The sequence below is a fragment of the Sinomonas sp. RB5 genome (assembly GCF_054063535.1).
In genome coordinates this window covers 1-55,533 of record NZ_JBSSGJ010000003.1, presented here as the reverse complement: position 1 = coordinate 55,533, position 55,533 = coordinate 1, and the positions used below count along the sequence as shown (strand labels likewise).

Sequence of the window (55,533 nt, the reverse complement as noted above, 5' to 3'; positions counted from 1 at the left end):
CGGAGCGGGCCTGTTCGTCGAGGGCGGCGCGGACGAGCTTGTAGATCATGACCGAGGTCGAGTCCGCGACGACCGTCTGCCCGGGTCCGGCGCCCAGGACGACCTCGGCGAGGCGGTCGCCGAGCCGGACCGGCTCGTCCATCCACCGCTCGTCCCAGGCCCGGATGAGCCGGTTGCCCCACGGGCCGGCCGTGAACTCTGCCAGCCGCTCCCCGAGGTCGGCGAGCGGGCGGCCGAGCGAGTTGCCGTCGAGGTAGGCGACGACGCCGTCCCCGTCCGGGCCGCCGGCCCCGAGGAAGCGGTCGCGGAAGCGCGCGAGCGGATCGGCGGCGTCGAGCGCGGCCGCGTCGAGGCTGGGGAGCGCGGGAGGGAGGCCGACGGCGGCGGGCGAGGCGGCGGCGTCGTGCGCGCGGGGGGCGGAGGTGCTTGCGGAGGTCACGGCTCAGGCTCCGATCTCGGTGCGGACGGCGTACAGCTCGGGGAAGAAGGTCAGATCGAGGGCGCGCTTGAGGAAGTCGACGCCCGAGGACCCGCCCGTGCCGCGCTTGAAGCCGATGGTGCGCTGGACGGTGCGCAGGTGGCGGAAGCGCCAGGACTGGAAGTTGTCCTCGAGGTCCACGAGGCTCTCGCACGCCTCGTAGAGGCCCCACGGGGTGGAGTCCTCCTCGTAGATGCGCTGGAAGACGGGCACGAGGTCCTCGTGCAGGGTCCAGGGCTCGCTGACATCGCGGTCCAGCACGGCTTCGGGGATGTCGTAGCCGCTGCGGGCGATCAGCCGCAGGAAGGCGTCGTACACCGTGGGCTCCTCGAGGATCCGGGAGAGCAGGGCGTGCGCCTCGGGCTCGCTCGTGAACACCTTGAGCATGCCGCGGTGCTTGTTGCCGAGTACGAACTCGATGGCCCGGTACTGGTAGGACTGGAAGCCCGAGGAGTTGCCGAGCCAGCCCCGGAACTGCGCGTACTCGCGGGGCGTGAGGGTCCCGAGGACGCTCCACTGCTCGGTGAGGGTGCGCTGGATGGCCTTGACGCGGGCCAGGCACTTGAGCGCCTTGCCGAGGTCGTCGGCGTCCATGAGCCGGCGGGCCTCGAGGAGCTCGTGGAGCACGAGCTTGAGCCAGAGTTCACTGGTCTGGTGCTGGACGATGAACAGCAGCTCGTCGTGGTGCTCCGGCTGGCTCTGCGGGTGCTGGGCGTGCAGGAGCTGGTCGAGGGCGAGGTAGCGCCCGTACGTCATGGCGCCGTGGAAGTCGGTGCGGACGGAGTCCTCGATCTTCCTCACGCCCTCGGCCTCGGCCGGTGTGGTGGGGGACATGCTTCGACGATATCAGGATCATGACGATCGTCAAGAGTGTGAAATCGTGCCAAGCGCCCGACCGCCGGGGCGGGCCGCCTGCCTGGGCGAACCGTCTGAGCCCTCGCCGCGAGGCGGCCGTCACGCCCCGCGCAGCCGGTCCACGACGGCGAGCAGCCCTTCGAGGCTCGTCCCGAACGCGGCCTCCGGCCAACCGCCGGCGAGCGTGGAGTAGTGGTACAGCCCCTCCCCCACGAGCATGATCGCAGCGGAGGCGTCAGGGTCCGGGACTTCGCGCCGGATGATCTCGAGCCAGGCGGCGTCGAGCTCCTCGAGCGCGGCGAGAGCCCCCGCGTGCCCGGCCTGCGCGAGCCGCACGGTGGCGACGAACAGGAGGTCCAGGTCGGACCCCGTGCTCACCGACGTCCGCACGAAGTACCGCGACGGCCCCTCGGCGGCGGACGCCATGCGCTCCCGGTCCTCGGCGGCGGCCTCGGCCAGCCGCCCGAGCAGCCCCTCGGCCAGGGCGTCCTTGCTCCTGAAGTGGTACAGCAGGCCGCCCTTGGAGACGCCGGCCGCCGCGGCGACGGCGTCCATGGTCGCCGCCCGCTCGCCATCGGAGACGAGGAGGTCGCGGTAGGCGTCGAGGATCGCCGCGCGGGCCTTGGGGGGTCTGGGCATAGGGACACTGTACGCGGCGTTGTCACAATACCGTCCAGACGGTATAGTTACAGCTACCCCCACCCCAGGAGCCCCCGATGAACCAGGCCACCGCCCAGGCATCACCCCGCCTCGTCGCCCCCCAGACCGCCGCGCGCCGCTGGCTCGCCCTCGCCGCGCTCATGTTCCCGGTGCTGCTCACCGCCGTCGACAACACGGTGCTGAGCTTCGCGGTCCCCGCGATCTCACTCGCGCTCGCGCCCACCGGGACCGAGATGCTGTGGATCGTGGACGTCTACTCCCTCGTCCTCGCGGGACTGCTCGTGCCCATGGGGTCGGTCGGCGATCGCATCGGCAGGCGCCGCATCCTCCTCATCGGCGCCACGGGCTTCGCCGGTGTCTCCGCTGCCGCGGCGTTCGCCGCCACCCCGGCCCAGCTCATCGCGGCGCGGGCGCTCATCGGCGTGTTCGGCTCGATGATCATGCCGGCCACCCTGTCCCTGATCCGGAACATCTTCGCCGACGACCGTGAGCGCCGCCTGGCCGTCGCCATCTGGGCCTCGGTCTTCTCCGGCGGCGCCGCGCTCGGTCCCCTCGTGGGCGGGGCGCTCCTCGAGCACTTCGCCTGGGGCTCCGTCTTCCTCCTGGCCGTGCCCCTCCTCGTCCCGGCCCTGGCCCTCGCCCCGGTCCTCGTGCCCGAATCCCGCGACCCCGCGCCGTCGCCCGTCGACCCGGTGGGGATCGCGCTCGTGGTGTGCGCCGCCGTCGCCCTCGTGGGAGGCATCAAAGCGCTCGCGCACGACGCCGGCCCCGCCCCCGCCGCCGCGATCCTCCTCGGGCTCGGGCTGGGTGCAGCCTTCGTGCGCCGCCAGCTCGGCCGTGCCGCGGGCGGCCGTGGCCCCATGCTCGATGTCCGCCTCTTCGCCCGTCCGGCGTTCAGCGCGGGGCTCGCGGCCAACCTGCTGAGCATCTTCTCGCTCGTCGGGTTCATGTTCTTCCTCTCCCAGCACCTCCAGCTCGTGGCCGGGAAGGAGCCGTTCGAGGCCGGGCTGCTCATGCTGCCGGGCATGGTCCTCTCCGTGGTGGCCGGCCTCGCGGCGGTGCGGCTCGCGGCCCGGTTCTCGGTCAGGTCGGTCATGGTGGCCGGGCTGCTGATGAACGGCCTCGGGTACGCGGTGGTGCTCGGGGCCGGGCGGGACGGCTCGCTCGCGGGGCTCCTGGCGGGCTTCGCGGTGACCGGCGCGGGCGTGGGCCTGGCGGAGACGCTCTCCAATGACCTCATCCTGGCCTCCGTGCCGCCCGCCAAGGCCGGGGCGGCGTCGGCCATCTCCGAGACGGCCTACGAGCTCGGGGCGGTCCTCGGCACGGCGGTGCTCGGGAGCATCCTGGGCGCGGCGTACCGGGCCAGGGTGCAGGTGCCGGCCGGGCTCCCTGCCGAGGCCGCGGCCAGGGCGCGCGAGACGCTCGGGGGCGCCGTCGAGGCCGCCGGGCTCCTGCCCGCCGATGCCGCCGGGGCCCTCCTGGACTCGGCCCACCGGGCCTTCGACTCCGGCGTCGCGTACACGGCCGCCCTCGGCGCGGCGCTCATGGTGGGGGCCGCCGTCGTCGTCCTGCGGGTCCTGCGGGCGCCCCGAGGCGGGCGGAAATGCTGAGTTGGGCACAGTCCGGACGCCGCGCACCCTGCTCAACCCAACATTTGGCACCCTAGGATCGGAAGCGCGTGGGCGCAACGCCCCGCTCCCCGCGAGAGAGGAGCTGCACATGAGCGGCAACGATCCCTTTGACCGCATCCCGGAGGCGGCGAGCTTCACCGTCACGAGCACCACCGTCGCCGACGGCCAGCCCTGGCCGGCGGCGCAGTACTCCGGCGCGTTCGGCGTCCCGGGCGGCGAGGACGTCTCGCCCCAGCTGTCCTGGTCCGGCGCGCCCGAGGGCACCAAGAGCTACGCGGTCACGGTCTACGACCCGGACGCGCCGACCCAGTCGGGCTTCTGGCACTGGGCCGTGGCGAACATCCCCGCGTCGGTGACCGAGCTGGCCGAGGGCGCGGGGACCGCCACCGGCGAGGACATGCCGGACGGCGCCATCCAGCTGAAGAACGACGGCGGCACGGCCCAGTTCGTCGGCGCCGCCCCGCCCTCGGGACACGGGACCCACCGGTACTTCATCACCGTGCACGCGCTCGACGTCGAGGACATCGGCGTCAATGCCGACTCGTCCCCGGCGTTCCTGGGCTTCAACATCTTCTTCCACACCCTCGGCCGCGCCGGCCTGGTGGTGACCGGCAAGATCGACTAGCTCGCGCTTGGAGGGCCGCGTCCGCCGGGGAGACCCGGCGGACGCGGCCCCCTCTGTCCTCACGGCCGGCCGCCCTCAGGCCTGCCCTGCCGGCTTCAGCCGGCGAGCGCGGCGGCCATCGCCAGCCCGCCCAGCGCCGCGGCCACGCACAGCGCCATGGTGCCCGCCCCGTTGACGACGGCGGTCGCCCACCGGCCGCTGAGGGCGAGGCTGACGCTCTGGTAGCTCGCCGTGGAGAAGGTGGTGTAGCCGCCGAGGAATCCGGTGCCGAGGACCGCCTGCACGGCGGGGTCGGCACCGGCGAGCACGGCGCCCGTGACCAGGCCGAGCGCCAGGGACCCCGTGACGTTGATGCCGATGGTCGCGAACGGCAGCGCACCCCTGACGCGGCGGCTCACGGCGGTGTCGAGCACGTAGCGGGCCACTGCCCCCAGGCCGCCCGCCACCCCGAGCAGCAGGGCCTCGAGCGGGCTCATCGGGGCTCCTCCGGGATGTCCTGAGCGCCCGCGCCGCCGCTGCCGGTTTCGCCCCCGGTTTCGGTCTTTGCCCCCCGCTGGAGGCGGTGGTCCTGACCGGAAGGAGGGGCGGATTCACGGTCGGGGTGCGGGCGCCCGCCATGGGGATGCGCCGCGACGTGCGCCTCGGCGGCCAGACCGCGCCGGTCCTCGCGGTGGAGCCACGCCGCCCCGGCGACCCCGAGCAGGGTGGCCGCGGCGCCGCCGAGCAGGCTCAGCGCGAGGTACCACGCGCCGTCGTACGCGCGGCCGGCCACGACGAGGCGCGAGGCGTCCACGGCGAGGGTCGAATAGGTGGTGAACGCCCCGATGAAGCCCGTGCCCGCGGTCAGGCGGACGAGGCGCCGGGCGCCCACGTCCGGGCCGCGCCGCGCGAGCGACTCGAGCAGCGCCCCGAGGGCCAGCGCCCCGACGAGGTTGATGGCGAGCGTCCCGAGCGGCCAGCCGCCCGGTGCGGGGATCGCCGCGCCGAGGGCCCACCGGGACAGGGCGCCGAGCAGGCCGCCGCCGAACACGAGGGCGAGCACCCCCGGGGAGAACGGGTGGGCGAGCCGCGCGGGCGCGGGCAGGCGCGACGGCGCGTGCCCGGCGTGCGGCGCGGGCGCGCCGTCGTGCGCGGGGCCCGGAACGGGGAGGCGAGGGTCGGAAGTCACGGCGGGTAGAGCCTACCGCCCCTCCCTGTGCGCGGCGGGGCGGGCGTAGCGTGGAGGCGTGGACGCGGCATCCGGGTTCATGGCGTGGTTCGCGGCCACCGATGCGGAGGTGGCCCGCTGGGTGCTGCAGCGCGGCGTCGCGGCCCTGTTCTTCGTCGCGTTCCTCTCGAGCCTTAACCAGTTCCCCGCCCTCGTGGGCGAGCGGGGCCTTGCGCCGGTCCCCCGGTACCTCGAGGGCTTCCACCGGGTGCGCCGCCCGAGCCTGTTCCGGTACCGCTACTCGGACCGGCTGTTCCGCTGGGCGGCGGCCGTGGGGCTCGCGGTCTCGGGGCTGCTCGTGCTGGGCGTGCCGCAGGCCGGCCCGTGGTGGGCGCCCCTCGCGGCGTTCCTGGTGCTGTGGGGGCTGTACATGTCGATCGTGAACGTCGGGCAGACGTTCTACGCGTTCGGCTGGGAGATGCTCCTGCTCGAGGCGGGCTTCACGGTCGCGTTCCTCGGCTCGGACCAGGTCCCGCCCCCACGCCCCATCCTCATCCTGGTGGTCTGGCTGGTGTTCCGGCTGGAGTTCGGGGCGGGCATGATCAAGATCCGCGGGGGCGCCGAGTGGCGGGACCTCACGGCGCTGTACTACCACCACGAGACCCAGCCGATGCCCGGGCCGCTGAGCCGCCAGTTCCACCTCCTGCCCAAGTGGATGCACCGCTCCGAGGTGGTGGGGAACCATGTTGCGCAGCTCGTGGTGCCGTTCCTCCTGTTCTTCCCGCAGCCGGTCGGGTCGGCCGCCGCGGCAGTGGTGGTCGTGACGCAGCTGTGGCTCGTGCTCTCGGGCAACTTCGCGTGGCTCAACTGGTCCGCGATCGTCCTCGCGTTCGCCGCCGTGGGCGACGCGGCGGTCCACTGGCTGCTCCCATTCGTCCCCGAGCGGCTCTCCTCCGCCGCGTGGAACGCCGCCCCCCCGGGCGCCGGGCGCACGACGGCGTGGCCCGCCCCGGGCGACTGGGTCACCTGGGTGTGGGTCGGCGTCGTCCTCGCGGCCTCGCTGCTGCTGCTCGTGCTCTCGTGGTGGCCCGCGAAGAACCTCGTCTCGAGCCGGCAGCTCATGAACGCCGCCTTCAACCGGTGGCAGCTCGTGAACACGTACGGCGCGTTCGGGTCCGTGACGAAGAACCGGGTGGAGATCGTGGTGGAGGGCACGCTGGACACCGTGCCGGCCGAGGACGCCGACTGGCGCGAGTACAGGTTCCGCGGGAAGCCCGGCGAGCCGGAGCGCATCCCGCGGCAGTGGGCGCCCTACCACCTGCGGCTCGACTGGCTCATGTGGTTCCTGCCGCTGCGCACCGTGCACGAGGACTGGTTCTATGCGTTCCTCGTCAAGCTCCTGGCAGCGGACCCGGCCACGCTCAGGCTCCTGCGCGAGGACCCGTTCCACGGCGAGCGGCCGCGCTGGGTGCGGGCGCGGTCCGCGCTGTATGAGTTCTCGACCCACGCCGAGTTCCGGCAGACCCACCAGCGCTGGGTCATCACGCCGCTGCGGGTGCTCATCCGGCCGCTCACCCTGCGCGAGAACGAGGAGGCCGGGGGCTGATCCGGCACCGAAAGGGCCCCGGTCATTGACCGGGGCCCTTCCTGCGGTGCGCGAGGCGGGATTTGAACCCGCACGCCCTTTCGGACACTGGCACCTGAAGCCAGCGCGTCTGCCGTTCCGCCACTCGCGCGCAGCACTCCCGCAGTCCGGCAGATGCCCGGCCCTGCGAAAGCAGCGAGGTCCAGCATAGCCGAGCGGTCCGCGGATTGCGAAATTGCCCGCGGCGGCTGCAGGCATGGGCGAGGATAAGGGACGGCGCGCCGGGGAACGGTCGTTACGCGGTCGGTACACCCCGGTTCAGACGGCACCCAGAGGCGCCCAGTAGTATCGGGTGAGGACTGTGCACGCAGCGTGCGCGGCTCCGTCAAGCTGTGGCACTGTGCCCGCACCCGCGGGCCCTGGACCTGGAAGGAGGGGCCATGGGACTGCTCGACAGGCTCGAGCGCGGCATCGAGAAGGCCGTCCACGGCGTCTTCTCGACGGGCTCGAAGGGCCAGGTGCAGCCCGTGGAGATCGCCAGCAGGCTGCGCCGCGAGATGGACCGCCAGGCATTCTCGATCGACCAGGGCCGCACGCTCGCGCCCAACGTCTTCGAGGCGCACCTCTCGGACGATGACTTCGAGCGCGCCCGCGGCTGGGGCCAGCCCCTGGCGGAGGAGCTGTGCGACGTGGCCGTGAAGCACGCCCGCTCGCAGGGCTACACCCTGCAGGGCCCGGTCCGCTTCACGTTCCGGCACGACGCCGCGCTCAAGCCCGGCCAGTTCGAGGTCGACTCGCGCACGGAGCGCAACGAGTCGCGCCCGAACCTCCCGGCCGCCCCGACCCGCCAGCCCGTGCGGCTCTCGCCCGTGCTGGAGATCGACGGGCAGCGGTACTCGGTCAACGCGGACTCCGTGGTGCTGGGGCGCTCGAACGAGGCGGACATCGTGGTCGACGACACGGGCGTGTCCCGCCGGCACCTCGAGATCCGCACCGACGGGAGCACGACCTACGCGGTGGACCTCGGCTCGACCAACGGCAGCTACATCAACGGCCACCGCATCGAGGGCAGCGCCGTTCTCCACGACGGGACCACCATCACCATGGGACGCACCAAGATCGTCTTCCGCATGCTTCCGGCACCCCGGGGAGGGAACGCGTGAACGAGCTGACGCTCACCGCCCTGCGGCTGGGGTTCCTCCTGCTCCTGTGGCTGCTCGTCTTCAGCGTCGTGGGCGCGATGCGCCGGGACCTCGCCGTCGGGCGGCGGAACAAGACCGGCGCCCCCACCGCCCGCCAGGTGCGGCGCAACCCCGAGCTCGCCGAGCCGCCCGTGCGCCAGCAGGCGCACCGCCTCGTCGTCGTCGAGGGGCCCCTTGCCGGGACCAGCCTGCCGCTCGAGGGCAGCCCCGTGCTGCTCGGGCGGGCCCAGGAGGCCACGCTCGTGCTCGAGGACGACTACGCCTCCGGCCGCCACGCCCGCCTGTTCCCGCAGGGCAGCCGCTGGTTCATCGAGGACCTCGGCTCCACGAACGGCACCTACCTCGCGGACCAGCAGCTCACCCGCGCCCAGCCCGTGGAGCTGAACGTGCCGATCCGGATCGGCAAGACTGTGATCGAGCTGAGGCCCTGACCTTGGCAGAGGCCCCGCTGATCCTGCGCTACGCGGCCCGCTCCGACGTGGGCCGGCTCCGCTCGAAGAATGACGACTCCGCCTACGCGGGCCGTCATCTCATGGTGGTTGCCGACGGCATGGGCGGGCACGCGGGCGGCGACGTGGCGAGCGCCTCCACCGTCCTGGACCTCATCCACCTCGACCACGGCGGGTACGAGCAGGGCGAGGCGGCGACCCAGCTCGCCGACGAGATCCAGACCGCGAACTCCCTCCTGTCCGAGCTCGTCAGCGCGAATCCGCTCCTGGCCGGGATGGGCACCACCGTCACGGCCCTCCTGCTCTCCGACGGGACCTTCGCGTTCGCCCACATCGGCGATTCGCGCGCCTACCGGCTGCGCGGCAACGACCTCGAGCAGGTCTCCACCGACCACACCTTCGTCCAGCGGCTCATCAACGAGGGCCGCCTCCGTCCGGAAGAGGCCGAGACCCACCCGCACAAGAACGTGCTCATGCGGGTCCTCGGTGACGTGGACGCGAGCCCCGAGCTGGACCTGGCCACGTTCCCGGCGGTCGAGGGCGAGCGCTGGCTCCTGTGCTCCGACGGCCTCAACTACGTTCCCCTGCCACTCGTGCACCGCACGCTGGGGGAGATCGAGGACCTGGCCGAGTGCGCCGACCGCCTCGTCGAGCTCACGCTGGCCGCGGGGGCACCGGACAACGTGACCGTGATCGTCGCCGACGTCGTCGCCGCCGGGGAGGACGACGGCGAGGCGGCACCGCCCGCGCAGGCCCCGGCTGCAGCGACCCTCACCGCAGCGGCGGCCGCCCGCACGCCCGTGACCTCGGCTGCCGCCGCGAACCCGCCCCGCGCCAACGCGGCCGAGCAGGCCGCCGCCGAGGGCGCACCGGCCTCGGCGCCCGCCGCGGCGTCGCCGGAGCCGCCCGCCGCGGAGACCGGCGAGACGACGGTCCCCGAGGGCGAAGGCGGCGAGACCGGCCGCGAGGAGCCGGAGACGGACCCGAACCTCGGCGCCCATCTCTCCGCCGAAGTGCTCCGCCGGGAGCTCGACTCCCGTCCGCACGAACTCGTGGGCGCCGCCGCCTCCGCCGCCGAGACGGGCTCGCTCCCCTCGGTCGCCAGCCGCACGGCCGCGCGCCGCGCTGCCGCGATCCTCACCCACCGCAGCCCCGAGCCCGAGGAGGACGCGGAGGAGCCCCCCGCACCGGTCCGTCCCGTGCGGCGCTGGTTCCGGATCGGGCTCGGCGCGATCGCCGCCCTGGCCCTCATCCTCGGCGTCTGGTTCGGCTACGCCTGGACCCAGACCCGCTACTACGTGGGCTCCTACGACAACCGGGTAGCCATCTACAACGGCGTCTCGCAGCAGCTGGGCCCCATCTCCCTCTCGCACGTCCACTCGGCCACCAACATCCCCCTCGACTCGCTGAGCCCGTACACGCAGCAGCGGCTCCGCGCCGGCGTGCCCGCGGACGGCCTCGAGGCCGCCGAGGACATCGTGAAGGGCATCCAGGCCGACCCGAGAGGCTGCCTGCCCGGCTCGGGCGCCACCGCGAGCCCGGCCCCGTCGGGCACGGCGGGGGCCGGCACGGTCCCGTCGGCCAGCGCGAAGCCATCCGCCAGCGCGAAGCCTTCGGCCTCAGGCTCTGCCGCGCCGAGCGCGAGTGCCAGCGCGAGCCCCAGCCCGACCACCACCCCCGACCCCTGCCTGGGAGGCACCCGATGAGCGGCGTGGAGACCGTGGAGAAGCCACGGCGGAACGTGGAGCTGCTGCTCCTGCTCCTGGCCTTCGCCGTGTCCATCGGCGCGAACACGATGAAGGGCCTGCAGGACGGCACCGCCTTCGGCAGCGACTTCTGGCTCCAAGAGGCCCTCCTGGCCGTCCCGGCCCTGGCGATCCACGCGGTGCTGCGCTTCCGCGCGAAGTATGCCGATCCGCTCATCCTTCCCATCGTGGTCACGCTCAACGGCCTGGGCCTGGCGATGATCCACCGGCTCGATACGCCGCAGACCGACTACGGCAACACGCAGGCGCGCTGGACCGTGGTGGGGATGGTGCTGGCGATCGCTGTGGTCTGGTTCCTGCGCGACCACCGCATCCTGCGCCGGTTCACCTACATCTCACTGATCGTGAGCGCGGTCCTGCTGCTCCTGCCCCTCGTCCCCGGCATCACCGCGGGCGAGATCAACGGCGCCCAGGTGTGGATCCGGATCGGCGGCTCGACCTTCCAGCCCGGCGAGGTCGCAAAGATCACCATCGCGGTGTTCTTCGCCGGCTACCTGTCCACGAACCGGGACCTCATCCTGCTCGCGGGACGCCGGATCGGGAAGCTGCAGCTGCCGCGGTTCAAGGACCTCGGCCCGATGGTCGTGGCGTGGCTCGCGGCCATCGGCATCCTCATCTTCCAGCACGACCTCGGCATGTCCATCCTGTTCTTCGGCATCTTCATCTCCACGATCTACATCGCCACGAGCCGCGTGAGCTGGGCGATCCTCGGCGTCCTGCTCATGTTCGCGGGCGCGATGGCCGCGAGCCTGGCGCTGCCGCACATCCGCCTGCGCATCGACGGCTGGCTCAACGCCTTCTCCCCGGAGGTCTACGGGCGCACCTCGGGCAGCAGCTACCAGATCGTCCAGGGCCTGTTCGGCATGGCCAACGGCGGCCTGCTCGGCACGGGCCTCGGCCAGGGGCGCCCGGACCTCGTCCCGTTCTCGCACTCGGACATGATCGTGGCCTCGTTCGGCGAGGAGCTGGGCCTCGTGGGCCTGTTCGCGATCGTGCTGCTCTACGCCCTGCTCGTCACGAGGGGCTTCCGCGCCGCGCTCGGCGCCCGCGACTCGTTCGGCAAGCTGCTCGCCTCGGCGCTCTCGGCCGCGATCGGACTCCAGGTCTTCGTGATCATCGGCGGAGTCACGCGCCTCATCCCGCTGACCGGCCTCACGACGCCGTTCCTCGCCGCCGGCGGGTCCTCGCTGCTCGCGAACTGGATCATCGTGGCCCTGCTGCTCGTGATCTCGAACGCGGCACGCAGGCCCACGGCCCAAGGGCCCCTCGTGGCCGACGACGGCCACGGCAGCGCGCGGCACGCCGACCTGGCCCAACCCGGAGACACCATGACCACGCAGGCGGTGAGGACCCGATGAACCAGGCGATCAGGAATGCGTGGATCGCGATCGCGGTCATGTTCGCCCTCATCCTCGGCGCCATCAGCTACGTGCAGGTCATCGGGGCGGACGACCTCAACAAGAACTCCTGGAACAACCGGGCGATCCTGCAGACGTTCTGCCAGGAGCGCGGGCCGATCCTGGTGGCCGGCAAGCCGATCGCCCAGTCCGTGGAGAGCGGCTCCGACACCTGCAAGTTCCAGCGCACCTTCCCTGGGCAGGACCTGTACGCGGGCATCACCGGCTTCTACTCGAACGTGTACGGCTCCTCGGGCCTCGAGAACACGATGAACTCGACCCTCACGGGCCGCTCCGACGAGCTGCTCATGGACCGGATCCGCCAGCTCTTCCTCGGCGAGCAGCCGCAGGGGGCCTCGGTCGAGCTCACGATCGACCCGGCCATCCAGAAGCTCGCCTACGACCTCATCCCCGACGGCCAGCGCGGCTCGATCGTCGTGACGAACCCGAAGACCGGGGCGATCATCGCCATGGTCTCCAAGCCCAGCTACGACCCGAACCTCATCGCCACGCAGGACCAGGCGGCGGCGTCGGCAGCGATGCAGAAGATCCAGTCCGAGCAGGGCATCAACCTCAACCAGGGTGTCAGCGGCCCCACCGGCGCGCTGCTGGCGCCCGGGTCGGTGTTCAAGCTCGTGGACACGGCGGCGGCGCTGGCCTCGGGGAAGTACAACAAGGACTCCGTCCTGCCCAACCCGGCCCAGATGACGCTGCCGGGGACCAACACGCAGCTGCCGAACTACGCCGGCGGCAACTGCTACACGCGCGACAAGGCGGACTTCGCCTTCGCCCTCGAGCAGTCCTGCAACACGCCGTTCGCCTCGATCGCCCTCGACCTGGGCCAGGACGCCATCGCCAAGCAGGCGGCGGCGTTCGGCTACGGCCAGGACGCCGGGGACCAGCTGCACCTCGACTACTCCCCCGGGGTCTGGCCGCAGAAGCTCAACCAGGCGCAGCTCGCCCAGTCCGCGATCGGCCAGTTCGATGTGAAGGCCTCCCCGCTGCAGATCGCCCTCGTGACGAGCGCGATCGCGAACGGCGGCATCCAGATGAAGCCCTCGCTCGTCAAGAGCATCACGGCCCCGGACCTCCATGTCGTCTCGGAGCCCAAGCCTGAGGTGCTGCGCACGTCCACGACGCCGGACATCGCCCGCCAGATCACCGAGTGGATGACCGACGTGGTCTCGCAGGGCATCGCCGGCGCGGCCGCAGTCCCGGGCGTCAAGGTGGCGGGCAAGACCGGCACCGCGGAGCTCGGTGTGACCAACAGCAAGGGCCAGATGCTGAACAATTCCTGGTTCACCGGGTTCGCTCCCGCGGACAACCCCCAGGTTCAGGTGACCGTGGTGATGGAAGGTGTTGACATCTACCAGGGCGCCGCGCTGACCAGTCCGACAGCGAGAAAGATCTTTGAGGCGGTGTTGAATAAGTGAGACCGACGTCAGGCATCACCTTGGGCGGCAGGTACCAGCTGCAGAGCCGGATCGCCATCGGGGGCATGGGCGAGGTGTGGCGTGCCCGCGACGAGGTGCTCGGACGCATCGTCGCGATCAAGATCCTCAAGGAGGAGTACGCGGGCGACCCGAGCTTCCTCGAGCGGTTCCGCGCGGAGGCCCGCCACACCGCGCTGCTGAACCACAGCGGGATCGCCAACGTCTTCGACTACGGCGAGGCGGAGGGCTCCGCCTACCTCGTCATGGAGCTCGTCCCGGGCGAGCCGCTCAGCGCGATCCTCGAGCGCGAGCGTGTCCTCTCCCCGGACCGGACCCTCAACATCATCGCCCAGACCGCCCGCGCCCTCGCGGTCGCCCACGGGCAGGGCCTCGTGCACCGCGACGTCAAGCCCGGGAACCTGCTCATCACCCCGGACCACCGGGTCAAGGTCACGGACTTCGGCATCGCCCGCCTCGCCGACCAGGTCCCGCTGACCCAGACCGGCCAGGTCATGGGCACGGCGCAGTACCTGGCCCCCGAGCAGGCCACGGGCCAGCAGGCCACGGGCTCGAGCGACATCTACTCGCTCGGCGTGATCGGCTACGAGTGCCTCACCGGCCACCGCCCGTTCTCGGGCGAGAGCCAGATCGCGATCGCGCTCGCCCAGGTGAACGACGCCCCGCCGCCGCTGCCCGAGCACCTTCCCGCCCCCGTGCGCGCCCTGCTCATGTCGATGCTCTCGAAGGACCCCCGGAACCGGCCGGCGAACGCGATCAAGCTCGCGGAGGCGGCCGAGGCCATCCGCCGCGGCGACATCCGGGCCGCCCAGGCCGCCGTGCCGGACATGCTCCTGCAGGAGGACTCGACCGAGGCGATGGACGCGGTCTCGACCGGGAAGCTGCAGCGCCAGACGGCCCCCACCGCCGTCGTCGGGGGCGCGGGCCTGGCCGCCGGAGCCGCTGCGGCCGCCGCAGCGGCGGGTGCCTCGGCCTCGCGCGGCGCGCCCGCGACGTCGGCCCTGCCCCTCGTGGGCGACGGCGGCCGCGGCGCCGATGCCGCGGGCGAGGACGTGCACCAGCCGCTGTACGCGCCGGAGGACGACGAGCAGCCCGAGCCGCCCGTGGCCCGCAAGCAGCGCAAGCGCAGCCCGCTCACGTGGCCGCTCGTGGCCCTGCTGCTCCTGCTCCTGTTCGTGCTGATCGGCGTGTGGCTCTCCAACGCCGGGCTGTTCAGCCCGTCGCCGCTGCCCTCGACCGCACCGAGCAGCTCGAGCGCCGCCCCGAGCACGAGCTCGGCGCCGCCCACGAGCGAACCGCCGAGCTCGACGGCGCCGCCGGCGCCCGCCACGGTTACGATCGTCCCGTCGAACTACATCGGGCAGAACTACACTCAGGTGAAGTCACAGCTCGAGGAGCTCGGCATGAACGTGGCACTCAACGCCGTCCAGTCGCAGAGCGGAACGATGGGCCAGGTCACCGACGTCACACCCGCGGGGCAGGTCACGGTCGGGTCGACGATCACCGTCACCTACCTCTCGGTCCAGCCGCCGGTCACCGTGCCGCCCGCGCCGTCCTCCACCGCGCCGCCCAAGAGCAGCCCGGCAAAGTCGCAGACGCCGTCGCAGACAGCAGGTGCCCTCCCGTCCACGCTGCCGATCGCCCCGAGCAGCTGACCCTGTGACCTATTCCGCCCACCCGCCCCTGGAACGAGAGGACGAGCCTATGCCCGCTCCCATCGTCCTCTCGGGCAGATACGAGCTCGGCGAGCTGATCGGCCGGGGCGGGATGGCGGACGTCTACGAGGGCCTCGACCTGCGGCTGGGGCGCCGGGTCGCGGTGAAGATGCTGCGCCCGGACATGGCCCGCGACGGGCAGTTCCGGGCCCGCTTCGAACGCGAGGCCCGCGCCGTCGCCGGGCTCAACCACCCCTCGATCGTGGGCGTCTACGACACCGGCGAGCACAACTCGGACCCGCTCTCGCCGCACAGCGTCGCGGTGCCGTACATCGTCATGGAGTACGTCGAGGGCCGGACCCTGCGGGACGTGATCCGCGAGGGGACCCCGAGCATCGACGACTCCATCGACGCCCTGCTCGGCGTGCTCTCCGCACTCGAGTACAGCCACCAGCACGGCATCATCCACCGGGACATCAAGCCCGCCAACGTCATGGCGTGCAACGAGCCCGGATCCGTGAAGGTCATGGACTTCGGGATCGCCCGGGCCACCGCGGACACCTCCGCGACGGTCACCCAGACCCAGGCCGTGGTCGGCACCGCCCAGTACCTCTCCCCCGAGCAGGCGCAGGGCAAGGTGGTGGATGCCCGCAGCGACCTCTACTCGGCCGGATGCCTGCTCTATGAGCTCCTCACGGGGCGGCCGCCCTTCGTGGGCGAGTCCGCGGTGTCGGTGGCCTACCAGCACGTCCAGTCCGTGCCCCGGCCCGCTGCCGACTTCAACCCCGACGTGACGCCGGCGCTCCAGAGCGTCCTGGACCGCGCCCTCGAGAAGGACCCCGACGACCGCTTCCAGAGCGCCGCCGCCTTCCAGCGCGCGCTGCGGGGGGCGCGGGCCGGCGTCGTCGTCCCCGCCCGCCCCGGTCGGGGTGCGGCCGCAGCGGGAGCTGCCGCCGCCGGAGCCGCCGCGGACGACGGCGGGGTCCCCACCGCCGCGGTCGGGCTCGTCGGCGAGTCGGGCGGCGGACAGAACGGTGCGGGCCCGGGGCAGGACGGCGCCGGACCGGACGGGCCCGGTGCAGAGTCTGCGGACGGGGCCGGGTCCTCGTCCCACCTCGGCGACACGGGCGAGTTCCCGGCCTACGCGCCCCCACCTGGCGACCTCATCCAGTTCGACGACGCCCGCGACGAGGAGCGCGCCCGCCGTGGACGCGGCCGCCGGCGCACCTGGATCGTGGTGCTGCTCGTGATGGCGCTGCTCGTGGCGACCGGCGGCGGCCTGCTGCTCTACCAGTACATGAACCAGCCCTCCGCGGTGCAGATGATCACCGTCCCGGCGGTCACCAACATGTCGGAGACCGAGGCCGCGCTCAAGCTCCAGTCGCTGGGCCTGCAGCCGAACATCTCCCACCCCAAGGACCCCACGGTGCCCAAGGGCACGGCGATCAAGACGGTGCCCGACGCGGGCACGCAGCTCGCGAAGGGCTCCTCGATCTCGCTCGAGATCTCGGACGGACCGGCCAACGCGACCATCCCCACCTCGATCATCGGCGCCACCGAGTCGGGCGCCCGCTCGACGCTGCAGGCGCTGGGGCTCCAGGTCAAGCCGCGCTCGATCCTCGCCAACGATCCCAAGGCGCCCTACGGCACCGTCATCGCGACCAACCCCGGCGCGGGCCAGACCGTGGGACTCGGGACCGAGGTGGAGCTGACGGTCTCCACGGGCAAGGTCAGCGTCCCCAACCTGCGCGGCATGGCGGTCGCCGACGCACAGAAGGCCTTGGCGGACCGCGGCCTCAAGGCCGCGGTGCAGGAGCAGGAGGACGCCAACGCGGCGCCGGGCACGGTCACCTACCAGGACCCGGCCGCGGACGGCAGCGTGGACCAGGGCGGGACGGTGTCCCTGATCGTGGCGAAGGCACCGCCGCCGCCCCCGGCACCGAGTCCCTCGCCGTCGCCCACCGACACGACGAGCACGGCACCTGCGCCGTCCGGCCCAGGCAACAGCGGCAATCCCCCGGGCAAGAAGGGCGGGGGGAACGGCTGAGCGGCCTCAGCCGGCGGTGATGAGCGGGCTCAGGTGCGAGGCCTTCTCGGCGGCGCCGGCCAGGCCGAGGGACTCGAGCCACGTGCCGAGCATCTGGTAGCCGCCCTCCGTGAGGACGCTCTCGGGGTGGAACTGCACACCGCACAGGGGCGCGGTCCGGTGCGCGAGGCCCATGACCACGCCGGAGTGCGTGTGGGCGGTGACCTCGAGGACCTCCGGGATCGTGTCCGCGACCGCGGCGAGGGAGTGGTAGCGGGTCGCCGTGAAGGGCGAGGGAAGGCCGGCGAACACGCTCCTGCCCTCGTGCTCGACAAGGGAGGTCTTCCCGTGCATGAGCTCCGGGGCGTGCGTGACCGTGCCGCCGTAGGCCTCGGCGAGGGCCTGGTGGCCCAGGCACACCCCGAGCATCGGCTTGCTGTTCTCCCCGCACCACCTGATGAGCTCGATGCACACCCCGGCCTCGGCGGGGTTGCCCGGTCCGGGCGAGACGAGGACGCCGTCGCGGGCGGCGGCGAGCTCGATCGCCTCAGCGAGCGAGACGTCGTCGTTCCTCACCACGGTCGTCTCGGCGCCCAGCTGCTGGAGGTAGCCGACGAGCGTGTAGACGAACGAGTCGTAGTTGTCGATGACGAGGATGCGGGTGGTCATGCGTCAGTAGCCGTTTCGTCCGGGCCGGCGCGGGGCGGCGGGCTCCTGCGGCTAGACTGGAGCCTCAGAAGCGCACGGCCCGCACCCGCGGTGCAGCGTGTTGGTGCTTAGCAGAATATCAAGCGGGCCCCGCGGCGTGACGGGCGGGCCCCGAGGAGGACGAGTGCCCGAGTCGACGGACAAGCCACAGCACGAGCCGGCTGCGGCCGCGCCGAAGAAGGCAGCAGACCCCAAGGCCGCCGATCGCCGGTCGGCCGACCGCAAGGCGGCCGAGCGCAGGGCCGCGAAGAAGGCGAAGCGGCAGCGGCGCGCCCAGCGCGCCAGCGGGCCCACGCCTCAGTGGTACAAGTACGTCATGTTCGGGCTCATGGTGGTGGGCCTGCTCTGGATCATCACGTTCTACGTGACCCAAGGCCTGTTCCCCTTCCCCGAGCTGGGCAACTGGAACATCCTCGCCGGGTTCGGGATCGCGATCGTCGGGTTCCTCATGACCCTGCGCTGGCGAGGCTGAGCGCGCGGAGCACCGCGCGACCCGTCGACTCCCACCCGGGCAGCAGCGGCCTCGCCGCGAGCGCCGCGGCCCGCCACCGCGCGCGCACCGACGCGTCGTCCAGCCACCCCGCGAGCTCCCGCACGAGGGGGTCCTCGGCTCCTCGCCCCGTCTCCCGGGGCGACTCCACCGCGGCCCCGGCCGTCCCCAGACCTCCCTCGAGGGAGAGCCCCAGCGCCTCGACCGCACCGGTGCGAGAGGTGACGATGGCCGGGACGCCGCGCGCGAGCGACTCCACCACCGCGAGCCCGTAGGTCTCCGGGTCCGAGACGAGCACCGTGAGGTCCGTCGCGGACCACTCGGCCTCGAGCGCCTCCCCCCGCAGCTCGCCGGGCACCCGCACGCGGTCGGCGATGCCGAGGTCCGCGGCGGCTTCCCGCACGGCGCGCGCGTAGGCCGGGTCGGCGGCGTCGTACCCTGCGAGCGTCAGCGTCCAGGGCCGCTCGCGGAGGGCCGCGAGGGCGCGCAGGAGCCGCAGCTGCCCCTTCCCCGGCAGGAGGGCCGCGAGGCACAGCACGTGCGGGGCCCTGCCGTCTGGGAGGCTCCCCCGGGCCGGCGGGCCGCCCGCGACGCCGGGCCGCACCACCTCGGCCACCATCCCGTAGCGCGCGGTGAGCCGCCGGGCGGAGAAGCCGCTCGGGACCATGGCCACGTCCGCCGCGGCGAGCGCGCGCCGTTCTAGCGCGGCGAGCCGCTCGGCCTCGCCCGCGGAGAGCCCGGCGGCGTCTGCGAGCAGCAGGTGCACGAGGATTCCGAAGCGGCCTCCGCCGCCGCGCATGGCGGCGACCGCCGAGGCGACCTCGTCCGGGGCGCCGAGCGCGAGGAGCCCGTCGACCAGGACGTGGGCCGGTTCGCCGCCGGGGAGGAGGGCCGCGGCGAGGCGCCGCCGGTCCTCGGCCGAGCCGACCGGCCAGGCCCCCGGCACCCCGACCACCTCGACCGCCGCGCCGAGCATCCGGAGCGCCTCGGCGAGCCGGGTGTTGTAGACCGTCCCGCCCGAGGTGTATCCGAGCCCGTCCGGCACCACGAGCCGGACCTGGGCCGGGACTGAGGCCGCGGCGGGAACCCCGGTGCGCTCCATGTCAGCGGGCGCGATCCGAGGCCAGGTCCACCGTGCAGGAGGCCCACGCGTCCGGGTTCTCCCGGAGCGTGACCTCGACCGCGGTGAGGTGCCCGAGGCGGCGCAGGTCCTCGGCGGCGCCCACCGCGATGTGCTGGGCGAGCACCTCGGTGGTGGTGAGGCGTCCGGTGAAGTCGGGGTGCTCGTCCAGATTGCGGTAGCGCAGACCGTCGAGGATCGAGGAGAGGAGCTCGGAGGCCTCGCCGATGTCCATCACGGTCGAGTTCGCGTCGAGTGCCTCGGCGCGCACGGTCAGCTCGACCACTAAGGTGGCGCCGTGGAGTCCCTGGGCGGGGCCGAAGGCGGGCCGCGGGAGGCTGTGGGCGATCATCACGTGGTCGCGAACGGTCAGGCTGAACATGGCTCTCCTTCTCGGGGGCTGCGGGGAATCAGGGGGCGCCGGGGTAGCGGATCACGTGGCACAGCCCGGGCCACGCGCCGGCCACGTCTCCGCCCTCCGCGAGGCGGTCCATCGTGGCGGGCAGGTCGGCGAAGTCGGAGGGCTCGCCGAGGAACGCATCGAACGCGGGGTCCTCGAGCAGGCGCAGCGCGAGGGCGAGCCGCTGCGCCGTCGTGCGCCGGACGCGCCGCGGCTGGGCGACCTGGCCCACCTGGCTGGCCCGCAGCGAGAGGCGGCGGGCGTGGAAGTCCGCCCCGAGCGGGACCTGGACGCTGCGGTCGCCGTACCAGGACAGTTCGATGACCTCGCCGTCGTCGCCCACGATCTCGAGGCAGCGGGCGAGCCCCTCCGGGGTGGCGGAGGCGTGGAGGACGATGTCGCAGTCCTCGGCGGCGTCCGCGGGCGCAACGAGCCGGACGCCGAGCGCGTCCATGAGACCCTGCCTGCCGGGGTCCGGGTCCACGGCCTCGAGCCGGTCCAGCGGGAAGCGGCGCAGCAGCGCGACGGCCGAGGCGCCGATGAGGCCGCAGCCCACCACGGCGATCCGGTCGCCGATGCGCGGGCCGGCCTCCCAGAGGGCGTTGACGGCGGTCTCGACAGCGCCCGCCAGGAGGGCGCGGCGGGGCGGCACGCCCTCGGGCACCGGGGTGAGGTCCGCGGCCGGGACGACGTAGCGGTCCTGGTGCGGGTACAGGCAGAACACGGTGCGGCCCTCGAGCTCGGCCGGCCCGCGCTCCACCACCCCCACCGAGAGGTAGCCGTACTTCACGGGGGCGGGGAAGCTGCCCTCCTGATGGGGGGCCTCCATGAGGTCCGCAACCCGGTCCGGCACCTTGCAGGCGTGGACGAGGTTCTCGGTGCCGCGCGAATGGCCCGAGTACAGGGCGCGGACGAGGGCCTCCCCCTCGCCCGGTTCCGGAACAGGCACCGGACGCAGCTCGCCCCGGCGGGGGCCGGTGGTCCAGTAGGCCATCGCCATGCCGGGGGTGGTGGGCGCGGCGGTGCCCGGACCGGTCCTGATCGGATCTCCCATGCACCGACACTACCCAGCGGCGCCCCCGATGAGACAGAGCCCGGCCGGGGCCGGGGCTGCCCCGCCTAGACTTGAAGGATGACCACGGCCGTAGCCCAGCAGACCAACGCGTACTTCGACGACACCTACCTCACCGAGGCGACGGCGACCGTGGTCGCCGCGGGGACGGGCGAGGACGGCGCCTGGGCGGCCGTGTCGCCGAACATCTTCCACCCCAAGGGCGGCGGCCAGCCCTCGGACGAGGGGACGCTCGACGGCGACCCGGTCACCCCGGCCCGCGACCCGTCCGGGCTCGTGGTGCTCACCGGGGCGACGTCCGCGCCCGAGGTGGGGGCCGCCGTCGTCTGCCGCATCGACGCGGCGCTGCGCCGCCGGCACGCGGCGCTCCACACGGCCGGCCACGTCCTCGGACACCTCGGGGAGGCGCGCGGGTGGCAGCACTCGGGGCATTCGCACTTCCCCGGGCAGGCGCGGCTGGACTTCGCCCCCGCCGGCCACGAGGACGAGCTGGCCACCCCGGAGCTGCGCGAGGCCGTGCGCGCCGAGATCCAGGCGCAGATGGACGCCGTGCTCGCCCGCGGCGGGGCCGTCTCCTCCTCGGTGGACGCGAGCGGGCACCGCACGGTGACGATCGAGGGGGTCAATGCCGAGCCCTGCGGCGGCACCCACGTGCGCTCGCTCTCCGACCTGGCCGGCGTGCGGATCCTCGAGGTGAAGGTCAAGCGGGGGGCCATCAAGGTCCGCTACGAGGCGGAGCACGCCGCCCCGGCCGGCGGTGAGACGGCCTGATGCTCTGGGTGAAGATCTGCGGCCTGTCCACCCCCGAGGCCGTCGAGGCGGCGGTCGAGTCCGGCGCCGACGCTGTGGGCTTCGTCCTCGCCCCGGGGAGCCCTCGGACCGTGGGGGCCGCGCTGGCGGCCCGGCTCGTGGCCGCCGCCCGTGACGCCGCGGCGAGGGCCGGACGCGAGATCGAGACGGTCGCGGTGGTCCGGGACCAGACGCTCGAGGAGGTCGCAGCCCTGGCCCGGGAGGCGGGCGTCGACACCGTCCAGCTGCACGGGGACGAGCCCGATGCGACCGCCGATGCCCTCCGCGGGGCCGGCTTCCGCGTGATCCGCGCCCTCTCCGCCGGTGAGTACACGCGGCGCACGGCGACGGGCTGGTCCTCCCCGGACCGGCTCCTGCTCGACGCCGCCGTTCCCGGCTCGGGTGAGCGCTTCGCAGACGACGAGCTGGGCGCCCCGCCCGCCGGGTTCTGGGCCCTGGCCGGCGGCCTGTCCCCACAGAATGTGGGCGAGGCCGTCGCCGCGCTGCGGCCCGGCGGGGTGGACGTCTCGAGCGGCGTGGAGTCCTCGCGCGGGGTGAAGGACCTGGGCCTCATCCGGGCCTTCATCCAGGCCGCGCGCACGGTCCTCTGACCCGCCCTCCTGAAGGTCACCTCCTGAAGGCCACCTCCTGAAGGTCACCTCCCGGGGGTCAAAGTCAGGACAATGACCCTCGGGAGGTGACCTTCAGACGGAGGGGCGGGCGGCCGGGTCGCTCTCGGCTCGCCACGGTCGTGGCGGCCCGTCTCAGCGTCGGGCAGCCGACGCCTGGCGGGAGGCCGTGCGCCCGAGGACGAGGCCGATCACCAGCATGCCGACGCCCAGCAGCAGGTGCAGCCCGTTGTCCGCGGCGTTGAGCGGGACGAAGTTGCCGGCCGACTCTCCGCCGAACACGAGGCCGTAGACGAACAGGACGAGGTAGATCGCGCCGCCCCAGACGAGGAAGCCCTTGGAGCCCGCCGCCGAGCGGGCGAGCGCGAGGCCCGCGATGCCGAAGAGCAGGTGGACCACGTTGTGGAGCACCGAGACCTGGAACAGGCCGAGCAGGTACGCGTCCGAATGGTGGCCCGCGAAGCCGAGGCCGGAGCCGGAGGTGATGCCGGGGATGAAGCCGAGCACCCCGACGAGGAGGAAGACGGCACCGACGACGGTCGCGGCGACCTGGACTGCGGTGCGGCGGTTCGAGAGGACTGAGGTGGACATGATGTCTCCTTGTGAAGGCCCCCGGCGTGCCGTCTGACGCGCCGGTGCGGTGTTCCCGCACCAATAGTTCGGAGGGCCCGCGCAGACGGATTGGACCAATCTGCGCGAGCCCTCCGGAGGGGGTCGCCGAGGAGGCTAGGAGAACTGCTGGACGACGATCGGTGCGGTGGTGGGCTGCTTCGATCCGCCCACCGGCTCGACCGTCACGCCGAGAACCGTCGAGGACCCAATACCGCCGGGCAGCTCATTCCACGTGGACCCGGTGCCCTTCACGAGGCCCGCGGGCTTCATCGAGCCGGACGCGTCGCCGAGCCAGAGCTCGTAGACGTGCCCCTGGGCGGGCTGGGGCAGGCCCAGCGTCACCACGCCGGCCACCGCGTCCTGCCGCGAGTGGGCGAGGACCAGGGTCCCGCCTCCGGGCACACTGACCTCCTGGAGCTTGGCGTCCGGGGCGGAGAGGATCCGCCCCATGACCGTGCCGGGGGCATCTGCGGCGGCGGCGAGCTGCCGGAGGGCATCGTCGCGCTGCTGCTGGGCACGGACGGCCCACGCACCGCTCACGCCGGCCACCACGAGGAGTGCGGCCGCCGCGGCCGCGAGCCACCGGGTGGAGACGGGAAGGCGCAGCGCACGACGGCGGTGCTCGCCGAGGTCGGCCACCGTCGCCTCGGCGAGTGGTGACCCCGCGTCTGCAGGAGCTGACCCCGCATCGCGGAGAGGTGACCCCGCGTCGCGGAGAGCTGACCCCGCGTCGCGGAGAGGTGACCCAGCGTGTGCAGGAGGTGACCCCGCGTCTGCGGGAGGTGACCCCGCATCGCGGGGGGCCGGGCGGGGCTCCTCGACGGCGTCGAACTGCGGCGTGACCGCGATCTGCGCCATGAGGCGCGCCTTGAGGTCCGGCGGCGGCGCGACGGGGGTCGTGCCCGCGGCGAGCAGGGCCGCGGTCTCGGCGAGCTCGCGCGCCTCCTCCGCCGTCTCGTCGCCGAAGCCGAGGGTGTGCTCGAAGCGGCGGCGCTCCTCGTCGTCGAGCGCGTTGAGGGCGTAGGCACCGGTCAGCAGGTGCAGCTGATCATCCATGGCTCACTCCCAACACGTCTCTCAGGCGGATCATTCCGTCGCGGATTCTGGTCTTCACCGTGCCCAGGGGAAGCCCCAGGGCGGTGGCGACTTCCCCGTAGGTGTAGCCGCCGTAGTAGGCGAGCCGGATCGCCTGCTTCTGCACCTCGGTCAGGGATTCGAGGGCCCGGTTGACCCGGTCGCTCTCGAGGGCCACCTCGACGCGGTGCTCGACGTCGTCGTAGCTCTCCTGGAATTCCTTGATGCCCTGGCGCAGGTCGCGGTCCGCCGCGGCCTGGGCGGCGCGGACGCGGTCCACGGCCCGCCGGTGCGCCATGACGGTGATCCAGGCGCGGGCGCGGCCGCGGTCGGCGTCGAACCTCTTGGCCTGCTGCCAGACCTCGAGGAACACCTCCTGGGTGACCTCCTCGGCCTGGGCCGGGTCGCGGACCACGCGCAGCACGAGGCCGTGGACGAGCGGGGCGAGGGCGTCGTAGAGCTGGCCGAAGGCCGCCTGGTCCCCGCGCGCCACGCAGTCCATGAGGTCGTCGAGGTCCGGGGCGGGCGCCCCGGCGTAGTGGTCCGGCATGTAGACCACTGTCTCACGAAGAGCCACGCCCTTCCTCACCTCCTGCAGCTGTGGGGCCACGCGCCGACGGCGGGCCGGGCAACCAGCACGCCCGGCCCGCCGTCGGTGGGTGTTCTGGTGTGCTACTTCGCCGGGGGCATCAGTACGGAGTCGACGAGGTACACGGTGGCGTTGGCCGTGTGCACGCCGCCGCAGACCACGTTGGCGCCGTTGACCTTGAGGCTGTTGCCCGAGCCGGTGACGGTGACGTCCTGGCCCTCGACCGTCTTGTGGGTGCCGGCGATCGAGTCAGGCTCGATCTGGCCCGGGACCACGTGGTAGGTGAGGATCTTCTTCAGCGTCGCGTCGTCGGTCTTGAGCGAGTTGATGGTGGCCGGGTCGATCTTCGCGAACGCGCTGTCCACCGGGGCGAACACCGTGAACTGGCTCGAGTCGAGGGTGTCGACGAGGTTGACCTTGGGGTTGAGCTTGCCCGAGACCGCCGAGGTGAGGGTGGTCAGGAGCGGGTTGTTGGACGCGGCGACGGCGACCGGGTCGGCGCTCATCCCCTGGACCGACCCTGGTCCGGAGGGATTGGCCTTCGCGTAGTCGGCGCAGCCGGCGCCCACGAGGTTCGCGGCCGGGTCGGCGCTCATGCTGCCCGAGGCCATTGGGCTGCTCATACCGCTCGTGCTCGGCGTCGTCATGCCTGCCGCGGCGCTGGCGGGTGCGGACGACGACGAGCCGCCGGCTGCCGACGTCGACCCGCCGCAGGCGGAGAGGCTGAGCGCGGAGACTGCGGCGAGCGCGGCGAGGCCCACAACGGCGGGGGTGCGATGGGTGGTCTTCATGGCTTCACTCCTGTTCGAGGTTGGCATGCCGTCGAAGGTGGCGTGCACCTGTAGTTCGGAGCGGGTGCGGGGGCGGATTGGACCGGTGTGCGCGGGGCCGGTTCAGCCCAGCAGAGAGCGCAGGGTGAAGGCGTTGCGCACGGCGTTCCCGCCGCCGTCGTTGTTGAAGTAGGCGAAGACCTCGTGGCCTGCGGCGTCCCATTCCCGGATGCGGCCGGCCCACCAGCCCAGGTCCGCGTCGGAGTACGAGCCGGCGTAGAGGTGCCCGTGGTCGGGGCCGTGCAGGCGCACGTAGACGTGCGGGGCCGTCGCCTCGAGGATGCACGGCAGGCCGGCGCCGCTCATGACGCAGTACGCCGCGCCGTGCCGGCGGAGGATGTCGAAGACGCCCGGGTCGTGCCAGCTCGGGTGGCGGAACTCGACCGCCGTGCGCATCCAGGGCGGCAGGGTGCCCAGGAACCAGTCCAGCCGCGCGTCGTCCCGGGCGTGGTGGGGCGAGAGCTGGACCAGCAGCACGGCCCGGCGCGGCCCCAGCTCGTGCCACGAGTCCGCAAGGCGCCCGGCCCAGGCCTCGGGCGCGTAGAGGCGCTTGGCATGGGTCAGCCCGCGCGGGGCCTTGACCGAGAGGAGGAAGCCCTCGGGGAGCCGACGGCGCCAGCTCGCGAACGCCGTCGTGCGCGGCCAGCGGTAGAAGCTCGCGTTGAGCTCCACGGTGGAGAACGCGGCAGAGTAGATGCCGAGGCGGTCCCAGGGGCGGGTGCCCGGTGGGTAGAGGGCATGCTCCCAGTGGTCGTAGCTCCAGCCCGACGTGCCGATGTGCCAGCCCATGGTTCCGAGCCTAGCCAGATTGGCCGGGGGCCGCCGGGGGTAGGGAGGGGCCATGGCTACCTCGCTTCGCGGCGTCCTCTTCGACGTGGACGGCACCCTCGTGGACTCGACCTATTTCCATACGCTCGCCTGGTGGCACGGGTTCCGCCGCTTCGGGCACGACGTGCGGATGAACGAGATCCACCGCCTGGTGGGGATGGGCGGTCAGAAGATCGTGGAGCGCCTGCTCGGGCCGGATCGGGACGCGTCGCAGGACAGCGAGATCCTGGACACCCATGCGGCGGTGTTCTCCACGTTCTGGCCCCACCTGCGGCCCTTCGACGGCGCCCGCGACCTGCTGGGGCGCTGCAAGGAGACGGGCCTGTCCGTGGTCCTGGCGTCCTCGGCCCGCCAGCAGGACCTCTCCGTGCTGCGCTCGGTGGTGGACGCCGAGGGCTCCGTGGACGCGGCAACCAGCTCGGCCGATGCGGACGAGCCCAAGCCCGCGCCGGACATCCTCGAGGCGGCGCTCAGGGCCGGGGGGCTGGAGGCATCCGAGGTCGTGTTCGTGGGCGACGCCGTCTGGGACGTGCAGGCCTCCTCGGCGCTGGGCATCCCGACCATCGGGCTCGCGTGCGGCGGGTACAGCGCCGCCGAGCTCGAGGAGGCGGGCGCGGCCGAGGTCTTCGCCTCGCCGCGCGAGCTCCTGGACGGGTTCGGGGGCAGCCTGATCGGGCGGAGGCTGGCCGCGGCGGGGTAGGCGCGCCGTTCTCGGAGCGCGGCGGCGCTCCAGCTCAGGCAGCAGGGCACGTGGCTCGTCGACTCAACCCGACCAGATGTCTCCGGCGGCGAGGCGCGCGATCTGCTCCATAGCCGTCTGCGTGCTCATCCCGGCCTTGACCAGGGCGTGGAGCGCCTGCTCTTCTCGACGCCCGGGGTCCGGGGCCTTCTGATGTCGCGCCGTAGCGGGCAGACCTCCCGAGCCTGACGGTGATTCCGCGGTGATCGTCATTGATCTCCTCAATTCTGTGAACATCCAGCGTGCCTACGCTGAGCAAGGAAGAGGGCCAGCTCCGCTGATTGGAGCCCTGGCCCGGTCATGCCTTGCGCGCAAGGTGCGCGGTGATTGTCGCATGACAATATCAGTCATATCTGTCGGCCGCCAGAGGCGTTTCGACCCTAGCCGGGACTCCGCCCCGCGCCACGCCCGTGTCAGGATGGGCTATGACCGAGCGCCTGATGCTCCTCGACACCGCCTCGCTGTACTTCCGCGCCTTCCACGGCGTGCCCGAGACGATCAGGCGGGAGGACGGGACGCCGGTCAATGCCGTCCGGGGCCTGCTGGACATGATCGCCCGGCTCACCGCGGACTTCGGCGCCACGCACCTCGTGGCGTGCTGGGACGACGACTGGCGCCCCCAGTGGCGCGTCGACCTCATCCCCTCCTACAAGGCCCACCGCGTGGAGCGGCAGGTCGCGGACGGCCCCGACGTCGAGACCGTCCCCGCGGGGCTCGTCGCCCAGGTCCCGCTGATCCGCCGCGTGCTGGGCCTCGCCGGGATCGCCGTCGTCGGCGCCCCCGGGCACGAGGCGGACGACGTCATCGGCACCTATGCCGCGCGCGCCGAACTGCCCGTGGACGTGGTGACCGGCGACCGCGACCTCTTCCAGGTGGTCAGCGACGCCCGCGGCGTGCGCGTCGTCTATACCGCCCGCGGCATGAAGAACCTCGAGACCGTCACCGACGCCGTGGTGGTGGACAAGTACCGCGTGCTGCCCGAGCAGTACGCCGACTACGCGGTGCTGCGCGGCGACGCCTCGGACGGGCTGCCCGGCGTGGCGGGCATCGGCGAGAAGTCCGCCGCGACCCTGCTCGCCCGCTTCGGCACGCTCGAGGGCCTCCTCGAGGCGGCGGAGGACCCGGCCAGCGGGCTGCCCGCCCCGATGCGGGCCAAGCTCGCCGCCGCCGCGGACTACCTGGACGTGGCGCCCGCCGTGGTGAACGTGGTCCGCGACCTCGACCTCCCCACGCTCGACGCCGCCGCGGCGCGGCTCCGCGCGGTCGACGGCGGCCCCCGCCGCGAGCTCGAGGGGCTCGCCGCCGCGTGGAACCTCGGCGGCTCGGTCAAGCGCCTGCTCGCGGCGCTCGACCGGCACGGGTGACCGGCGGGAGAGACGTCCTTCAGGAGAGCCGCACGGTCCGGATCTCCCAGGGCTGCAGACGGAGCGCGAGGCGCCCCTCGGCGGCCGTGTCCTCGAGAACCGTTCCCGTCAGGTCGACGGTGGCGGCGCGGCAGAAGGTCCCCGAGAGGACCGCGTCCTCCGGCTCGTCCGCGAAGAGCACGAGCCTGGCCTCCAGCGCTCCGCCGACCCGCCGGAGGCTCGTCAGGCGGGTGCCGTGGCCCTCGAGCCGCAGCCCCTCCGACGGCCGGGGCAGCGTCCCCCCGCGGCCTCCGAGACCGCGCACGGCGGCCACCGGGGAGGTGAAGAGTTCAGAGAGCCGGACGGCCCCCGCCTCGGACCAGCCCTCCGCGGAGGGGACGACGGCGAGCTCTATGCCCACCTCGGCACCCAGCTCCTGGGCGCCGGGAACGGGGATCTCTGCCGCGGCCGGCTCGTCCCGGAGGGGGTGGACGTTGACGCTCATCGATCCGACGGCCCGCAGCACGGTCAGGGCGATCTCGCGGGCGTCGACGATCTCGTATTCGGTCGCCTCCCGGACGAGCACCGTGGCCGGGCCGGACGAGATGAACCGGTAGGCGGGGAAGGTCGGAAGGGGATGCTCGCCGCCTCCGCCCTCGGCCGTGAGACCACGCCGCGTCACGGCGAACTGGCCCTCCGAAGCCGAGCCCGAGACAGATTCCGGCAACGGAATATGCAGGCGCAGACGGTGGTCGGCCGCCGGGTTGCGGAAGCGCACGGAAAGGCGGACGAACGGCTCCCCGCGCCGGAGCTCCACATCCATCACCACGGGGACGTCCACCGTGTCCTCGGACCGGCCCCCGGTTGCGGGGTCGAGCGCCCGGGGCCAGGCGTAGTGGCGGACCACCCGGATGACCGCGCGGAGCGGCCCCTCCTCGAGCACCTCCACGCCCACCTCGGACGGGCTGCTGACCAGGAGGTCCCTGGCTGGGGGCCCGTAGTTGTACGTGTCGCCGCTGTCGCCGCCGTCGACCAGGGCGCCTACCCCGCGCAGCATCGTCCCGTCGGCCGCGCTCACCGTCAGGGTGCCGTCCGCCTCGATGGTCGCGGTGACGGCGCCGTTGGCGAGGCCGCCGTCGACGCAGCGGACGCCGCCGGGGCACGCGACCTCGGTCCCCGGGCGCACGCGCAGCGCGGTGGTCCCGGAGGCGGGCACGGGCACGTCGACGAGGACGCGGGTCCGGCGCTGGGCGAGGATCCTCAGCTGCCACGGGCCGGGGCTGCTGCCCACGGCGGCCTCCAGCGCGGAGGCGCACTCGGCGATGTCGAACACCGGCGCGGCAGGGACCTCGGCCACGGAGAACTCGAGGAGCCCCGGCTCGATGCGGTAGGCGTCGATCAGCTGGCCGAAGAGCTCGCGCCCGTGGATGCGGTTCATCACGCGTGCCACCAGGACGGAGGCGTCCATCGTCTCGTCTCCGAGCACGGTGGGCAGCTCGCCGACGGGCTGCGCGGGAAGGATCGCCCCGTCCGCTGTCTCGGCGACGAGGGGCGCGTCCGCGTTCCCGCGGGCGATGGTCAGCTCGACGAGGCCGGAGCGGGGGTACGGCAGCGAGTTGACCACCGAGAAGGCATCCTCCGGGACGTCCCGGGCCACCCGCGAGAGCACGTCGTCGCGGACCGAGCGGGCCAGCTGGGCGGCCTCCTGGAGCCGCGCGTCGACCTGCTGCACGGTCTCGTCCGTCCCTGAGCCGACCACGGAGTCGTGGGCGCTCGACTCGATGATCCGGCGCCAGGCCATCCCCAGATAGGGTTCGAAATCGGCCGCCGTGTGGGCGGCCGCGAGCCGCTCTGCCTCGAGGACCAGCGATTCGGCGCGGCTCATCGCCGTCTTCAGCCCGCGCCGGATCGAGAAGACGCCGGGGAGGATGTTGCCGCGGGCGTGCGAGCGCAGCTCGCCCCGGATAGTGCGGGCGGGTCGGTCGGGGCCCAGCCTGCGGACGTAGTCCTCGAGCGTTCCGACCGTGATGGGGAAGGGCTCGTCCCCATACCGGTCCACCCACTCCATGAGGCGCGGGTCCGGGGCCATGTGGTCGGTTCCGAGCATGCCCAGGATCGGGGCCCCGGCCCAGCGGGAGCGGGTCCGGTCGCGGTAGCCGGCCAGCGCAGCGGGGATCTTCTCGGGGATGGCCAGGAGGTCCAGGGCGTTGCCGTAGCCGTCGAAGAGGTACTCGACGCGCACCGCGGAACCGTCCGGGGACTCCCAGAGGAAGGAGTGCTCTGCCACCTCGGACGGCACCCCCCTCCAGAGGCTCGCATGCTCGATGCCAGCACGCCGGAGGATCTGCGGCATCTGGGCGACGTGCCCGAACATGTCGGGCAGGTAGCCGATCGCCATGCTGCCGCCGAGCGCCTGCGCGCCGGCCATGCCCAGCTGGAGGTTCCGGACGATCGTCTCGCCCGAGCAGAGGAACTCGTCGAGGAGGATGTGCCAGGGGCCGAGGGCGAGCTGGCCGCGGGCAACGGCGGCCGCGACCCGTTCCCGGCTCTCGGGCCTGATCTCGAGGTAGTCCTCGATCGCAGCCGTCTGGCCGTCGAGGGTGAACCGGAACCGGGGATCCGCCTCGGCCATCCCGAGCACCGCGTCGAGCACGGTGACGAGCCGGTAGCGGAACACGTGGAACGGCTCGTACCACTCGCGGTCCCAGTGGGTGTGCGGCACGAGGACGATCCCCGTCTCCGCGGCCTGGTCCTGGCCCCCTGCCGTGACGCTGCTGGCCATCGTCACGCCCCTGCCACCTCTCCCGCGGCCTCCATGCCCATCTCGTCCAGCAGCACGCGCATGATCTTCTGGGCCGTGCGCAGGTCGGTGGTCCCCTCGGGGATCCCGGTGGGCGGGGGCTGCTTCTGGGTCACCATGGCGTGGAACGCCTCCCATTCGGTCTCGAAGGCTTCGGTCACGTCGTTCCTTTCGCGGACGACGACGCCGGCGCCCTCGCGCTCGACGGTCCGCAGGCGCGTGGGGCTGTTGAGGAGGTAGGGCACGCCGAACGTGAGCTCGGCGCTCCCTTCCGTGTGATGGACCGTGACGGTCTCCCGGTACTCGGGGTAGTCCGCCATGTAGTGCCAGTTGAGGTGGAACCGGGCGCCCGAGCCCAGGGTTCCGGCGACCTCGATCGATCCCGGGTCGTCCTGGGGGGCCCAGTGGCGCACGGCCTCCACCGTCCGGAGGGGTCCGAACAGCGAGCGGACCAGGGCGATGTCGTGGATGAGGCTGCCGAGCACCACGTTGGCGTAGAGCCGGCGGGCAAGGTCGGGCGCTTCCCCGCCGAGGGCTGCGTCGAGGTGGGTCCGGTCGGCGTCCCGGAACCGGGCCAGGGCCTCGGCGGGAACGTCCCCCGCGGCCGGGCGGAGGTTCGCGTAGGCGAGCTGCGAGGCCCCGCTCGGGTGCAGGACCTCGACCCCGACGTACCGGACCCCCTCGGCCTGCGGCAGGGAGGAGCCGAGGGCGAGCACCGCGGGGTCGTACTCCTTCATGTAGCCGAGCAGGAGCATGGGGCGCCCCTGGGCCTCCTCGGCGGCGCGGAGCTCCTCCGCCTCCCGGACCGAGTAGGCGAGGGGCTTCTCGCACAGGACCGGGACCCCTTGGCGGATCGCGGCGAGGGCGTCGGTGCCGTGCGAGCCGGAGGTCAGGAGCACCACGGCGTCCAGGCTCTCCGAGTCGAGGAGCGCGGCGAGGCTCTCGTGCCGGTGCCCGGGCCCGATTCCGTACTGCTCGCCGATGCTCGCCCGGAGCGAGGGGGAGGCGTCGGCGACCGCGGCGATCTCGAAGAGGTCCCAGCGGCGTGAGAGGAGGGGCAGGTGGACGGACTGGGCGATGGCGCCGAGTCCGACGACTCCGATGCGGAGGACGGTCATGAGGCTATCCACTTCCTGAGGGCGTGTCGGTTGATGGCGTGGTCGCGCTCGACGGCGCTGGGGTCCTCGCCGGGTCGGGGAACACGGTCCTGCTCGATGACGAGCCACCCGTCGTACCCCTGCCCGAGGAGTCCGCCCATGAAGCCGTCGACGTCGAGGTCGCCGTGCCCGAGCGGCACGAAGGCTCCGCGCGTCCAGACGTCACGGAGCGTGCCGCCGGTCTCTGCCACGGAACGGAGGACGTCGACGCGGGCGTCCTTGAGGTGCACGTGGTTGATCCGGTCCCCCCAGCGGGCGAGCGCCCCGACGGGGTCGCCGCCGGCGAGGAGGAGGTGGCCGGTGTCCAGGGTCAGGCCGACGTCGGTCTCCTCGAGCAGCCGGTCGATGTCCTGCGGCGATTCGATCCACGTTCCGGCGTGGTGGTGGAAGGTCGGCTCGAACCCCCGGGCCCGGACGCGTTCGACGGCGAGCCGGATGTTGCGCGTCAGGCGGCGCCACTGGTCCTCGTCGAGTGCCGGCTGCCACCCGGTGCCGGGATGGCGGAGGACTCCGGACCCGCTGTCCGCGAGCGTCGGCAGGGCGGCGCGGGCCGTCCCGCCGGCCCCCGCCGCGGCCTCGGCGAACGCGTCGAGCACCGTCTCGAGGACCTCGAGGGCCGCGGGAAGACGCTCGTCCTCGGTGAACGGGAGGTCGATCCACCCGCCGGCGAGCGCGAGCCCGTGGCGTGCGAGCCGGTCGGTGAGCTCTCGGTCGCGGCCGAGGAAGCCGAGCGGTCCGAGGTCGATCCCGGTGTAGCCCTGGCGGGCCAGGACGGCGCAGAGCCCGTCCGGACCCGGGAGCGTGCCGCCCTCGGCGTCGCCGAGGGCGAAGAGGCCGAAGCTGACCGGGGCGCCAGCAATGTCGATCACGTCTCGTTCCTTCCCAGAGGTGGTGCCAGCGGCCCGCGGTGCGGACCCGTTCACTGGCTGATGGCGAGGATGCGGCTGTCGGGCGTCTCGAGGCGGTACGGGCCCACGCCGTCGGGGAGCTCCTCGCGCGCGCTGCGGACCACGCGCCGTCGTCCGTCGAGCGTGACGAAGACCGTGCCCTCGGCGCCGACCGCGACCAGCTGCCCGTCGACGCGGAGCAGGAGCGGCCCGTCGGTCCCGAGGCTCACCGCGGTGCGCCCCTGCTTCAGGGCGTCGAGCACCGCCTCCTCGCCGGCGTCGTGGGCCGCCGCCCACGTTGTCGGCGCACCGACCGGGTGGCCGTCCTCCGGGCGGTGGAAGTCTCCGCCGCCGAGCGGGACGACGTCGGTCCCCCACGCGGTCCACCACGCCCAGATCCCGCTGTCGGCGGGCCGGGCGAGCCACGTCGAGTGCATGATCTCGGCGTGGGCCGGCCTGCGCGTCAGCGGCCACTGCCACGCGCAGTCGTCCGCGATCGGATGGTTGATGGAGAGGAACCCGCCCTGCTCCTCGGCCTGCTCGACCCAGCGGTCCGGGTGTTGGCGGAAGTCCACCCATCCGATGCGTCCGAAGGCGTTCGCGTGGCCGCGGGCGGTGGTGACCTCCTGGCCGGGCACGAGCGTGATGCCGTACGCCGCCCCCGTGCCGGCGAGCTCGGCGAAGTGGCTGACGGTGTTGTGCTCCGTCACCGCGAGGAAGTCGAGGTTCCTTGCCGCGCCGTGGGCGGCCAGCTGCTTCAGGCTGAGCCGCCCGTCGGAGTGGAGCGTGTGGGCGTGGCAGTCCCCCGCGAACCAGGTGAGCCCGGACGACGACGGGAGGTCCCGCCGTCGTCCTCTCGCCTCCGGTGCGGGGCGAGGGGGCGCCGGCTCGGGCTCCACCCCGCCGGTGGCGGGGAGGTGGATGTCGAGGATCGCCTCGACCCCTTCCGCGGGAAGGCGATGGAGGCCGAGCACGACCTTCCACACGCCGTCCTCGAGCTCGCCTGCGAGGTAGCCGCCCGAGGCGCGCTCGGCAGTGATGACGAAGCGTTCCTTCGCCCCTCCCGACCAGCCGCGCCAGCCCCCGGGCCCCTCGCAGCCGAGGTCGATGACCGCCGACGAGGTGTCGTAGTCGAGGACTACCTCGAGACTGCGAGCGCCGTGGACCTCGAAAGGCACCTCGACGTAGGGGCCCTCGGCCTGGTCCTCGACCGTCAGCAGCCGGCGGATCCGCACCTAGTCGCCGATCCGCACGCCGTCGGCGTCGAACAGCAGGGTCCGGCGCGGCTCGACCGTGACGCCGGCTGCGGAGCCGATCTCGGGCTCGAGGTCCTCCCCCACGACGGCCTGCACCATGGCTCCCTCGGGGAGCTCCACGGTGACGAGCACCGCGGCCCCCAGGTTCTCGGCGACGGTCACCGTGCCCGAGAACTCGCCCTGGCCGGCCGGAACGAGTGAGAGGTACTCGGGCCGTCCTCCCCAGGTGACCTTCTGGCCCTCGGCGACCCGCCCGGCCGCAGCGGGAGGGAGCGGCAGCCGGTGCCGGCCGATGTCCACCGCGCCCGAGACGACGACGCCCTCGATGAGGTTCATTGACGTGGAGCCGACGAACGAGGCCACGAACGTGTTGGCGGGGCGCTGGAAGACCTCGCGCGGCGTCCCGAGCTGCTGGAGCCTGCCGGCCTTCATGATCGCGATGCGGTCGGCGAGCGCGAGGGCCTCGGCCTGGTCGTGGGTGACGAAGACGGTCGTCACGCCCAGGTCGAGCTGCAGCTTCTTCAGGAACGTGCGGGCCTCCAGCCGGAGGCGGGCGTCCAGATTGGAGAGCGGCTCGTCGAAGAGGAAGACCTCGGGGCGGCTCGAGACGGCGCGGGCCAGGGCGACGCGCTGCTGCTGGCCGCCCGAGAGCTGGCCGGGGCGGCGTTCGAGGAGACCGCCGAGGGAGAGCTTCTCGCTCACGGAGGAGGCCTGGGCGTGCCTCTCCTTGCGCCCGACCTTCTGGATCTTGAGCGGATACGAGATGTTGTCCGCGATCGACATGTGGGGGAAGAGCGCGTAGTCCTGGAAGACCATCGCGACGTGGCGCTGGCCCGGCTCGAGATCGGTCACGTCCCGGTCCCCGATCGTGATCGTGCCCGAGGTGGACTTCTCGAGCCCCGCGATGGTGCGCAGCAGGGTGGTCTTCCCGCAGCCGGAGGGCCCGAGCAGGGCGAAGAACTCGCCGTCCTCGATGGTGACGTCCATCTCGTCGACGCCGCGGACACCGCCGGGGTACTCCTTGATGAGCGAGCGTGTGGTGATAGCGGCCATCAGCCTTTGATACCTCCATGGAAGCGGAACCCGTAGCGCCTGCTGACGAAGAAGTACATGGCGACGACGGGCAGGGAGAAGAGCAGGGAGAAGGCGGAGATCAGGGCGAGGTCCGGCTGGCCGCCTTCGGTGTAGAACGTGTACATCACGACGGCGGCCGGGGACTTCGAGGGCGACCTCAGCAGGATGTAGGGCACCAGGAAGTTGCCCCAGACCTGCACGACCGCCCAGACGGCGATCGCCGCGAGGCCCGGACGGGCCAGCGGGACCACGACGTCCCACAGGATGCGCAGGGGCTTGGCGCCGTAGAGCCGGGCCGACTCCTCGTAGGACTTGGGGGTCGAGTCCATGAAGTCCTTGAGGATGAAGATCACCGTGGGCAGGATCCCGCCGCTGAGCACCAGGATGACTCCGAACTGCGAGTCGATGAGGCCGAGCTTGACCATGAGCAGGAACGTCGGGACCATCGCCGCGGTCCCCGTGATGATCGAGGAGAGCAGCAGCAGGGAGTAGAGCAGCACGTCCCGCCCCGGGATCCGCACCCGGGAGAGCGCGTAGGAGGACAGCGACCCGAGCACCAGGACGATGACCATCGAGCCGATCGCCAGGATCAGCGAATTCCCCAGCGAGGCCATCGCGTCCGCGTTGGCGAAGAGCACCGCGAAGTTGTGCAGGGTGAAGTCGGGCACCTTGACGTTGAGGCCCGGGTGGGCATCGAAGGGCGCGAACACGAGCCACAGCACCGGCAGGACGAAGAAGGCCAGGATCAGGGCGATGAAGACCGTCTTGCCGACGATGCCGATGAAGTGGCGCACCCGGTTCCGGGCGGCCTCCTCTTCGGGGGTGCGCGCGGGAGCGGTGGCGGAGGTCATTTCTTCCTCTCCTTCAGCAGCCGCAGGTAGACGGTGGCGATGACGAGGTTGATCACGATCATGATCAGGGAGATCGCCGCACCCTGCCCGAGGGCCCCGTCGTTGAGGGCGAGCCGGTAGATGAAGATGGGCAGGATGTTGGACCGGTCATCCGGGCCGCCCGCCGTGAGCAGGTAGGGGGTGAACGTGTTGAAGGTCCACAGCGTGATGAGCAGGGTGTTCGTCAGGGCATGGCCGCGGATGTGCGGGAAGATCACGTCGCGGAACTGGGCGAAGGTCCCGGCCCCGGCCATCCGCGCCGTCTCGAGCTGGGACGGCGGGACCGAGGCGAGGGCCGAGCTGAACAGCATCATCGAGAACGCCGTGCCCACCCACGTGTTGAAGACGATGATGCACTGCAGGGGGTACTGCAGGAGCCAGGCCAGGTGGGCGGTGCCCAGGATCGAGTTGAGCGTGCCGTCGGTTCCGTCCAGCAGCGCGTACCAGAGGAAGGTGGTGACGGAGCTCGGGATGATCCACGCCAGCAGGACGAAGAACTCCACCACGGACCGCACGGTGCTGTTCAGCCGGGTCGCGAGCCAGGCGATGCTGAAGCCGAGCACCGACTGGCCGATGACGGCCGATCCGAAGACGAAGGCCAGCGTGAGCACGAGCGAGTTCGCGAAGCGGTCGTCCGAGAGCGCCGAGAGGTAGTTCTGGATGCCGACGAACTTGGGATGCAGGGCCGCCGAGCCACTGAGCCGGTAGTTGGTCAGGCCCAGATAGAGGGTCCACAGCGCCGGGAAGACGAGGAACACGCCGATGAGCACGAGGCTGGGCGCCACGAACGCCGCGGCCCGTGCCCTGCCGAGCCCGGCGACGTCCCCGTCGTCGGCAGCGCGCCGGGCCCGAGCCCTGACGGCCCCGGCAGGGGCCGCCGAGGGCTCGGCGAGCACGTCAGTTGAAGATCTTGTCGCTGCCACCGACGATCCCCTCCAGGGCCTTCTGGTAGTCGCTGGCCGCCTGGTCGGGCGAGCCGCCCGAGGCCACCTTGCCGGTCGCGGTCTGGATGGCCGTGGAGACCTGGGTGTAGTCGGAGGAGGACGGGCGGTACGCCGTGATGGGCAGCACCTCGGTGGAGATGAACTTCAGCAGGGGGTCGGACCCGAGGACCTGGGAGTTGACGTCGTCCCGCGGGGAGATCTGCGGGTTCGCGCCGATGCGCGCCTTGATGGCCTCCGGGGAGTTCATGAACTGGAGCAGGTCCCAGGCCTGCTGCGGGTACTTGGTGTTGGGGTTGATGACCTCTCCGGAGCCGCCGGACATGCTCACGAAGTCCTGTCCGTTGACGCCCTTGCCGGGGGCCTCGGCCGGGATCTTGGCCCAGCCGACGGCGGAATCACGGTCCTTCATGGGGTCGATGCCGGACTTGGGGTTGATGACCGAGCGCCACAGGTAGTCGCTCTCGATCATGATGCCGAGCTTGTCCTGCGAGAACTCCTGGAAGGACTTGTCGCGGCCCTTGGCGTCCTGCTGGAGGGCCGGGTCGCCGAGCTTGTCCACGCCGTAGACCTTCGAGTAGAGGCCCAGCACATCCCGGACGCCCTGGCTGTTGCCCTGCCACTTCCCGTCCTTGTAGATCGGCTGCCCGGTGCCCTCGAGCAGCGGCAGGAAGCCCTGGGTGGTGGTGGCCTCGGTCATGGCGGTCCCGGCGTTGATCTGCAGCGGGGTCACGCCGGGCAGCGACTTGAGCTTGGCGGCGGCGCTGAGGACGTCGTCCCAGCTCTTGGGCTGCCAGTCGGCCGGGAGGCCCGCCTGGGCGAAGAGCTTCTTGTTGAAGTAGATCACCCGCCCGTCCGTGCCGTCCGGGATCCCGTAGAGCTTGCCGTTGTACGTGGTGATCTGCTGGACGGCCGGCTTGATCTGCTTCCAGCCGTCCCACCCCTGGACCGTGGATCCGCCCACGAGGTCCTCCAGCGGCTTGATGTACCCGGCGTCGGCGAGCTCGCCCACCCAGATGCCGTCGACGGCGACGATGTCCGCCCCACGCCCGGTGGACAGGTCGAGCGAGATCTTGGTCTTGTAGGCCTGGTCGTCCACCCCGTTCGGCTGGAACGTGACCTTGGCGTTGACGCCCTTCGCCTTCTCGGCCGCCTCGAACTTCGGGATGACGTAGTTGGTGATCCAGTCCGCACCCGTGGCGTTCTTCCCGCCGGAGATCGAGTTGCTCGTGATGGTGAGGGTGACGTCCTTCGCGTCGGCGTTGAGGCTCGGCGAGCTGCCGGCGCCGCTGCTCGAGCCGCCGCACGCTGCCAGAGCCAGCACGCCCACGATGGCGGCGCTTCCGCCCGCAAGGTACCTGGGCCAGATCTTCTTCATGGGAACTCCCTCGTTCTTCCTTACTTGACGCGCGCTGGGCGCGGGGCGGACGGCTGCGATCGGCCTTCGATGCGGCAGTGAGCGCCGTCACATGCACTGGCGGGACCACGCTAGCCACACTCGCGCAACTTAGTCAACCTATTTGATATAGTCTGAGCACTCACACCGATGGAGGTGCGCATGCACAAGGGGTCCAATCTCGAGCGCGTCGGCAGGTACAACCTCACCGTGGTACTCGATCTCATCCGGCGGTCCGGAGAGGGCCTCAGCCGCGTGCAGCTGGTCGAGTCGACCGGCCTGTCGACCCAGACCGTCTCGAACATCGTGCGCCGGCTCCTCGAGGAGGGCCTCGTGGCCGAGACCGGGAAGGTCGCGGGGAAGATGGGCAAGCCCCGCACCCTCCTCCGGATCGATGCGCTGAGCCGATTCGCGGTGGGGGTGCACCTGGACCCCTCCGTCATCTCGTGCGTCCTCCTGGACCTCTCGGGCGCAGTGGCCGCCCGCTCGCACATCCCCATCCGCTCGGTCGCCGGGCCCGACCAGACCGTGCACGTCATCGCGGAGGCCGTCGATGCCCTGATCGAAAAGAGCGGCGTCGAGCGCGGGCGGGTCATCGGCGTCGGAATGGCCGCCCCGGGGCCGATGGACGCCTCCGGCGGCGGGGTCGTCGGTCCGCCCCTGCTGACGGGCTGGGAGCGCGTCGACCTGTGCGAAGGGCTGCGCAGTGCCACCGGCCTGCCGGTCTTCCTGGACAAGGACTCCACCGCCGCGGCCCACGGCGAGCTCTGGATCAGCGGCGAGAGCGCCCCGCACGACTTCGCGTTCGTCTACCTCGGCACAGGACTCGGCTCCGGCCTGGTCATCAACGGCGAGGTGGTCCGGGGAAGCTCCAACAACGTCGGCGAGATCGGCCACTTCTCCGGCGGGAGCGACGGGCCGGTGTGCAGCTGCGGCCGTCCCGGATGCGTCGGGCTGACCACGATGCCGTCCTATCTCGTGGGGCGGGCGGTCGAGGCGGGGATCCTCGAGCGCATCCCAGGAGAACCCGACCTGCAGGAGACCATGGCGCGCTTCCGCCTCCTCGCCGCGGAGGCGCGCGAGGGCAGCGCGGCGGCGCGGGCGATCCTGCAGGACTCGGCGACGCGGCTGGCGCGGGCGGTCGAGGACATCGCCAGCCTGCTCGACCTCGAGCGCATCGTCTTCGGCGGGCCGTCGTGGCCGGCCGTCAGCGGGCTGTACCTCGCCGTCATGCGCGAGGCCCTCGCCGACCGGAAGGCCGTGGGGGCAATCCACCCCCTGGAGCTCGTCGACTCGGCGCTGGCCGAGGACGTCGCAGCGGTCGGCGCCGGCTGCCTCGTGCTCAACGAGCTCCTGTCGCCCCGCGCCGACGGGCTCCTGCTGGTCCCATGAGGAGCGTCTCCACCGGAAGGGACCACACCCATATCCCCAGCGCATGGGGCCCATATCCGAAAGCGGGCTACCGGTCCTCGGCCGCGCGCGGGAGAGTCGATGGCATGAAGCCTGCGCGCGCACTCCCTGACGACAGTACGGCCACGGCGGCGCCGGGCAACAGCGCCACGTCGCGGCGCGTCACACTCCTGCGCACGCTGCCGGGACTCGGCGTCGCGGCGGCGGTCGCCGTCGTCGCGAGCGTGCTCGGCCAGCTCGTGCCTGTCATCGGCGGCCCCGTGTTCGGTATCCTCCTGGGGCTGCTCGCGGCGGCGGCCATCCGGCCCCTGCGGGGCGGCCTGTGGACGCCGGGGTACCGCGCGGCAGGCGCGCACGTCCTGCAGGGCTCGATCGTGGTCCTCGGCACGGGGCTGTCCCTCCAGCAGGTGGCCCAGGTGGGCGTGGGCTCGCTGCCGGTGATGCTGGGGACGCTCGCCGTCGCCCTCGGCGGCGCGGCACTGCTCGGCCGCGTGCTCCGCCTCGACGCGGACACCCGGACACTCATCGGGGTCGGGACCGGGATCTGCGGCGCGTCCGCGATCGCGGCGACGACCGCCGTGATCAGGCCCAAGGAGGCGGACGTCGCCTACGCGATCGGCACGATCTTCACCTTCAACATCGCGGCCGTCCTCCTCTTCCCCGCGGTGGGCCACCTCCTCGGCCTCAGCCCGCACTCCTTCGGCCTGTGGAGCGGCACGGCGGTGAACGACACGTCCTCGGTCGTGGCCGCGGCCGCGAGCTACGGGGGCGGCGCCGAGTCCTACGCGGTGGTCGTCAAGCTCACCCGCTCGCTCATGATCATCCCCATCGTCATGGCCCTCGCAGCCCTGCGGGCCCGGCGGGAGCGCACGGACGGCCCCGGCGGCCGGGCCGGCGTGCCCTGGCGGCGCATGGTCCCGGCCTTCCTCGTGGGCTTCGTCCTCGCCGCGGCGCTGGAGACGGTGGGCGCCATTCCCACGGCGTGGCATCCCGGCCTCTCCGCGCTGGCCGCCTTCCTCATCACGGTGGCCCTCGCCGGGATCGGCCTCAACCTGCGCTTCGCCGAGATGCGCAGGGCCGGCCCGCGCCCGCTCCTGCTCGGGGGGATGCTCTGGGCCGCGGTGGCCCTGACGAGCCTCGGCCTGCAGGCGGTGACGGGGACGATCTGAGCCGGTCAGCGGACCGGGAGCGGCCAGCCCGTCACGGCCTTGGGGCGGGGCGCCGCGTAGGTGCGCACCTTGGAGGTGGTCAGCCCGAGCCGGACAAGGCCCTCCGCGACCGCCACCGCCGCCGCGACGCCGTCGACCACCGGCACCCCGCAGCGTTCGCGGATCTGCGCGTCGAGTCCGCTCATGCCGCCGCAGCCGAGCACGATCACCTCGGCCTTGTCGTCATAGACGGCGCTCTCGGCCTGGGCGACGATCTCCTTGACCGCACGCTCCGGGTCCTCCTCGAGCTCGAGGACGCCGAGGCTGGAGGCCCGTACCGAGGCGCAGCGCGCACCGAGGCCGGCCAGCTTGAGCCGGTCCTCGATCAGCGGCACGGCCCGGTCGAGGGTGGTGACAACCGAATACTTGTGGCCCAGGTACATCGCGGTCGCGGCGGCCGCCTCGGTGATGTCCACGACCGGCACGTCGAGGAGTTCCTGCAGGCCCTCGCGGCCGTGCTCGCCGTACCCCGCCTGGACCACCGCGTCGAACTCGCCCTCGTAGCGCATCACGGCGTCCATCACCGCGACCGCGGCGAGGTAGGACTCGAAGTTGCCCTCGCAGGAGTCGGCGCCGAAGCGGGGGGTGATGCCCACGATCTCCGTGCCCGGCGAGGCGGCGGCCCGGGCCGCCGCCGCGATGGAGTCGGTCATGGTCCGGGTCGTGTTGACGTTGGCGACGAGGATGCGCATCTGGGGGTCCTTGGGTGGTGCTGGCTGGGGGGAAGGCGAGGCACGACGGCGGCGGGCCGGCTCTGGGGGCCGGCCCGGCGCCGTCGTGCTCGTGGAGGCGGACGACCGGAAGGGTCAGTGGACGCTGGGGACGGCGATCGCCTCGCCGTCGACGTCCTCGAAGGTCTGCTTCCGGTCGGCCAGCGCGTAGAAGTTCACGGCCGCGATCCCCGCGCCGAAGAACCACGAGAACGAGCTCAGGGCGCCCAGGGCCGGGATGAAGGCGATCGCGAGGGCCACTGCCGCGGCGGGCACGAGGGCGGCGATGGCCTTGGGGTTGACGCCCTTGCGGTAGTGGTACGTGCCGTCGGCGTCCTCGGAGTAGAGGGCGGGGACGGAGACCTTGCCGCGGCGGACCAGCCAGTAGTCGGCCATGATCACGCCGAACAGCGGGCCCAGCAGGGCGCCGAGGCCCCCGAGGAAGTACACGATCACCACCGGGTTGTTGTAGAGGTTCCACGGCAGGATGAGCAGGCCGATGACGGCGGAGACAAAGGCCGCCCTGCGGAAGTTGAGCCTGCGGGGGAAGAGGTTGGTGAGCGCGTAGGTGGGGGCGACGAAGTTGGCCATGAGGTTCACCGCGACGGTCAGGACGAGGAGGGCCGTGCTCGCCGCGGCGAGGAGGAAGGTATTGGGGATCGAGGCGACCACGTCCGAGGGGCTCTCGATGAGGTGCCCGTCGATCTTGAACTGGGCCCCGGCGAGGACCACGCTGATGGCGCCGAAGAGGAGCATGTTGATCGGGATGCCCCAGAAGTTGCCCTTGACGATCGACTTCTTGGTCCGGGCCGAGCGCGTGAAGTCGCAGAAGTTGAGCACGAACGTGCCGTAGATCGAGACCCACAGGGCGCCGCCGCCGAGGATGTGCAGCCACATGTCGCCGCCGGAGAGGTCCTTGCCGGTGCTCCACGCGATGGAGAAGCCGGCCTTGGCGAACATCCAGACGGCGAGGGCGAGCATGGTGGCGAGGATGATGGGGCCGGCGAAGGCCTCGTACTTGCGGATCATCTCCATGCCGTAGGACACGATCACGACCTGGACGATCCACAGGAAGACGAAGGCCATCCAGCCGAGCGGGGACAGGCCGAGGATCGAGCCGTCGTCGAGCGGCCTGAGGCCGGGGAAGATGGCGATCACGAGGACGCGCAGCACCACCGAGGCCAGGTACGTCTGGATGCCGAACCAGGCGACGGCCACCCCGCCGCGGGTGAGGGCCGCGATCTGGGCGCCGTGGATGCCGAAGGCGATGCGGCTCATCACGGGGAACGGGACGCCGGTCTTCTGGCCCATGAAGCCGGAGAGGTTCAGAAGGGCGAAGAGGAGGACTGCGCCGACGCCGAGGGCCGCGAGGACCTGCCAGCCGCCGAGGCCGAGGGCGAAGAGCCCGATCGCGAAGGCGTAGTTGCCGAGGCTGTGCACATCGTTGGCCCACAGGGTGAAGATGCTGTAGGCGGTCCAGCTGCGCCCGGCGCGCTGGGTCGGAGCGAGGTCGGTGTTGTAGAGCCGGGGGCTGAGGCCCGCCGGAAGGGTGGCGGTGCCGTGGCCCATGGGCGCCTCCGCTTCGCCGTCGATGTTCAGCTGCTGGACAGCGGTGTCCGAAGTGCTGGTCATGTGGGGAACTCTCTGGTCTGGGATGGGGGTCTGCGCTCGAAGGGTGCGATCGCTTGTCCTTGGCGGGATGTGATCCCGATCTCTTTGGTATACCAAAGATAGAGATCTCCCCGAGATTCCACAAGGGGGTTTTTTATTTCCGCACTGCGGAATCGTCAGCCGGTACAGTCCTGCGCGGCGATGACGTAGTCCGCACTGTCCCGGCCCGCCCTGATCAGGCGCGCATTGGCCTCGTCGGAACGGAGCACCCATTCGCGGGCCCGTTCCGGGTCCTTGCCGAACTCGATGTGCCGGCGGATGAGGCGGTCCACCCGGGTGACGGGTTCGGCGTCGAGGTACCAGACCTCCCGCAGCCGCGCCCGGGCAGCCGCCCACGGCGCCTCCCCCAGGAGGAGGTAGTTGCCCTCCGTGATGATCAGGCGTGCTTCCGGGGGGACCGCGATGGCGGCGGCGAGGGGCTGCTCGAGCCGGCGCTCGAACCCCGGTGCGTAGACCACGGACCCGGCGCCCGAGGCGATCCTGCCGAGCAGGGCGGCATACCCGTCGGCGTCGAAGGTCTCGGGCGCGCCCTTGCGGTCCAGGAGCCCGAGGCGCGCGAGCTGGACGTCGGCGAGGTGGAACCCGTCCATGGGCACGTGCGCCGCCCAGTCTGCGCCGTGTGCAGAGCGCAGGCGCTCGAGGATCTGCTCGGCGAGCGTGGTCTTGCCCGCCCCGGGCTCGCCGCAGATGCCCAGGATGGCCCGGCCGCCTTCCTCGGGGACGAGGGAGGCGGCGCGGCGGGCGAGCGCGTCGAGGGTCACGGCCGGTCCCCCGCCGCGGCAGCAGATTCGGACTCGAGCAGGTCCATGGGGCCAACCCTAGCCGCGTCGACCGCGTGCCTCGGCCGAATCTGGCCCGCGGGCCTCTACGGTCTTGGAGTGGCCACGGATGAGGAACTCGAGGGCCAGACGTCCATCGAGGAGGCGCTGGCGGACCTCGGCGAGCCCTGGACGGCCGAGGAGGACACCGACGAGCAGGACGCGCCCACTCTCTTCTGAGTGCTAGGCGGGGACGACCACCGAGGTCGCGAGCAGTCCCCTCGTGCACGTCCACCGTCCGTCGAACCTCGTCACCTCGACACCCGAGACGACGGGACCCGCCACGAGGAGCCGGGCCCGGAACCGGCCACCCGGCCGGAGCTCGACGAGCACATCCTCGAACCCCAGCCAGCGCCCCGTCAGCGGGTACCAGGCCTTGTACACGGCCTCCTTCGCGCTGAAGAGGAGCCGGTCTGCCGCGACGCCCCTCCACTGCCACGGCCACCGTTTTGCCCGCTCCCCCGCGCAGGCCACGAGGTCCATGACCCCTGCGGGCAGCGGCGCGTTCGGCTCGGCGTCGATGCCGAGGCTCGCGACGGCCCCCGCGGAAGCCACCGCCGCGCCCTGGTAGTGCGGGCAGTGCGTCATGCTCCCGACCACCCCGACCGGCCACACCGGCGCGCCGTCAGGCCCGGGTACGAGGGGCGCCGGCGCCGTCCCCAGCTCCGCGAGGGCAGCGCGGGCGCAGGCGCGCACGGCCGCAGAGTCCGCCTTCCCCGCCGGTGTCCGGCCTGCCACTGCCGCGAGCTCCTCGGGGTAGAGCGGGACGCCGGCACCGTCGCCGAAGCGCTCGTCGGCCCGGACCGCCGCCGGCAGGATGGCCCGGAGCATCAGGACCGCCCTTCCCCGTCCACCCCTGAGCGGACTGGCAGCGGCGCCGGGAGCTGTTGGGCCGGGTTCCCGCCGAACCTCGTGCCGGGAGCCACCTCCTCGCCCTTCATGACGAAGGAGTCCGGCTCGACCACGGTCCCGTCGCCGAGGTTGACGCCGTAGTGCACGAACGCCTTGACGCCGAGGGTGCAGCGGGACCCGATCACGGTCTCCGCCAGTTTGAAGGCCCCGTCTTCCATCGAATGGCACTGGATGACGCTGCGGGCGTTGAGCGTGCAGTCGTCGCCGATCGTCACAGTCGTCTTCTCGGGAATGCCGGCACCGTCGTCGAACAGCCGCCGGCCCACGTTCAGGCCGCGCATCCTCCACAGGAAGCCCTTGAACGGGGTGCCGTTCAGCAGCGCCGCGTAGGGGTCGTTGCTGAGTTTCCAGAAGCGTTCGTGCCGCCAGAAGGGGCGCTGGTAGATCGAGCAGAACTTCGGCACGAGCCTGCGGAATCCGCGCGCGGCGCATTCGATGACCGAGTAGTAGCACGTGGTGAAGAGGAACAGTGCCAGCACGGCCCCCGCCGCGGCGACGACTGCGTGGCCCGGGTCGACGGTCAGGGCGACGGTGCCGATCAGCAGGGTTGCCACGGTGAAGCCCTCTCGGGCCACCAGGAAGAGCAGGATGGTCACGGCGTTGTGCCGGTTCTTCGCCCTCAGCGCGGCCTTGAAGGCCGGGCCGCTCTTGAACTCGTCGAATACGGCGTCGGACTGGACGCTCCGAGGGATCTCGAAGCTCGGCGAGCCGAGGAGGCCCACGTCGTCTCGGACCGGCCCGTCGAGCGGGACCATCGCCTTGGTGGCGATGAGGCAGTTCTCGCCCGCCTTGGCGTCCGGCGGGTAGAGGACGCCGTTCCCCAGGAAGTTCCGCAGGCCGATCGACACCGGCGTGATCCGGAAGGAGCTGCTGGAGAACTGGGCGCTCAGGACGGACAGCCCGTCCGCGACCATGGTGCCGCTTCCCACGGTGCAGGCGAACGGGCTTTCGTGCTTGACCTCCATCCCGAAATTCGAGCCTGTCTGCACCATGTTCGGCATCTTGTAGCCGATGAGGCGGAGATAGTGGGGGATGAGGGAGCTGTCACCACTGAGCTGGATCAGGAATTTCAGGTTGGTGAGGCGGCCGATGGTGCGATGGAGCCCATAGTGCAGCCCGTACAGCGGGTAGACCCTGCCGGGCGTGAGCAGCAGGTTCAGAGCCCTCGGAATCACGGTGATACCCAAGAGGAGTGCCGCAACGAGGCTCCCGAGGACAGTGGCAGCGATGGCCACGAGGCGCAGGTAGTAGGCGGCATTGCCCGTGTCGACTCCGGCGGCCGCCACGACCAGCGGAACCAGCCCCGCAAAGACGCTCGTCCCGAGCGGGATCACCAGCAGTACGGTGACGAGGAGGTTCCAGACGCCGTAGAGGAGCCTCCGGCCCGTGCCGCAGGGCATGGGCGGCGCGCCGCTGTAGTCGACGGCGCACGGCTGGGCCGGGGACCCGTGCCACGACTGGTGGTCGGGGATGGCCTGACCTGCGTAGAGCGCCGACGCGTGCCCCAGCTGGGCGTGGTCCCCCACGCTCGCGCCGATGTCCAGCACCGTGGCCTCGCCGACGACCGCCCCCACACCGAGCGTGACGGTGCCCGTCTGGATAACGCCGTCGACCGCCCGATAGCAGTTGAGGCTCGCATCCTTGCGGACCACCGTCCCCGCCCCGATCCTCAGCAGGTCGGTGCACACGGGGACGTCGGTGGTGAAGACCGTGGTGCCACGGCCGATCTTCGCTCCGAGTGCGCGCAGGTACAGCACGTACAGGGGCGAGCCCGCGAGCAGCCGCATCGGGCTGCTCCGGAGGACGGCGCGGACCAGCCAGAATCGGAAGTACCGCATCGACCACACGGGGAACTCGATGGCCTGCCATCGGCCGACCACCAGCCACTTGACGGCCACAGGCAGCACGCACAGGACCGCGTACACCGCCGCGCCGAACAGCGTTGCGCGCAGCCAGTCATCCAGCGGGTTGGCCGCGCCGCCGATGTACTGGAAGCCGCTGGCCATCGCGAAGCCGAGCAGGAGGGCCCCAGCGACGTAGCTGAGCGCCTGGAGGGACCCACAGAGCACGTACTGGAACGTTGTGGCGCGTTCCGGCGTCGTCGGCGGCTCGGGAGAGGCTGCTGCGACGGTCGTCGGGGCCGCAGCGGCCACGGCCGCCGATGGTGCTGCGGGTCCAGTGGCGGCAAGCGAGCGGATGCTCGGGTGCAGATAGGTGTCCTTCATCGAGACGGGCGCGAGCTCGGGGTCCTTCCTCACGATCGCGCAGAAGTGCGCCATGGTGATCGAGCTCGCGCCGAGATCTGCGAAGAAATCGGCCTCCACTGAGACCGCAGGCTCCCCCAGGGCCTCCGCGAGCGCGCGGGCCAGCTTCGCCTCCCGCTCCGTCGCCGGGGGCGTGGGCGCCTGCGCAGCGTCGTCGCCGCCCCGACGGCCGGGCGGAGGCAGCCGGCGTCGGTCCACCTTGTCGCTGGGCAGGAGCGGGAAGGACTCCAGCTCCTGCAGGAACGCCGGCCGCATGTAGGCGGGCAGTGTCCGCCTGAGGTGTTCACGCATGACGGCGCGGTCGAGGCTGCCGCCGTCGTGTCGCCTGCTGTAGTAGGCCGCCAGCTCGACGGCGCCGGGGCTCGGCTCGTGGGTGACGACGACGGCCTGGGCCACCCCGGGAATCTGGAGGATGACGGACTCGATCTCGGAGAGCTCGATCCGGTAGCCGTGCACCTTGACCTGGGAGTCGATCCGGCCGTGGTACTCGATCTCCCCGTCGGCGTTGAGGCGGCCGAGGTCGCCGGTGCGGTAGATCCGGTGGCTCGGGTTGCCGGGGAGGCCCAGGAAGTCGGGGATGAAGGCCTTGCGGGTCAGGTCCGGGCGGTTGACGTAGCCGCGTGCGAGGCCGATCCCGGCCAGCCCGATCTCGCCGAGCTCGCCGGCGCCCAGCGCCCTGTTGCCCTCGACATCGAGGATCACGGCCGCATAGGTCGGCAGGGGCGTCCCCAGAGTCGGTGCGCGGTGCGGGTCCACCACGGACCACGTGGCGGTGACGGTGGCCTCGGTGGGCCCGTACACGTTGAGGAATCTGCGGCCCGGCCGGTGCCAGCGCTCCACGAGATCGGGAGGGCATGCCTCCCCTGACACGAGCAGGAACCTCAGGCCCGGGACGTCGTCCTCAAGCGTGGACAGGAGGGTCGGCACGCAGCAGAGGGCCGTGACGGCGCGCCGCTGCAGGAACTCGGCCAGCTCGAGTCCCACAAGGCTCGTGCTGCCGTCCTTCGGCACAAGCGTGGCCCCGCTCATCCACGGGACCCAGATCTCCTCGACCGAGAAATCGAAGGCGGTGGTCATGCCCTGGTAGACCCGGTCGTCCGCCCGGATCCCGTAGACGCCTGCCGCCACGCGGACGAAGTTGCAGATGCTGGCGTGTTCGACCGCGACCCCCTTGGGCCTGCCCGTCGAGCCTGAGGTGTAGATGATGTACGCCAGCTGGTCCTGGTCCGGACCTCGCTCGGCGCCGCTGAGGCGCAGCGGCGACTCGGAATCGATCGTCGCCTCCTCGTCGTCGAGGTACAGGGCCCGGGCAGTCCCTTCCGGCACCACGTCGCGGAGGTGGGACTGCGAGAGCAGGGTGGTCACGCCGGCGTCGTCCACGATGTACGAGATCCGCTCCGGCGGAAACGCGACGTCGAGCGGCACGTAGGCCGCGTGCACCTTGAGCACGGCCAGCATGGCCGCGTACGCGAACACGGGCTGGTCGAACAGCAGTGCCAGCCGGTCGCCGGCGCTGACGCCGCGGGCGCGGAGGCGGCGCGCGAGCCGGTTGGTCCATGCGTCGAGCTGGTCATAGGTGAGGGTGAGCGCTCCGGCGTCGACTGCCAGCCTACCGCCGTGCCCCGCAGTGCGGAGGCTGTCGCAGACCTCTTCGAAGAGCGTCTCGAGCCGCTCCCCCGGGTGCCACCGGATGCCGTCGTCCAGACCCGGAAGGCCGCGAGCCTCAGGGGTCACGAGGTGCTTGGGCATGGCGGCCTCCTACGCGCCCGGCTGGGCCGCGGCTTCCTCGGCGACCGCCTCGCGGAGGATCGCGCAGGCCGTGGCGACGACCTGCTCCGTGACGTTGAGCGGGGGCAGGAGCCTGACCACGCAGTCCTGCCGCCCCCCGCACTCGAGGATCAGCCCGCGCTGGAGGGCAGCGTGCTGGATGCGGCGGGCGAGGTCGCCGGCGGGTTCGCCGGAGACCGGGTCCGCCATCTCGATGCCCCACATGAGGCCGCGCCCGCGTACCTCCCGGACCCAGGGACTGTGCGCGAGCGGTTCCAGCTGCGAGGCGATCTGCTCTCCGCGGGCCCGGACGTTGCCGAGGATGTCATCCCGCCGCATGATCCGCACGGCGGCGGTGCCGGCCGCGAAGGCCAGCTGGTTCCCCCGGAAGGTTCCCGTGTGTGCCCCGGGCGCCCAGACGTCGAGGGACTTCTTGTAGAAGATGACCGCTACGGGGAGCCCGATGCCGCTCAGCGCCTTCGAGGCCACGATGACGTCCGGCTCGAGGTCGTACTGCTCGAACGCGAACCAGGTGCCGGTGCGGCCGTAGCCGGCCTGCACCTCGTCGACGATCAGGGGAATCCCGAGCTCGTGGGCCACGCGCCCCACCCTGCGCGCGAACTCGGGGGTAGCGGGGATCACGCCGCCCTCGCCCTGGACCATCTCGAGGATCACGGCGGCCGGCCGCGGAACGCCCCCGTTGCTGTCATGGAGGGACCGGTCAAGGTAGGTGGCGCAGTTGGTGGCGCAGGTCCGCGGCGTCAGACCGAGCGGGCAGCGGCTGCAGTAGCTGTAGGGGAAGAAGTGGACCCCGGGCATCTGGTTGCTGATCGGCTCCTTCTGCTCGAGGAGGCCCGTCACCGCCATCGCGCCGGCCGTGCTGCCGTGGAAGCCCCCCTGGAACGAGACGACGTCTCCGCGCCCGGTGGCCGTCTTGCACAGCTTGATGGCGGCCTCGACGGCGTTGGCCCCCGTGGGCCCGCAGAAGTGCACCTTCATGGAGTCGCGCAGCGTCGCGGGCAGTGTGGACAGGGCGGCCTCCGTGAACTGCTCCTTGAGCGGAGTCGGGAAGTCCAGCCCGTGGGTGAACCGCGCCAGCTGGTCCGTCACGGCCTCCGCGAGTTCGGGATGGTTGTGGCCCAGGGAGAGCACGCCCGCTCCCGCGAGGAAGTCGATGAAGACGTTCCCGTCGACGTCCCGGACGAAGGATCCGGACGCCTCCTCGATGGCGATCGGGAGGTGGCGGGGGTAGGTGCGCGCGGCGGACTCGACGTCGGCCTGGCGGGCGAGCATCCGGGCCGAGACCGGCCCGGGCAGCGGCCCCGCGACCCGAGGCCCGCGGAAGGTGTCCGAATCTGGGGTGACAGTCATGACGGCGCCTCGTTTCTCTCTGCGGGCGGAAAGGCGGACTGTGATCGTGCGGGCGCGGCGCGTTCAGGCCGTCCGGCGGCCGAGGTGGAGCCCCGCGTCGAGTGCGTCGATCGCCTCGGTGACCCTGGCGGCCGGTATCACCACGGCAAGGCAGAAGTCCGAGACCGAGATCGGCCCGGTCGGGATGCCTGCGGTCGAGAGGATGGCGACAAAGTCAGGCACGATGGTTGCGGCGGACCGCAGCCCGTTCCCCTTCAGCGAGAGCTTGGCGGCGTCGTCCCGGTAGCGCAGCCCGCTGAACCCGATGGACGTGCGCTGGCGGCGCAGGGCTTCCATGGCGCGGGGCCGGTCGCCCACCGGCGAGGTGAACATGATGTCCCGCATCCCGTCCCCGGGCATCGGGCCGCTCTCCGAGAACATGTCCACGCCTGTGCCGGCCTCGGCGAGGGCCAGGAACACCGCCGCGACGCGGTCGGCGCCGCCCGTGCTCCCCGCCACGGTGATCTCGGCGAGCGGGCCATCCACGCTCAGGCCGGAGATCTCTGCCTCCTCCATGAACGGTCTGTGCCGGGGCGGCTCCGTCAGGAGTCCGCCCTCCGGTCCCGGAGCGGCAATCCTGCCGGTCCCGGAGTAGCCTCCGCGTGGCACCAGGAACAGTCTTGCGGCGCGGAAAAGCGACGATAACGTGACCATGCCGGGCCTCCTCACAGTGCGCCCTACCGGTCTGAGTTGTCCCTCGCCTCAGTCGCTGCGGCTCTGCTACAAGAGTGGAAGCATTGCTCGGGCGGCTGGAGGGGAAAAGGTCCTGCCCCTTCCAGCAGCCCGCATGTTACGGCTGGCGCACGTGGCGCGCGGCCACCGCGTGCTCGATGTCCTTCAGCGCGGCGGCGGCGGTGGCGCGCGGGTCCGACGCTCCCCCGGTCACCGTCAGGGCGCCCATCTCCTCGGTGACCGCGCGAAGGCCCTTCATGCTCCCGCGGAGCTGGGCGAACGGGTGGTCCTGCCCGTAGAGGCGAAGCTCGACGCCGGCCCGGAACCCCCCGCCGTCGTGCTCGACGAAGCCGACGAGGCGCGGCGTGAGGCCCTGCGCCGCCCACCGCGCCATGTCGCAGGGGGTCACCGCGCCGATCCCCTCCCGCGGCAGACTGTCGAGTCCCAGGCCGGCATCGAGCACGGCGTTGGCGATGATGACCAGCTTGGCGGCGGTGTCCCAGCCGTCGAGGTCGAAGCTCGGGTCCGGCTCGGCGATGCCGCGCGCCTGGGCGAGCGCCACGGCGTCGGCGAGGCCGAGGCCGGCGGTGGCCATCTGGTCGAGGACGAAGGTCGTGGTGCCGGTCAGCACCGCTTCAAATCCCTCCAGCCGGGCGCCGGCGAGGCTGTGCGCCAGGAGGTCCACCGTGGGCAGCGCGGAGGCGGCGGCTCCGCTGAAGCGCAGGCTCCCTCCGTGGCCGGCGGCGAGGCGGAGGAGCCCGCGCAGGTCCAGGACGAGGGCGCCCTTGGACACCGCGATGACATCGAGGCCGCGGCCGAGGGCCCAGCGGAGGTAGTCCAGGGCCGGCCCACCCGTGCGGTAGTCGCTGGGGCCGGCCTCGATCAGCACGTCGGCGCGGACGGCCTCGAGGAAGGCGTCGCCGGTGAGGCCCGGCACGAAGCTGCCGCGGGCGGCGAGCCGTTCGGGCGCGAGGCCCGCGGGATCGACGAGCCCGGCAGCCGAGCCGCAGACGCCGGTGATCCGCACGAGGACGCCATGGCGCTCCCGGTAGGCCGCGGTGCGGGCCTGCAGCATTCCGGCGATCTCACGGCCTATCCGGCCGTAGCCCGTGATCGCGACGTCGACGGTCCTCATGCCGGCAGGGCACCGGGGGACGGCGTGCCGCCCGGGGCGTGGAGCTCGCTGAGCTCCGCCATGGTGCGCGTCATGATGGCCCGCATGGCGGCGTGGGCGGCGTCGGGGTCCGAGCGCTGGATCGCGGCGGCCACGTCCATGTGGAGCTGGAGCGCATCCGGGTGAGGGCGCGAGGGCATGAGGCCGAAGTGGGTGCGCCCGGCGAGGACCTCGGCGACGCTGGGGTGCAGCGCGGCGAACATCTCGTTGCCCGAGGCCGCGAGGATGAAGCGGTGGAACTCGGTGTCCACGCGCAGGAATCGTTCCGCGTCCGCGCTCTGGCCCGCGGCCCAGAGCTCGCCTGCGAGTTCGAGGAGCTCCGCGGTCTCGTGCTCGCCGGCGCGGGTCGCAGCCAGGCGGGCCGCCTCCGGCTCGACGGCGCCGCGCAGCTCGGTGAGCGAGAGCAGCTGAGCGAAGCGGCCCGCCGAGGCGAGCCGCCACTGGATCACCTGGGGTGCGAAGACGTTCCACTCGCTGGCGGGGAGGATCTGGATGCCCAGCCGGCGGCGCATGGCCACGAGGCCCATGGCAGCCAGGACCCTGAGCGCCTCGCGGACCACGGAGCGGGAGACGGCGTAGCGCTCCTCGAGCTCCTCGATCTGGATCACGCTGCCCTCGGCGAGGGTCCCCTCAGCGACCGCCGAGCCGAGGCTCTCCACGAGCTTCGTATGGAGGCCACCCGGTGCAGAGCGCCCCGCCGGACGCGGCGAACCGGTGCCTGCCATGGGCCTCCTTCCGGGTCGCGATCCCGTCATCGGGGACTCCCACATCATAGCTGTTGCACAAGTCACGTCTTTAGATATGATCTAAACCTTGCCGGAACGGCAAAGAACAGATGTAAGCACCATCGGGAGTGACTATGGCGTCAGCTCATGCGGCCGCGCCGGCCAGTGCCGCGCACCGGGACTCCCAGCGAGGGAGACCATGATGGACCAAACGACAATCAGGCGGTTGTCCGACCAGGCAACCGACGTCCTGCTCAACAAGAACGGCACGGCATCCAGTCGCCGCGGCGGCTGGATGATGATCGCCACGATCCTCATCGAGGCGTGGGACCTCTACGCGATCTCCTTCGTCCTCGTCTTCATCAGCGCCGAGTACCACCCCACCGTCGCGCAGCTCGGCCTCGTCACCGCCGGCGTGCAGGGCGGCGCGCTCGTGGGCGCCCTGCTGGGCGGCTACGTCGCGGACAGGCTGGGGCGCAAGCGGGTCTTCGTCCTCACGATGGTCCTGTTCATCGTGCTCGCGATCGCGCAGGGGTTCTCCCAGAACGTCTGGGACCTGATCATCCTGCGCATCCTCATCGGCATCCCGCTCGGGTCCGACATCTCCAACGGCTACGCCTACATCATGGAGTCGATGTCGAAGGGGTCCCGCGAGGTCATGGGCAGCCGGTGGCAGTTCATGTTCGGCCTCGGCGAGGTCTTCTCGATCGTGGTCATCACCGTCATGTACATGACCGGCATGGACCACGCGGTGCTCTGGCGCGTGGCCCTCGCGATCGGTGCGATCCCCGCCTTCATCCTGCTGCTGGCCCGGCTCGACCTGCCCGAGACCCCGCTCTCGCTCATCCAGCGGGGCAAGTTCACCAAGGCCAAGGACGTCTCGCTGCGCCTCTTCGACGAGCCGCTCGACATGCTCCCGAACGAGGACGTCGTGATCGAGCGGCCCAAGGTCGGCGACTTCCTGCGGGTCACCTGGGCCGACCGGACCCGGCGCCGCGCGACCATCTTCGGATGGATCTCGAACGCCTGCCAGGGCGCCGAGTTCACGGCCTTCGGCTTCTACCTCCCCGTCATCCTCGTCAGCGCCGGCGTGGGCGTGGTGGGCGGCGGCGCCGCGGCGAACATCACGGGCACCAACTTCGTCACGGCCGGCATCTACGTGCTTGCTACCATCTCGGGCCTCGTGGCGCCGATCATGATCACCAAGATCGGCCACCGCGGCGTGTCCATGTGGGGCTTCGGCCTCGCCTTCGTCGGCCTCCTGATCGGTGCCGCCGCACTGGGGGCGAACATCCAGTGGCTGATCGTCCTGGGCGCGTGCGTGCTCATGTGGGGCCACTACTGGGCCGCGTCGAACGGCATGACGGTCGTGTCCATGGTCGCGCCGGCCCGCTTCCGTGCCACCGCCTCGGGGTTCGGCTACGTGTTCGTGAAGGCCGCCTCGTTCTTCGGCGCGTTCGTCTTCCCGCTCATGACGGCGTCCTGGGGCAAGGTCGGTGCCACGGTCGCGGTGTCCGTCCTCTCGCTCATCGGCCTCCTGTCCGCGAAGTTCATCCTTCCCGAGCTCTACGGCTACGTGGACCGCGAAGGTGCGCTCGAGGCCTCCGAGCTCAAGGCCTGACATGGAGCACCTCCCCGGCCCCGGCCTCTGGGTCGTGATGGGCGTCTCGGGCGCCGGCAAGACCACGGCGGGCCAAGCCCTGGCCGCCCACCTCGGCGTCCCGTTCGGCGACGCAGACGATCTGCATCCCGCGGCGAACGTCGCGAAGATGCAGTCCGGGGTGGCGCTGGACGACGCCGACCGCGCACCATGGCTTGCGGCCGTCGGGACGTGGCTGGCCGAGCGCAGGGACGGAGCGGTGATGAGCTGCTCCGCCCTGCGCCGGGCCTACCGGAACACCCTGCGCGAGCACGCGTGGCCGGTCAGGTTCCTGCACCTGGCCGGGTCCGCCGAGGTGGTCCGCGCCCGAGTCGAGGCCCGGGAGGGCCACTACATGCCGGCCTCGCTCGTGGAGAGCCAGTATGCCGCGCTCGAGCCCCTCGGGGACGATGAGGACGGGATCACGGTGGGCTTCGACGAGCCGATTGAGGCAATCGTCGGACACGCGGAGGCCTTGGCCCGGCGCGTCGCGCGGCCCGCTCGCATGGCCTCTTGACCTGCCCGGGGAGGGAGCGTAAACCGGAGAGGTCATCGGATCGCTCTGGCTGGGTTTCGCACGGCGCGGTCCGCCCTCGGTCTCG

At 72.1% G+C, this 55,533-nt stretch carries 51 protein-coding genes and 1 tRNA gene (1 of these 52 only partly in view); 19 read left to right on the top strand and 33 right to left on the bottom strand.

Features of this window, described 5'->3' with window-relative positions; genetic code table 11:
- The 3 genes from ACVWWH_RS05090 to ACVWWH_RS05080 all read right to left on the bottom strand — a co-directional run.
- Window positions 1-439, bottom strand: partial view of a kynureninase gene (locus ACVWWH_RS05090; RefSeq protein ID WP_457315880.1) — the beginning only. It extends 881 nt beyond the left edge of the window; the window shows 439 of its 1,320 coding nt (coding positions 1-439); its start codon is at window positions 437-439; its stop codon lies off the left edge, out of view.
- Window positions 440-442: 3 nt separating this feature from the next.
- Entirely contained in the window at window positions 443-1,312 is an 870-nt protein-coding gene (gene kynA / locus ACVWWH_RS05085; protein ID WP_457315879.1) for a tryptophan 2,3-dioxygenase, read from the bottom strand.
- Window positions 1,313-1,432: 120 nt separating this feature from the next.
- Window positions 1,433-1,972: a TetR/AcrR family transcriptional regulator gene (locus tag ACVWWH_RS05080; protein ID WP_066494442.1), complete on the bottom strand. Its 540-nt coding sequence runs from the start codon at window positions 1,970-1,972 to the stop codon at window positions 1,433-1,435.
- Window positions 1,973-2,049: 77 nt separating this feature from the next.
- Between ACVWWH_RS05080 and ACVWWH_RS05075 the strand changes: the two genes are divergently transcribed.
- Together ACVWWH_RS05075 and ACVWWH_RS05070 are read left to right on the top strand one after the other, a co-directional pair.
- The gene (locus ACVWWH_RS05075; protein ID WP_457315878.1) at window positions 2,050-3,603 is read left to right on the top strand and encodes an MFS transporter; all 1,554 of its coding nucleotides are present in this window, start codon (window positions 2,050-2,052) and stop codon (window positions 3,601-3,603) included.
- A gap of 109 nt (window positions 3,604-3,712) precedes the next feature.
- A complete protein-coding gene (locus ACVWWH_RS05070) occupies window positions 3,713-4,249 on the top strand; it encodes a YbhB/YbcL family Raf kinase inhibitor-like protein (RefSeq protein WP_457315877.1) in 537 nt (178 codons plus the stop codon).
- Between the two features lie 95 nt (window positions 4,250-4,344).
- Here the strand turns inward: ACVWWH_RS05070 and ACVWWH_RS05065 are convergent, their stop codons facing one another.
- A complete protein-coding gene (locus tag ACVWWH_RS05065) occupies window positions 4,345-4,725 on the bottom strand; it encodes a fluoride efflux transporter FluC (RefSeq protein ID WP_457315876.1) in 381 nt (126 codons plus the stop codon).
- Window positions 4,722-5,417 carry a fluoride efflux transporter FluC gene (locus tag ACVWWH_RS05060; protein ID WP_457315875.1) on the bottom strand — a complete coding sequence of 232 codons (696 nt, stop codon included), beginning with the start codon at window positions 5,415-5,417 and terminating at the stop codon, window positions 4,722-4,724. Before ACVWWH_RS05060 ends, ACVWWH_RS05065 begins: the two co-directional genes overlap by 4 nt.
- A 79-nt stretch (window positions 5,418-5,496) precedes the next feature.
- Here ACVWWH_RS05060 and ACVWWH_RS05055 point away from each other — a divergent pair, with 79 nt between their 5' ends.
- A complete protein-coding gene (locus ACVWWH_RS05055; protein WP_457316004.1) occupies window positions 5,497-7,002 on the top strand; it encodes a lipase maturation factor family protein in 1,506 nt (501 codons plus the stop codon).
- A 47-nt stretch (window positions 7,003-7,049) separates the two neighbouring features.
- Here ACVWWH_RS05055 and ACVWWH_RS05050 read toward each other — a convergent pair.
- Window positions 7,050-7,132 (bottom strand) — tRNA-Leu (locus ACVWWH_RS05050).
- Between the two features lie 289 nt (window positions 7,133-7,421).
- Here ACVWWH_RS05050 and ACVWWH_RS05045 point away from each other — a divergent pair.
- From ACVWWH_RS05045 to ACVWWH_RS05015, 7 genes are read left to right on the top strand one after another with little or no spacing between them, the layout of a single operon-like run.
- Window positions 7,422-8,144 carry an FhaA domain-containing protein gene (locus tag ACVWWH_RS05045; protein WP_066494434.1) on the top strand — a complete coding sequence of 241 codons (723 nt, stop codon included), beginning with the start codon at window positions 7,422-7,424 and terminating at the stop codon, window positions 8,142-8,144.
- Entirely contained in the window at window positions 8,141-8,614 is a 474-nt protein-coding gene (locus ACVWWH_RS05040; protein ID WP_066494431.1) for an FHA domain-containing protein FhaB/FipA, read from the top strand. Before ACVWWH_RS05045 ends, ACVWWH_RS05040 begins: the two co-directional genes overlap by 4 nt.
- Before the next feature lie 2 nt (window positions 8,615-8,616).
- Window positions 8,617-10,338 carry a PP2C family protein-serine/threonine phosphatase gene (locus tag ACVWWH_RS05035; protein ID WP_457315874.1) on the top strand — a complete coding sequence of 574 codons (1,722 nt, stop codon included), beginning with the start codon at window positions 8,617-8,619 and terminating at the stop codon, window positions 10,336-10,338.
- Window positions 10,335-11,756: an FtsW/RodA/SpoVE family cell cycle protein gene (locus ACVWWH_RS05030; RefSeq protein WP_084249213.1), complete on the top strand. Its 1,422-nt coding sequence runs from the start codon at window positions 10,335-10,337 to the stop codon at window positions 11,754-11,756. The genes ACVWWH_RS05035 and ACVWWH_RS05030 overlap by 4 nt, the downstream gene beginning before the upstream one ends.
- Entirely contained in the window at window positions 11,753-13,228 is a 1,476-nt protein-coding gene (locus ACVWWH_RS05025) for a peptidoglycan D,D-transpeptidase FtsI family protein (RefSeq protein WP_457315873.1), read from the top strand. The genes ACVWWH_RS05030 and ACVWWH_RS05025 overlap by 4 nt, the downstream gene beginning before the upstream one ends.
- Window positions 13,225-14,901, top strand: coding sequence for a serine/threonine protein kinase (locus ACVWWH_RS05020; protein WP_457315872.1), 1,677 nt, complete (start codon window positions 13,225-13,227; stop codon window positions 14,899-14,901). The genes ACVWWH_RS05025 and ACVWWH_RS05020 overlap by 4 nt, the downstream gene beginning before the upstream one ends.
- A gap of 49 nt (window positions 14,902-14,950) precedes the next feature.
- Window positions 14,951-16,948 (top strand): protein kinase domain-containing protein, encoded by a 1,998-nt coding sequence (locus ACVWWH_RS05015; protein WP_457315871.1) that lies wholly within the window; start codon window positions 14,951-14,953, stop codon window positions 16,946-16,948.
- 6 nt (window positions 16,949-16,954) lie between these two features.
- On the opposite strand, the gene ACVWWH_RS05010 is transcribed toward ACVWWH_RS05015, so the two are convergent.
- Complete coding sequence (locus ACVWWH_RS05010) at window positions 16,955-17,596, bottom strand: aminodeoxychorismate/anthranilate synthase component II (RefSeq protein ID WP_066494422.1); 642 nt, start codon at window positions 17,594-17,596, stop codon at window positions 16,955-16,957.
- A gap of 163 nt (window positions 17,597-17,759) precedes the next feature.
- Between ACVWWH_RS05010 and ACVWWH_RS05005 the strand changes: the two genes are divergently transcribed.
- Window positions 17,760-18,107 (top strand): cell division protein CrgA, encoded by a 348-nt coding sequence (locus tag ACVWWH_RS05005; RefSeq protein WP_084249211.1) that lies wholly within the window; start codon window positions 17,760-17,762, stop codon window positions 18,105-18,107.
- On the opposite strand, the gene ACVWWH_RS05000 is transcribed toward ACVWWH_RS05005, so the two are convergent.
- From ACVWWH_RS05000 to ACVWWH_RS04990, 3 genes are read right to left on the bottom strand one after another with little or no spacing between them, the layout of a single operon-like run.
- Window positions 18,082-19,227 (bottom strand): glycosyltransferase, encoded by a 1,146-nt coding sequence (locus tag ACVWWH_RS05000; protein ID WP_457315870.1) that lies wholly within the window; start codon window positions 19,225-19,227, stop codon window positions 18,082-18,084. The two genes, ACVWWH_RS05005 and ACVWWH_RS05000, sit on opposite strands and share 26 nt — an antisense overlap.
- A gap of 1 nt (window position 19,228) precedes the next feature.
- Entirely contained in the window at window positions 19,229-19,627 is a 399-nt protein-coding gene (locus ACVWWH_RS04995) for a 6-pyruvoyl trahydropterin synthase family protein (RefSeq protein ID WP_457315869.1), read from the bottom strand.
- Window positions 19,628-19,655: 28 nt separating this feature from the next.
- On the bottom strand, window positions 19,656-20,699 hold the full coding sequence (locus tag ACVWWH_RS04990; RefSeq protein WP_457315868.1) for a dehydrogenase: 1,044 nt from the start codon (window positions 20,697-20,699) through the stop codon (window positions 19,656-19,658).
- A 78-nt stretch (window positions 20,700-20,777) separates the two neighbouring features.
- On the opposite strand from ACVWWH_RS04990, the gene ACVWWH_RS04985 reads away from it, so the two are divergent.
- Both ACVWWH_RS04985 and ACVWWH_RS04980 read left to right on the top strand, forming a co-directional pair.
- Window positions 20,778-21,488, top strand: a complete 711-nt coding sequence (locus tag ACVWWH_RS04985) for a hypothetical protein (protein ID WP_457315867.1) — start codon at window positions 20,778-20,780, stop codon at window positions 21,486-21,488.
- A complete protein-coding gene (locus ACVWWH_RS04980; RefSeq protein ID WP_457315866.1) occupies window positions 21,488-22,117 on the top strand; it encodes a phosphoribosylanthranilate isomerase in 630 nt (209 codons plus the stop codon). Before ACVWWH_RS04985 ends, ACVWWH_RS04980 begins: the two co-directional genes overlap by 1 nt.
- 153 nt (window positions 22,118-22,270) lie before the next feature.
- Here ACVWWH_RS04980 and ACVWWH_RS04975 read toward each other — a convergent pair whose 3' ends face one another.
- The 5 genes from ACVWWH_RS04975 to ACVWWH_RS04955 form a co-directional block, all read right to left on the bottom strand.
- A complete protein-coding gene (locus ACVWWH_RS04975; RefSeq protein ID WP_066494402.1) occupies window positions 22,271-22,726 on the bottom strand; it encodes a DUF4383 domain-containing protein in 456 nt (151 codons plus the stop codon).
- A 135-nt stretch (window positions 22,727-22,861) separates the two neighbouring features.
- Window positions 22,862-23,803, bottom strand: coding sequence for an anti-sigma factor domain-containing protein (locus ACVWWH_RS04970; protein ID WP_457315865.1), 942 nt, complete (start codon window positions 23,801-23,803; stop codon window positions 22,862-22,864).
- Complete coding sequence (gene sigK / locus ACVWWH_RS04965; RefSeq protein ID WP_174835448.1) at window positions 23,796-24,371, bottom strand: ECF RNA polymerase sigma factor SigK; 576 nt, start codon at window positions 24,369-24,371, stop codon at window positions 23,796-23,798. The genes ACVWWH_RS04970 and sigK overlap by 8 nt, the downstream gene beginning before the upstream one ends.
- Before the next feature lie 122 nt (window positions 24,372-24,493).
- Window positions 24,494-25,201 carry a fasciclin domain-containing protein gene (locus ACVWWH_RS04960; RefSeq protein ID WP_457315864.1) on the bottom strand — a complete coding sequence of 236 codons (708 nt, stop codon included), beginning with the start codon at window positions 25,199-25,201 and terminating at the stop codon, window positions 24,494-24,496.
- Window positions 25,202-25,303: 102 nt separating this feature from the next.
- Window positions 25,304-26,029: a DUF72 domain-containing protein gene (locus tag ACVWWH_RS04955; RefSeq protein ID WP_457315863.1), complete on the bottom strand. Its 726-nt coding sequence runs from the start codon at window positions 26,027-26,029 to the stop codon at window positions 25,304-25,306.
- Between the two features lie 52 nt (window positions 26,030-26,081).
- On the opposite strand from ACVWWH_RS04955, the gene ACVWWH_RS04950 reads away from it, so the two are divergent.
- Window positions 26,082-26,768 (top strand): HAD family hydrolase, encoded by a 687-nt coding sequence (locus tag ACVWWH_RS04950; protein WP_457315862.1) that lies wholly within the window; start codon window positions 26,082-26,084, stop codon window positions 26,766-26,768.
- 63 nt (window positions 26,769-26,831) lie between these two features.
- Here ACVWWH_RS04950 and ACVWWH_RS04945 read toward each other — a convergent pair whose 3' ends face one another.
- On the bottom strand, window positions 26,832-27,020 hold the full coding sequence (locus ACVWWH_RS04945; RefSeq protein WP_457315861.1) for a hypothetical protein: 189 nt from the start codon (window positions 27,018-27,020) through the stop codon (window positions 26,832-26,834).
- A gap of 212 nt (window positions 27,021-27,232) precedes the next feature.
- On the opposite strand from ACVWWH_RS04945, the gene ACVWWH_RS04940 reads away from it, so the two are divergent.
- A complete protein-coding gene (locus ACVWWH_RS04940) occupies window positions 27,233-28,171 on the top strand; it encodes a 5'-3' exonuclease (RefSeq protein ID WP_457315860.1) in 939 nt (312 codons plus the stop codon).
- A 19-nt stretch (window positions 28,172-28,190) separates the two neighbouring features.
- Here the strand turns inward: ACVWWH_RS04940 and ACVWWH_RS04935 are convergent, their stop codons facing one another.
- Genes ACVWWH_RS04935 through ACVWWH_RS04900 form a run of 8 tightly spaced genes read right to left on the bottom strand, consistent with a single transcriptional unit; the run spans window position 28,191 to window position 38,533 of the window.
- Window positions 28,191-30,932: a glycoside hydrolase family 38 N-terminal domain-containing protein gene (locus ACVWWH_RS04935; protein ID WP_457315859.1), complete on the bottom strand. Its 2,742-nt coding sequence runs from the start codon at window positions 30,930-30,932 to the stop codon at window positions 28,191-28,193.
- Between the two features lie 2 nt (window positions 30,933-30,934).
- Window positions 30,935-32,068, bottom strand: coding sequence for a Gfo/Idh/MocA family oxidoreductase (locus ACVWWH_RS04930; protein WP_457315858.1), 1,134 nt, complete (start codon window positions 32,066-32,068; stop codon window positions 30,935-30,937).
- Window positions 32,065-32,976 carry a TIM barrel protein gene (locus ACVWWH_RS04925; protein WP_457315857.1) on the bottom strand — a complete coding sequence of 304 codons (912 nt, stop codon included), beginning with the start codon at window positions 32,974-32,976 and terminating at the stop codon, window positions 32,065-32,067. The genes ACVWWH_RS04930 and ACVWWH_RS04925 overlap by 4 nt, the downstream gene beginning before the upstream one ends.
- Before the next feature lie 50 nt (window positions 32,977-33,026).
- Window positions 33,027-34,229 (bottom strand): CehA/McbA family metallohydrolase, encoded by a 1,203-nt coding sequence (locus ACVWWH_RS04920; RefSeq protein WP_457315856.1) that lies wholly within the window; start codon window positions 34,227-34,229, stop codon window positions 33,027-33,029.
- The gene (locus ACVWWH_RS04915; protein ID WP_141305680.1) at window positions 34,230-35,303 is read right to left on the bottom strand and encodes an ABC transporter ATP-binding protein; all 1,074 of its coding nucleotides are present in this window, start codon (window positions 35,301-35,303) and stop codon (window positions 34,230-34,232) included.
- A complete protein-coding gene (locus ACVWWH_RS04910) occupies window positions 35,303-36,175 on the bottom strand; it encodes a carbohydrate ABC transporter permease (RefSeq protein ID WP_457315855.1) in 873 nt (290 codons plus the stop codon). The genes ACVWWH_RS04915 and ACVWWH_RS04910 overlap by 1 nt, the downstream gene beginning before the upstream one ends.
- On the bottom strand, window positions 36,172-37,137 hold the full coding sequence (locus tag ACVWWH_RS04905; RefSeq protein ID WP_447420526.1) for a carbohydrate ABC transporter permease: 966 nt from the start codon (window positions 37,135-37,137) through the stop codon (window positions 36,172-36,174). The genes ACVWWH_RS04910 and ACVWWH_RS04905 overlap by 4 nt, the downstream gene beginning before the upstream one ends.
- A complete protein-coding gene (locus tag ACVWWH_RS04900) occupies window positions 37,112-38,533 on the bottom strand; it encodes an extracellular solute-binding protein (RefSeq protein WP_457315854.1) in 1,422 nt (473 codons plus the stop codon). Before ACVWWH_RS04900 ends, ACVWWH_RS04905 begins: the two co-directional genes overlap by 26 nt.
- Window positions 38,534-38,713: 180 nt before the next feature.
- On the opposite strand from ACVWWH_RS04900, the gene ACVWWH_RS04895 reads away from it, so the two are divergent.
- Together ACVWWH_RS04895 and ACVWWH_RS04890 are read left to right on the top strand one after the other, a co-directional pair.
- Window positions 38,714-39,943 carry an ROK family transcriptional regulator gene (locus ACVWWH_RS04895; RefSeq protein ID WP_457315853.1) on the top strand — a complete coding sequence of 410 codons (1,230 nt, stop codon included), beginning with the start codon at window positions 38,714-38,716 and terminating at the stop codon, window positions 39,941-39,943.
- Between the two features lie 104 nt (window positions 39,944-40,047).
- Window positions 40,048-41,130, top strand: a complete 1,083-nt coding sequence (locus ACVWWH_RS04890) for a YeiH family protein (RefSeq protein ID WP_457315852.1) — start codon at window positions 40,048-40,050, stop codon at window positions 41,128-41,130.
- Between the two features lie 5 nt (window positions 41,131-41,135).
- Here the strand turns inward: ACVWWH_RS04890 and ACVWWH_RS04885 are convergent, their stop codons facing one another.
- From ACVWWH_RS04885 to ACVWWH_RS04845, 9 genes are all read right to left on the bottom strand, one after another.
- Complete coding sequence (locus tag ACVWWH_RS04885; RefSeq protein ID WP_457315851.1) at window positions 41,136-41,861, bottom strand: aspartate/glutamate racemase family protein; 726 nt, start codon at window positions 41,859-41,861, stop codon at window positions 41,136-41,138.
- Window positions 41,862-41,975: 114 nt separating this feature from the next.
- Window positions 41,976-43,448 carry an NCS1 family nucleobase:cation symporter-1 gene (locus ACVWWH_RS04880; RefSeq protein WP_229710930.1) on the bottom strand — a complete coding sequence of 491 codons (1,473 nt, stop codon included), beginning with the start codon at window positions 43,446-43,448 and terminating at the stop codon, window positions 41,976-41,978.
- Window positions 43,449-43,666: 218 nt separating this feature from the next.
- Entirely contained in the window at window positions 43,667-44,311 is a 645-nt protein-coding gene (locus ACVWWH_RS04875; RefSeq protein WP_457315850.1) for a nucleoside/nucleotide kinase family protein, read from the bottom strand.
- Between the two features lie 240 nt (window positions 44,312-44,551).
- Window positions 44,552-45,199 carry a 4'-phosphopantetheinyl transferase family protein gene (locus ACVWWH_RS04870; RefSeq protein WP_457315849.1) on the bottom strand — a complete coding sequence of 216 codons (648 nt, stop codon included), beginning with the start codon at window positions 45,197-45,199 and terminating at the stop codon, window positions 44,552-44,554.
- On the bottom strand, window positions 45,199-49,293 hold the full coding sequence (locus tag ACVWWH_RS04865; protein WP_457315848.1) for a Pls/PosA family non-ribosomal peptide synthetase: 4,095 nt from the start codon (window positions 49,291-49,293) through the stop codon (window positions 45,199-45,201). The genes ACVWWH_RS04870 and ACVWWH_RS04865 overlap by 1 nt, the downstream gene beginning before the upstream one ends.
- Before the next feature lie 9 nt (window positions 49,294-49,302).
- Window positions 49,303-50,682, bottom strand: coding sequence for an aspartate aminotransferase family protein (locus ACVWWH_RS04860; RefSeq protein WP_457315847.1), 1,380 nt, complete (start codon window positions 50,680-50,682; stop codon window positions 49,303-49,305).
- A 63-nt stretch (window positions 50,683-50,745) separates the two neighbouring features.
- Window positions 50,746-51,237, bottom strand: a complete 492-nt coding sequence (locus tag ACVWWH_RS04855; protein WP_457315846.1) for a hypothetical protein — start codon at window positions 51,235-51,237, stop codon at window positions 50,746-50,748.
- A gap of 274 nt (window positions 51,238-51,511) precedes the next feature.
- The gene (locus tag ACVWWH_RS04850) at window positions 51,512-52,528 is read right to left on the bottom strand and encodes a homoserine dehydrogenase (protein ID WP_457315845.1); all 1,017 of its coding nucleotides are present in this window, start codon (window positions 52,526-52,528) and stop codon (window positions 51,512-51,514) included.
- The gene (locus ACVWWH_RS04845; RefSeq protein WP_457315844.1) at window positions 52,525-53,292 is read right to left on the bottom strand and encodes a FadR/GntR family transcriptional regulator; all 768 of its coding nucleotides are present in this window, start codon (window positions 53,290-53,292) and stop codon (window positions 52,525-52,527) included. Before ACVWWH_RS04845 ends, ACVWWH_RS04850 begins: the two co-directional genes overlap by 4 nt.
- A 226-nt stretch (window positions 53,293-53,518) precedes the next feature.
- Between ACVWWH_RS04845 and ACVWWH_RS04840 the strand changes: the two genes are divergently transcribed.
- The gene (locus tag ACVWWH_RS04840) at window positions 53,519-54,913 is read left to right on the top strand and encodes an MFS transporter (RefSeq protein ID WP_457315843.1); all 1,395 of its coding nucleotides are present in this window, start codon (window positions 53,519-53,521) and stop codon (window positions 54,911-54,913) included.
- Window position 54,914: 1 nt separating this feature from the next.
- Window positions 54,915-55,448, top strand: a complete 534-nt coding sequence (locus ACVWWH_RS04835) for a gluconokinase (protein WP_457315842.1) — start codon at window positions 54,915-54,917, stop codon at window positions 55,446-55,448.
- Window positions 55,449-55,533: the final 85 nt, after the last annotated feature.

Coding starts and splice junctions, on each gene's coding strand:
- kynA (WP_457315879.1), bottom strand. CDS start 1,312: ATGTCCCCCACCACACCGGCCGAGGCCGAGGGCGTGAGGAAGATCGAG.
- ACVWWH_RS05080 (WP_066494442.1), bottom strand. CDS start 1,972: ATGCCCAGACCCCCCAAGGCCCGCGCGGCGATCCTCGACGCCTACCGC.
- ACVWWH_RS05075 (WP_457315878.1), top strand. CDS start 2,050: ATGAACCAGGCCACCGCCCAGGCATCACCCCGCCTCGTCGCCCCCCAG.
- ACVWWH_RS05070 (WP_457315877.1), top strand. CDS start 3,713: ATGAGCGGCAACGATCCCTTTGACCGCATCCCGGAGGCGGCGAGCTTC.
- ACVWWH_RS05065 (WP_457315876.1), bottom strand. CDS start 4,725: ATGAGCCCGCTCGAGGCCCTGCTGCTCGGGGTGGCGGGCGGCCTGGGG.
- ACVWWH_RS05055 (WP_457316004.1), top strand. CDS start 5,497: ATGGCGTGGTTCGCGGCCACCGATGCGGAGGTGGCCCGCTGGGTGCTG.
- ACVWWH_RS05045 (WP_066494434.1), top strand. CDS start 7,422: ATGGGACTGCTCGACAGGCTCGAGCGCGGCATCGAGAAGGCCGTCCAC.
- ACVWWH_RS05030 (WP_084249213.1), top strand. CDS start 10,335: ATGAGCGGCGTGGAGACCGTGGAGAAGCCACGGCGGAACGTGGAGCTG.
- ACVWWH_RS05025 (WP_457315873.1), top strand. CDS start 11,753: ATGAACCAGGCGATCAGGAATGCGTGGATCGCGATCGCGGTCATGTTC.
- ACVWWH_RS05015 (WP_457315871.1), top strand. CDS start 14,951: ATGCCCGCTCCCATCGTCCTCTCGGGCAGATACGAGCTCGGCGAGCTG.
- ACVWWH_RS05010 (WP_066494422.1), bottom strand. CDS start 17,596: ATGACCACCCGCATCCTCGTCATCGACAACTACGACTCGTTCGTCTAC.
- ACVWWH_RS05000 (WP_457315870.1), bottom strand. CDS start 19,227: ATGGAGCGCACCGGGGTTCCCGCCGCGGCCTCAGTCCCGGCCCAGGTC.
- ACVWWH_RS04995 (WP_457315869.1), bottom strand. CDS start 19,627: ATGTTCAGCCTGACCGTTCGCGACCACGTGATGATCGCCCACAGCCTC.
- ACVWWH_RS04990 (WP_457315868.1), bottom strand. CDS start 20,699: ATGGGAGATCCGATCAGGACCGGTCCGGGCACCGCCGCGCCCACCACC.
- ACVWWH_RS04985 (WP_457315867.1), top strand. CDS start 20,778: ATGACCACGGCCGTAGCCCAGCAGACCAACGCGTACTTCGACGACACC.
- ACVWWH_RS04980 (WP_457315866.1), top strand. CDS start 21,488: ATGCTCTGGGTGAAGATCTGCGGCCTGTCCACCCCCGAGGCCGTCGAG.
- ACVWWH_RS04975 (WP_066494402.1), bottom strand. CDS start 22,726: ATGTCCACCTCAGTCCTCTCGAACCGCCGCACCGCAGTCCAGGTCGCC.
- ACVWWH_RS04970 (WP_457315865.1), bottom strand. CDS start 23,803: ATGGATGATCAGCTGCACCTGCTGACCGGTGCCTACGCCCTCAACGCG.
- sigK (WP_174835448.1), bottom strand. CDS start 24,371: ATGCCGGACCACTACGCCGGGGCGCCCGCCCCGGACCTCGACGACCTC.
- ACVWWH_RS04960 (WP_457315864.1), bottom strand. CDS start 25,201: ATGAAGACCACCCATCGCACCCCCGCCGTTGTGGGCCTCGCCGCGCTC.
- ACVWWH_RS04955 (WP_457315863.1), bottom strand. CDS start 26,029: ATGGGCTGGCACATCGGCACGTCGGGCTGGAGCTACGACCACTGGGAG.
- ACVWWH_RS04950 (WP_457315862.1), top strand. CDS start 26,082: ATGGCTACCTCGCTTCGCGGCGTCCTCTTCGACGTGGACGGCACCCTC.
- ACVWWH_RS04945 (WP_457315861.1), bottom strand. CDS start 27,020: ATGACGATCACCGCGGAATCACCGTCAGGCTCGGGAGGTCTGCCCGCT.
- ACVWWH_RS04940 (WP_457315860.1), top strand. CDS start 27,233: ATGACCGAGCGCCTGATGCTCCTCGACACCGCCTCGCTGTACTTCCGC.
- ACVWWH_RS04935 (WP_457315859.1), bottom strand. CDS start 30,932: ATGGCCAGCAGCGTCACGGCAGGGGGCCAGGACCAGGCCGCGGAGACG.
- ACVWWH_RS04930 (WP_457315858.1), bottom strand. CDS start 32,068: ATGACCGTCCTCCGCATCGGAGTCGTCGGACTCGGCGCCATCGCCCAG.
- ACVWWH_RS04915 (WP_141305680.1), bottom strand. CDS start 35,303: ATGGCCGCTATCACCACACGCTCGCTCATCAAGGAGTACCCCGGCGGT.
- ACVWWH_RS04910 (WP_457315855.1), bottom strand. CDS start 36,175: ATGACCTCCGCCACCGCTCCCGCGCGCACCCCCGAAGAGGAGGCCGCC.
- ACVWWH_RS04900 (WP_457315854.1), bottom strand. CDS start 38,533: ATGAAGAAGATCTGGCCCAGGTACCTTGCGGGCGGAAGCGCCGCCATC.
- ACVWWH_RS04895 (WP_457315853.1), top strand. CDS start 38,714: ATGCACAAGGGGTCCAATCTCGAGCGCGTCGGCAGGTACAACCTCACC.
- ACVWWH_RS04890 (WP_457315852.1), top strand. CDS start 40,048: ATGAAGCCTGCGCGCGCACTCCCTGACGACAGTACGGCCACGGCGGCG.
- ACVWWH_RS04885 (WP_457315851.1), bottom strand. CDS start 41,861: ATGCGCATCCTCGTCGCCAACGTCAACACGACCCGGACCATGACCGAC.
- ACVWWH_RS04880 (WP_229710930.1), bottom strand. CDS start 43,448: ATGGGCCACGGCACCGCCACCCTTCCGGCGGGCCTCAGCCCCCGGCTC.
- ACVWWH_RS04870 (WP_457315849.1), bottom strand. CDS start 45,199: ATGCTCCGGGCCATCCTGCCGGCGGCGGTCCGGGCCGACGAGCGCTTC.
- ACVWWH_RS04865 (WP_457315848.1), bottom strand. CDS start 49,293: ATGCCCAAGCACCTCGTGACCCCTGAGGCTCGCGGCCTTCCGGGTCTG.
- ACVWWH_RS04860 (WP_457315847.1), bottom strand. CDS start 50,682: ATGACTGTCACCCCAGATTCGGACACCTTCCGCGGGCCTCGGGTCGCG.
- ACVWWH_RS04855 (WP_457315846.1), bottom strand. CDS start 51,237: ATGGAGGAGGCAGAGATCTCCGGCCTGAGCGTGGATGGCCCGCTCGCC.
- ACVWWH_RS04850 (WP_457315845.1), bottom strand. CDS start 52,528: ATGAGGACCGTCGACGTCGCGATCACGGGCTACGGCCGGATAGGCCGT.
- ACVWWH_RS04845 (WP_457315844.1), bottom strand. CDS start 53,292: ATGGCAGGCACCGGTTCGCCGCGTCCGGCGGGGCGCTCTGCACCGGGT.
- ACVWWH_RS04835 (WP_457315842.1), top strand. CDS start 54,915: ATGGAGCACCTCCCCGGCCCCGGCCTCTGGGTCGTGATGGGCGTCTCG.